61 protein-coding genes, 1 tRNA gene and 1 pseudogene (1 of these 63 cut by a window edge) are annotated in these 53,249 nt (G+C 65.7%); 25 read left to right on the top strand and 38 right to left on the bottom strand.

Annotated elements, in window-relative coordinates:
- Window positions 1-28: 28 nt before the first annotated feature.
- Window positions 29-949, top strand: a complete 921-nt coding sequence (gene lipA / locus RH831_RS02945) for a lipoyl synthase (RefSeq protein ID WP_396275413.1) — start codon at window positions 29-31, stop codon at window positions 947-949.
- Here the strand turns inward: lipA and RH831_RS02950 are convergent.
- Window positions 946-1,725 (bottom strand): biotin/lipoate A/B protein ligase family protein, encoded by a 780-nt coding sequence (locus RH831_RS02950; protein WP_310552775.1) that lies wholly within the window; start codon window positions 1,723-1,725, stop codon window positions 946-948. The two genes, lipA and RH831_RS02950, sit on opposite strands and share 4 nt — an antisense overlap.
- Before the next feature lie 102 nt (window positions 1,726-1,827).
- Between RH831_RS02950 and RH831_RS02955 the strand changes: the two genes are divergently transcribed.
- Together RH831_RS02955 and RH831_RS02960 are read left to right on the top strand one after the other, a co-directional pair.
- The gene (locus RH831_RS02955; protein ID WP_310552776.1) at window positions 1,828-2,262 is read left to right on the top strand and encodes a hypothetical protein; all 435 of its coding nucleotides are present in this window, start codon (window positions 1,828-1,830) and stop codon (window positions 2,260-2,262) included.
- Entirely contained in the window at window positions 2,259-2,780 is a 522-nt protein-coding gene (locus RH831_RS02960; protein ID WP_310552777.1) for a hypothetical protein, read from the top strand. Before RH831_RS02955 ends, RH831_RS02960 begins: the two co-directional genes overlap by 4 nt.
- On the opposite strand, the gene RH831_RS02965 is transcribed toward RH831_RS02960, so the two are convergent.
- The 3 genes from RH831_RS02965 to RH831_RS02975 all read right to left on the bottom strand — a co-directional run bounded on the left by RH831_RS02965 (window position 2,777) and on the right by RH831_RS02975 (window position 6,646).
- Window positions 2,777-3,775, bottom strand: coding sequence for a radical SAM protein (locus RH831_RS02965; protein WP_310552778.1), 999 nt, complete (start codon window positions 3,773-3,775; stop codon window positions 2,777-2,779). The two genes, RH831_RS02960 and RH831_RS02965, sit on opposite strands and share 4 nt — an antisense overlap.
- A gap of 36 nt (window positions 3,776-3,811) precedes the next feature.
- Window positions 3,812-4,990: an aspartate kinase gene (locus RH831_RS02970; RefSeq protein ID WP_310552779.1), complete on the bottom strand. Its 1,179-nt coding sequence runs from the start codon at window positions 4,988-4,990 to the stop codon at window positions 3,812-3,814.
- Window positions 4,991-5,110: 120 nt separating this feature from the next.
- Window positions 5,111-6,646 carry a DNA-directed DNA polymerase II small subunit gene (locus RH831_RS02975; protein WP_310552781.1) on the bottom strand — a complete coding sequence of 512 codons (1,536 nt, stop codon included), beginning with the start codon at window positions 6,644-6,646 and terminating at the stop codon, window positions 5,111-5,113.
- Window positions 6,647-6,741: 95 nt separating this feature from the next.
- Between RH831_RS02975 and RH831_RS02980 the strand changes: the two genes are divergently transcribed.
- Entirely contained in the window at window positions 6,742-7,572 is an 831-nt protein-coding gene (locus tag RH831_RS02980; RefSeq protein ID WP_310552782.1) for a S26 family signal peptidase, read from the top strand.
- On the opposite strand, the gene RH831_RS02985 is transcribed toward RH831_RS02980, so the two are convergent.
- The 3 genes from RH831_RS02985 to RH831_RS02995 form a co-directional block, all read right to left on the bottom strand.
- On the bottom strand, window positions 7,560-7,835 hold the full coding sequence (locus RH831_RS02985) for a hypothetical protein (RefSeq protein ID WP_310552783.1): 276 nt from the start codon (window positions 7,833-7,835) through the stop codon (window positions 7,560-7,562). The genes RH831_RS02980 and RH831_RS02985 overlap by 13 nt on opposite strands.
- Window positions 7,832-8,209, bottom strand: a complete 378-nt coding sequence (locus RH831_RS02990) for a helix-turn-helix domain-containing protein (protein ID WP_310552784.1) — start codon at window positions 8,207-8,209, stop codon at window positions 7,832-7,834. Before RH831_RS02990 ends, RH831_RS02985 begins: the two co-directional genes overlap by 4 nt.
- Window positions 8,210-8,339: 130 nt before the next feature.
- Window positions 8,340-9,824, bottom strand: coding sequence for an ORC1-type DNA replication protein (locus RH831_RS02995; RefSeq protein WP_310552785.1), 1,485 nt, complete (start codon window positions 9,822-9,824; stop codon window positions 8,340-8,342).
- 874 nt (window positions 9,825-10,698) lie between these two features.
- Here RH831_RS02995 and RH831_RS03000 point away from each other — a divergent pair.
- From RH831_RS03000 to RH831_RS03010, 3 genes are read left to right on the top strand one after another with little or no spacing between them, the layout of a single operon-like run.
- On the top strand, window positions 10,699-11,343 hold the full coding sequence (locus RH831_RS03000) for an Era-like GTP-binding protein (RefSeq protein WP_070365875.1): 645 nt from the start codon (window positions 10,699-10,701) through the stop codon (window positions 11,341-11,343).
- Between the two features lie 4 nt (window positions 11,344-11,347).
- The gene (locus RH831_RS03005; RefSeq protein WP_070365874.1) at window positions 11,348-11,737 is read left to right on the top strand and encodes a DUF2073 domain-containing protein; all 390 of its coding nucleotides are present in this window, start codon (window positions 11,348-11,350) and stop codon (window positions 11,735-11,737) included.
- 3 nt (window positions 11,738-11,740) lie between these two features.
- Window positions 11,741-12,412: a Zn-ribbon containing protein gene (locus RH831_RS03010; RefSeq protein ID WP_310552787.1), complete on the top strand. Its 672-nt coding sequence runs from the start codon at window positions 11,741-11,743 to the stop codon at window positions 12,410-12,412.
- A gap of 19 nt (window positions 12,413-12,431) precedes the next feature.
- Here the strand turns inward: RH831_RS03010 and RH831_RS03015 are convergent, their stop codons facing one another.
- Complete coding sequence (locus tag RH831_RS03015; protein WP_310552789.1) at window positions 12,432-13,010, bottom strand: hypothetical protein; 579 nt, start codon at window positions 13,008-13,010, stop codon at window positions 12,432-12,434.
- 98 nt (window positions 13,011-13,108) lie between these two features.
- Here RH831_RS03015 and RH831_RS03020 point away from each other — a divergent pair, with 98 nt between their 5' ends.
- Entirely contained in the window at window positions 13,109-13,786 is a 678-nt protein-coding gene (locus RH831_RS03020; protein WP_310552791.1) for a class I SAM-dependent methyltransferase, read from the top strand.
- 17 nt (window positions 13,787-13,803) lie between these two features.
- Here RH831_RS03020 and RH831_RS03025 read toward each other — a convergent pair whose 3' ends face one another.
- Genes RH831_RS03025 through RH831_RS03040 form a run of 4 tightly spaced genes read right to left on the bottom strand, consistent with a single transcriptional unit; the run spans window position 13,804 to window position 18,733 of the window.
- Window positions 13,804-14,823 (bottom strand): ABC transporter ATP-binding protein, encoded by a 1,020-nt coding sequence (locus RH831_RS03025; RefSeq protein ID WP_310552792.1) that lies wholly within the window; start codon window positions 14,821-14,823, stop codon window positions 13,804-13,806.
- On the bottom strand, window positions 14,820-16,604 hold the full coding sequence (locus RH831_RS03030) for an iron ABC transporter permease (RefSeq protein ID WP_310554131.1): 1,785 nt from the start codon (window positions 16,602-16,604) through the stop codon (window positions 14,820-14,822). The genes RH831_RS03025 and RH831_RS03030 overlap by 4 nt, the downstream gene beginning before the upstream one ends.
- 2 nt (window positions 16,605-16,606) lie before the next feature.
- The gene (locus tag RH831_RS03035; RefSeq protein WP_310552793.1) at window positions 16,607-17,710 is read right to left on the bottom strand and encodes a thiamine ABC transporter substrate-binding protein; all 1,104 of its coding nucleotides are present in this window, start codon (window positions 17,708-17,710) and stop codon (window positions 16,607-16,609) included.
- Window positions 17,711-17,761: 51 nt separating this feature from the next.
- Complete coding sequence (locus tag RH831_RS03040) at window positions 17,762-18,733, bottom strand: AEC family transporter (protein WP_310552794.1); 972 nt, start codon at window positions 18,731-18,733, stop codon at window positions 17,762-17,764.
- Between the two features lie 377 nt (window positions 18,734-19,110).
- Between RH831_RS03040 and uvrB the strand changes: the two genes are divergently transcribed.
- Both uvrB and RH831_RS03050 read left to right on the top strand, forming a co-directional pair.
- Window positions 19,111-21,174, top strand: coding sequence for an excinuclease ABC subunit UvrB (gene uvrB / locus RH831_RS03045; protein WP_310552795.1), 2,064 nt, complete (start codon window positions 19,111-19,113; stop codon window positions 21,172-21,174).
- 24 nt (window positions 21,175-21,198) lie between these two features.
- Entirely contained in the window at window positions 21,199-21,522 is a 324-nt protein-coding gene (locus RH831_RS03050; protein WP_310552796.1) for an antibiotic biosynthesis monooxygenase, read from the top strand.
- Here the strand turns inward: RH831_RS03050 and RH831_RS03055 are convergent.
- Genes RH831_RS03055 through RH831_RS03070 form a run of 4 tightly spaced genes read right to left on the bottom strand, consistent with a single transcriptional unit; the run spans window position 21,506 to window position 26,980 of the window.
- A complete protein-coding gene (locus RH831_RS03055) occupies window positions 21,506-23,239 on the bottom strand; it encodes an excinuclease ABC subunit C (protein ID WP_310552797.1) in 1,734 nt (577 codons plus the stop codon). The two genes, RH831_RS03050 and RH831_RS03055, sit on opposite strands and share 17 nt — an antisense overlap.
- An 8-nt stretch (window positions 23,240-23,247) precedes the next feature.
- Window positions 23,248-23,856: a hypothetical protein gene (locus tag RH831_RS03060; RefSeq protein ID WP_310552798.1), complete on the bottom strand. Its 609-nt coding sequence runs from the start codon at window positions 23,854-23,856 to the stop codon at window positions 23,248-23,250.
- The gene (gene ligA, locus RH831_RS03065) at window positions 23,856-25,988 is read right to left on the bottom strand and encodes an NAD-dependent DNA ligase LigA (RefSeq protein WP_310552799.1); all 2,133 of its coding nucleotides are present in this window, start codon (window positions 25,986-25,988) and stop codon (window positions 23,856-23,858) included. The genes RH831_RS03060 and ligA overlap by 1 nt, the downstream gene beginning before the upstream one ends.
- A gap of 38 nt (window positions 25,989-26,026) precedes the next feature.
- A complete protein-coding gene (locus RH831_RS03070; RefSeq protein ID WP_310552801.1) occupies window positions 26,027-26,980 on the bottom strand; it encodes a HAMP domain-containing sensor histidine kinase in 954 nt (317 codons plus the stop codon).
- 127 nt (window positions 26,981-27,107) lie between these two features.
- Between RH831_RS03070 and RH831_RS03075 the strand changes: the two genes are divergently transcribed.
- Window positions 27,108-28,280, top strand: a complete 1,173-nt coding sequence (locus RH831_RS03075) for a homoserine O-acetyltransferase (RefSeq protein WP_310552802.1) — start codon at window positions 27,108-27,110, stop codon at window positions 28,278-28,280.
- Here the strand turns inward: RH831_RS03075 and thrC are convergent, their stop codons facing one another.
- The 5 genes from thrC to RH831_RS03100 all read right to left on the bottom strand — a co-directional run bounded on the left by thrC (window position 28,281) and on the right by RH831_RS03100 (window position 33,533).
- Window positions 28,281-29,534, bottom strand: coding sequence for a threonine synthase (thrC, locus tag RH831_RS03080; protein ID WP_310552803.1), 1,254 nt, complete (start codon window positions 29,532-29,534; stop codon window positions 28,281-28,283).
- Window positions 29,535-29,579: 45 nt separating this feature from the next.
- Window positions 29,580-30,455, bottom strand: coding sequence for a lysine biosynthesis protein LysX (gene lysX, locus RH831_RS03085; RefSeq protein ID WP_310552805.1), 876 nt, complete (start codon window positions 30,453-30,455; stop codon window positions 29,580-29,582).
- Window positions 30,456-30,457: 2 nt separating this feature from the next.
- Window positions 30,458-30,622: a lysine biosynthesis protein LysW gene (gene lysW / locus RH831_RS03090; protein WP_070365857.1), complete on the bottom strand. Its 165-nt coding sequence runs from the start codon at window positions 30,620-30,622 to the stop codon at window positions 30,458-30,460.
- Between the two features lie 189 nt (window positions 30,623-30,811).
- Window positions 30,812-32,302, bottom strand: coding sequence for an argininosuccinate lyase (gene argH / locus RH831_RS03095; RefSeq protein ID WP_310552807.1), 1,491 nt, complete (start codon window positions 32,300-32,302; stop codon window positions 30,812-30,814).
- Between the two features lies 1 nt (window position 32,303).
- The gene (locus RH831_RS03100) at window positions 32,304-33,533 is read right to left on the bottom strand and encodes an argininosuccinate synthase (RefSeq protein WP_310552808.1); all 1,230 of its coding nucleotides are present in this window, start codon (window positions 33,531-33,533) and stop codon (window positions 32,304-32,306) included.
- A 304-nt stretch (window positions 33,534-33,837) separates the two neighbouring features.
- Between RH831_RS03100 and RH831_RS03105 the strand changes: the two genes are divergently transcribed.
- On the top strand, window positions 33,838-34,029 hold the full coding sequence (locus RH831_RS03105; protein ID WP_310552809.1) for a hypothetical protein: 192 nt from the start codon (window positions 33,838-33,840) through the stop codon (window positions 34,027-34,029).
- Window positions 34,030-34,067: 38 nt separating this feature from the next.
- Window positions 34,068-34,583, top strand: a complete 516-nt coding sequence (locus RH831_RS03110) for a 2'-5' RNA ligase family protein (RefSeq protein WP_396275456.1) — start codon at window positions 34,068-34,070, stop codon at window positions 34,581-34,583.
- Here the strand turns inward: RH831_RS03110 and RH831_RS03115 are convergent, their stop codons facing one another.
- Window positions 34,584-36,755, bottom strand: coding sequence for an ATP-dependent DNA helicase (locus tag RH831_RS03115; protein ID WP_310552811.1), 2,172 nt, complete (start codon window positions 36,753-36,755; stop codon window positions 34,584-34,586).
- 87 nt (window positions 36,756-36,842) lie between these two features.
- On the opposite strand from RH831_RS03115, the gene RH831_RS03120 reads away from it, so the two are divergent.
- The gene (locus RH831_RS03120; RefSeq protein ID WP_310552812.1) at window positions 36,843-37,385 is read left to right on the top strand and encodes a metallophosphoesterase; all 543 of its coding nucleotides are present in this window, start codon (window positions 36,843-36,845) and stop codon (window positions 37,383-37,385) included.
- Between the two features lie 133 nt (window positions 37,386-37,518).
- On the top strand, window positions 37,519-37,650 hold the full coding sequence (locus tag RH831_RS03125) for a hypothetical protein (protein WP_310552814.1): 132 nt from the start codon (window positions 37,519-37,521) through the stop codon (window positions 37,648-37,650).
- On the opposite strand, the gene RH831_RS03130 is transcribed toward RH831_RS03125, so the two are convergent.
- Window positions 37,651-38,664 carry a GntG family PLP-dependent aldolase gene (locus tag RH831_RS03130; RefSeq protein ID WP_310552816.1) on the bottom strand — a complete coding sequence of 338 codons (1,014 nt, stop codon included), beginning with the start codon at window positions 38,662-38,664 and terminating at the stop codon, window positions 37,651-37,653.
- Between the two features lie 150 nt (window positions 38,665-38,814).
- Here RH831_RS03130 and RH831_RS03135 point away from each other — a divergent pair, with 150 nt between their 5' ends.
- The 5 genes from RH831_RS03135 (at window position 38,815) to RH831_RS03155 (ending at window position 40,818) form a co-directional block, all read left to right on the top strand.
- Complete coding sequence (locus RH831_RS03135) at window positions 38,815-39,279, top strand: OsmC family protein (RefSeq protein ID WP_310552818.1); 465 nt, start codon at window positions 38,815-38,817, stop codon at window positions 39,277-39,279.
- A gap of 44 nt (window positions 39,280-39,323) precedes the next feature.
- The gene (locus tag RH831_RS03140) at window positions 39,324-39,473 is read left to right on the top strand and encodes a hypothetical protein (protein ID WP_310552820.1); all 150 of its coding nucleotides are present in this window, start codon (window positions 39,324-39,326) and stop codon (window positions 39,471-39,473) included.
- 48 nt (window positions 39,474-39,521) lie between these two features.
- Complete coding sequence (locus tag RH831_RS03145) at window positions 39,522-39,800, top strand: amphi-Trp domain-containing protein (RefSeq protein WP_310552821.1); 279 nt, start codon at window positions 39,522-39,524, stop codon at window positions 39,798-39,800.
- 50 nt (window positions 39,801-39,850) lie between these two features.
- Window positions 39,851-40,093, top strand: coding sequence for a hypothetical protein (locus RH831_RS03150; RefSeq protein WP_310552822.1), 243 nt, complete (start codon window positions 39,851-39,853; stop codon window positions 40,091-40,093).
- A gap of 74 nt (window positions 40,094-40,167) precedes the next feature.
- A complete protein-coding gene (locus RH831_RS03155; RefSeq protein ID WP_310552823.1) occupies window positions 40,168-40,818 on the top strand; it encodes a DUF998 domain-containing protein in 651 nt (216 codons plus the stop codon).
- A 42-nt stretch (window positions 40,819-40,860) separates the two neighbouring features.
- On the opposite strand, the gene RH831_RS03160 is transcribed toward RH831_RS03155, so the two are convergent.
- The 3 genes from RH831_RS03160 to RH831_RS03170 form a co-directional block, all read right to left on the bottom strand.
- On the bottom strand, window positions 40,861-41,001 hold the full coding sequence (locus RH831_RS03160) for a hypothetical protein (protein WP_310552824.1): 141 nt from the start codon (window positions 40,999-41,001) through the stop codon (window positions 40,861-40,863).
- 25 nt (window positions 41,002-41,026) lie between these two features.
- Window positions 41,027-41,509 carry a type II toxin-antitoxin system death-on-curing family toxin gene (locus tag RH831_RS03165; protein ID WP_310552825.1) on the bottom strand — a complete coding sequence of 161 codons (483 nt, stop codon included), beginning with the start codon at window positions 41,507-41,509 and terminating at the stop codon, window positions 41,027-41,029.
- 102 nt (window positions 41,510-41,611) lie between these two features.
- Window positions 41,612-41,716: transfer RNA gene (locus tag RH831_RS03170), tRNA-Arg, on the bottom strand.
- Between the two features lie 96 nt (window positions 41,717-41,812).
- On the opposite strand from RH831_RS03170, the pseudogene RH831_RS03175 reads away from it, so the two are divergent.
- Window positions 41,813-42,355: pseudogene (locus RH831_RS03175) on the top strand (AAA family ATPase); the annotation flags it as partial.
- Window positions 42,356-42,769: 414 nt separating this feature from the next.
- On the opposite strand, the gene RH831_RS03180 reads toward RH831_RS03175, so the two are convergent.
- From RH831_RS03180 to RH831_RS03190, 3 genes are read right to left on the bottom strand one after another with little or no spacing between them, the layout of a single operon-like run.
- The gene (locus RH831_RS03180) at window positions 42,770-43,339 is read right to left on the bottom strand and encodes a magnesium transporter (RefSeq protein WP_310552826.1); all 570 of its coding nucleotides are present in this window, start codon (window positions 43,337-43,339) and stop codon (window positions 42,770-42,772) included.
- A complete protein-coding gene (locus tag RH831_RS03185; protein WP_310552827.1) occupies window positions 43,340-43,912 on the bottom strand; it encodes a magnesium transporter in 573 nt (190 codons plus the stop codon).
- Window positions 43,913-43,969: 57 nt separating this feature from the next.
- On the bottom strand, window positions 43,970-45,358 hold the full coding sequence (locus RH831_RS03190) for a signal recognition particle protein Srp54 (protein ID WP_310552828.1): 1,389 nt from the start codon (window positions 45,356-45,358) through the stop codon (window positions 43,970-43,972).
- Between the two features lie 96 nt (window positions 45,359-45,454).
- On the opposite strand from RH831_RS03190, the gene RH831_RS03195 reads away from it, so the two are divergent.
- Window positions 45,455-45,937 (top strand): hypothetical protein, encoded by a 483-nt coding sequence (locus tag RH831_RS03195; protein WP_310552829.1) that lies wholly within the window; start codon window positions 45,455-45,457, stop codon window positions 45,935-45,937.
- Here the strand turns inward: RH831_RS03195 and RH831_RS03200 are convergent.
- Genes RH831_RS03200 through thpR form a run of 7 tightly spaced genes read right to left on the bottom strand, consistent with a single transcriptional unit; the run spans window position 45,931 to window position 49,427 of the window.
- A complete protein-coding gene (locus RH831_RS03200) occupies window positions 45,931-46,161 on the bottom strand; it encodes a hypothetical protein (protein WP_310552830.1) in 231 nt (76 codons plus the stop codon). The two genes, RH831_RS03195 and RH831_RS03200, sit on opposite strands and share 7 nt — an antisense overlap.
- 41 nt (window positions 46,162-46,202) lie before the next feature.
- Window positions 46,203-47,213 (bottom strand): signal recognition particle-docking protein FtsY, encoded by a 1,011-nt coding sequence (gene ftsY / locus RH831_RS03205; protein ID WP_310552831.1) that lies wholly within the window; start codon window positions 47,211-47,213, stop codon window positions 46,203-46,205.
- Window position 47,214: 1 nt separating this feature from the next.
- Window positions 47,215-47,664, bottom strand: coding sequence for a prefoldin subunit alpha (gene pfdA / locus RH831_RS03210; protein WP_310552832.1), 450 nt, complete (start codon window positions 47,662-47,664; stop codon window positions 47,215-47,217).
- A 45-nt stretch (window positions 47,665-47,709) separates the two neighbouring features.
- Entirely contained in the window at window positions 47,710-48,378 is a 669-nt protein-coding gene (locus tag RH831_RS03215; protein WP_310552833.1) for a translation initiation factor IF-6, read from the bottom strand.
- A gap of 2 nt (window positions 48,379-48,380) precedes the next feature.
- Complete coding sequence (locus tag RH831_RS03220) at window positions 48,381-48,662, bottom strand: 50S ribosomal protein L31e (protein WP_310552834.1); 282 nt, start codon at window positions 48,660-48,662, stop codon at window positions 48,381-48,383.
- A gap of 1 nt (window position 48,663) precedes the next feature.
- Window positions 48,664-48,816 carry a 50S ribosomal protein L39e gene (locus tag RH831_RS03225; protein ID WP_070365836.1) on the bottom strand — a complete coding sequence of 51 codons (153 nt, stop codon included), beginning with the start codon at window positions 48,814-48,816 and terminating at the stop codon, window positions 48,664-48,666.
- Window positions 48,817-48,836: 20 nt separating this feature from the next.
- On the bottom strand, window positions 48,837-49,427 hold the full coding sequence (gene thpR / locus RH831_RS03230; protein WP_310552835.1) for an RNA 2',3'-cyclic phosphodiesterase: 591 nt from the start codon (window positions 49,425-49,427) through the stop codon (window positions 48,837-48,839).
- Between the two features lie 54 nt (window positions 49,428-49,481).
- Between thpR and RH831_RS03235 the strand changes: the two genes are divergently transcribed.
- Window positions 49,482-50,219, top strand: a complete 738-nt coding sequence (locus tag RH831_RS03235) for a tetratricopeptide repeat protein (protein ID WP_310552837.1) — start codon at window positions 49,482-49,484, stop codon at window positions 50,217-50,219.
- Window positions 50,216-50,506: a DUF424 domain-containing protein gene (locus RH831_RS03240; RefSeq protein WP_310552839.1), complete on the top strand. Its 291-nt coding sequence runs from the start codon at window positions 50,216-50,218 to the stop codon at window positions 50,504-50,506. The genes RH831_RS03235 and RH831_RS03240 overlap by 4 nt, the downstream gene beginning before the upstream one ends.
- On the opposite strand, the gene RH831_RS03245 is transcribed toward RH831_RS03240, so the two are convergent.
- Complete coding sequence (locus tag RH831_RS03245; protein ID WP_310552841.1) at window positions 50,507-51,526, bottom strand: lysylphosphatidylglycerol synthase transmembrane domain-containing protein; 1,020 nt, start codon at window positions 51,524-51,526, stop codon at window positions 50,507-50,509.
- Between the two features lie 58 nt (window positions 51,527-51,584).
- The gene (locus RH831_RS03250) at window positions 51,585-52,460 is read right to left on the bottom strand and encodes a hypothetical protein (protein WP_310552842.1); all 876 of its coding nucleotides are present in this window, start codon (window positions 52,458-52,460) and stop codon (window positions 51,585-51,587) included.
- A 123-nt stretch (window positions 52,461-52,583) separates the two neighbouring features.
- On the opposite strand from RH831_RS03250, the gene RH831_RS03255 reads away from it, so the two are divergent.
- A protein-coding gene (locus tag RH831_RS03255) for a cysteine desulfurase (RefSeq protein ID WP_310552843.1) crosses the window boundary here: on the top strand, window positions 52,584-53,249 show its 5' portion. The gene runs 582 nt beyond the window's last position; only the first 666 of its 1,248 coding nucleotides appear in the window; it begins with the start codon at window positions 52,584-52,586; its stop codon lies beyond the right edge, outside the window.

The following is a 53,249-nucleotide window of genomic DNA, read 5'->3' on the forward strand; positions in this document are numbered from 1 at the left end:
GATCTGTCGGTGTCCCACTATCGTTATATTGCGGGCTCGAAAAAGCCGGGCCATGGCCCAGCGGAAACCAGCGTGGCTTCGGGCTGAGCTCTCCGGAGTCGATCGACAGCACCACGCCGTTCACGAGACCGTCGCGGATCGGGACCTGAACACCGTCTGTGAGGGAGCCTCCTGCCCCAATCGCGAGGAGTGCTGGTCACAGGAGCGCACCGCCTCGTTCATGATTCTCGGGGACACCTGCACGCGGGACTGTTCGTTCTGTGACGTGCCTACCGGGTCGCCGAGCCCGCCTGACCCGACAGAGCCCGATCGACTGGCCGGGGCGGTCGAGGATCTGGATCTCTCCTATGTGGTCCTCACCTCGGTCGACCGGGACGACCTGCCCGACGGCGGCGCCGAACACTTCGCTGACTGCATTCGGGCCGTCCGCGAGCGAAACCCCGAAACCACCATCGAGGTGCTCATTCCCGATTTCATGGGCTCGACCGACGCCCTGCGCACCATCGTCCGGGCCGGCCCCGACGTGATCGGTCACAACCTGGAGACGGTTCGCCGGCTCCAGGGAGAGCTCAGGGATCCACGAGCGGCCTATTACCAGTCCCTCTCGGTGCTCGAGGGCGTAAAGAAACTCGATGAGACCATCTTCACGAAAAGCGCCCTCATGGTCGGGTTCGGGGAAACAGAAGCCGAGGTCACCGACGCGATGGACGATCTGCGAGGCGCGGCCGTCGATTTGCTCACCATCGGACAGTACCTGCGGCCCTCCGCCGACCACCCGGAAGTCCAGGAGTACGTTCCACCCGAGCAGTTCGAGGCCTACCGCGAGTACGGCGAGGCCCAGGGATTCGAATACGTCGCTGCGGCTCCGACCGTCCGGTCCTCCTATCGGGCCGGTGAACTCTGGGTCGAGAACGCCCTCGACGACGGGGTCGAACCCGATCGCCTCTAGCCGTCGCGGTTCCAGGCGTCGGTCCGGTACTTCTCCTCAGCCAGCCTCTCGGCCCGGTCCAGTTCCGCTGCGTGATAGTCGTCGACTCGATAGTTTCGGCCGGCGGTAAACGCCTCGATCATCGCCGATCGAAGGTCAGCCATCGAGGCGTCGCTCACCGAGCTAACGGTGGCGACCCGGTTTCGGGCGGCCTCGATAGCCTTGTCTGATAGTTTCGCCTCGTCGACGGACAGGGCCGTGAACATCTCATCGGGGTCGAGATCATAGAGGAGTGTTCCGTGCTGGAGCAACACGCCGTTTCGGCGGGTCTGAGCGTTCCCCGAGAGCTTCCGACCGTCGTACTCGATGTCGTTGATCGGCGCGAAGTCGGCATCGATGCCCAGGCGGTCGAACCCGTCGAGGACCCGCTCGCAGATCTCCCGGTAGCTCGCCTCGATGTCCGCCGAATAGTTCTCTTCGGGGGCGATCACGGAGTAGGTGAGCTCCCCGGCCGGGTCGTGGTAGACCGCCCCGCCCCCAGTTCGACGACGGACGTAGTCGATGTCGGCCGACTCGCAGGCCTCGATATCCACCTCACGTTCCAGGGACTGGAAGTAGCCGATGCTGACGGCAGCGGGTTCCCAGCGGTAGAACCTGATAACCGGATCCGCACCCTCGGCGACCCGCTCCTGGATCGCCTGATCGAGTGCCATGTTACTCGCCGCGTCGAACTGGCCCTCCGGAACGAGTCGCCAGGTCACGGGCCACCACATCCCCGGTCCGCCCTGCGCCTGCAAACCATGGACGGGCTCGTGCTGGAAGCCGAAAAAGGATAGCGATCCTCGGGATATCGGGCTCGCACCGAAATGTCGAACTTGCTGGCCGTCACAGTAAGATCGATGGCGGAGCGAGAAGACGGGCTCAAAGCCGCGATGGCTGGAGCGGTGCTGGGGATGGGAAAGGCCCTTCCGATCATTCTCAGCGTCGTTTTCCTGTTGGGACTGTTCCGGACGTTCGTCTCGCCGGCGCAGCTTCAGGCAGTCTTCATCGGGTCCGGTGGGCTCGATATTCTCCTCGGCACCGTTTCGGGGAGCCTCTCGACGGGGAACGCCGTGACGAGTTACGTCATCGGCGGGGAGCTACTGTCGGACGGTGTTCGACTCGAGGCCGTTACCGCCTTCCTCGTCGCCTGGGTCACCGTCGGTCTGGTTCAACTCCCCGCAGAGGCGGCGTTGTTGGGTCGCCGCTTCGCACTGGTTCGGAACGCGACGAGCGCCCTGAGCGCGATTCTGGTGGCCATCGTAACCGTTCGACTCGTGGGGGGTTTCGCGTGAGCGATTCATCCGGGAGTCCCGGAACGGTTTCGGCCCGACCCAGTGGGATCTACGCCCTCATCGCCGTTAGCTTGCTCTATCTTTTCAGTTTCAGCTTCGACCCCGCCGGGACACGGGCGGCACTCGATCAGAGTCTGGCCATCCTCGGTCGGATCGCCCCGGTGCTGGTCGGGGTGACTGTCCTCGTCGGACTGAGCAAGTACGCTCTCGGACCGCAGGTCGTCGCTCGGTACGTCGGCGCCGAATCGGGCTGGCTGGGCTATCTACTCGCTGCCCTTGGCGGCTTGCTCAGCCACGGCCCGGTCTACGCCTGGTATGCGCTGCTTCGGGATTTCCAAGCGGAGGGCATGCGAAACGGGCTGATCGCCGTGTTCCTCTACAACCGGGCGATCAAACTCCCGCTGCTCCCGCTCTTTCTCGTCTACTTCGAGGTCGAATTTGCCGTCGTGCTCGGGACCGTAATGATCGTCGTCTCGGCCGGCCAGGGGTTCGTCGTCGATCGCCTGGTTCCGAATTAGTGCCGGTCGGGGCTGATGGGGCGCACGTAGAAGGTTTCCTGGTCGTACTCGAGTTCGATCAGTTCGCCCGCATCGAGGAGGTCCTCGACAACTGACCAGTCGGCGTCCTCCCGGTCCAGCAATGCCGACACCTGGGAGGCCCGCATGGGGTGGACCGCCGTCACGCCCAGCAGGTCGGTCCGGGGATCGCCCGTGCTGGCAAAGCTATCCCCCTCCGCACCGATCAAATACTCCACGTCATCGACGTACTCGGTGAAGGTCCGATAGGCCCGGGTAACTTCGGCTTCGTCGGGTGGCTCCACCCACTCCTCGTCGGGCGGGCGGGTGGGGACAGCCACGAAAGCGGTGTCAGGGGCGATTTCGCCGACGAGTTTCGCAGTCGGTTCGACTGCGGCCCCGTCGTTGACCCCGGCGACGAGCATCGTTTCGGTCGTCAACGTGCCCTCGAAGTCACGAGCGAATCGCACTATACCGTCACGGACCGCCTCGAAGTCGACCGCCCCGTGGGGGCGATCGACCTGCGTCCAGACCTCGTGGTCGGCGGCGTCGACCTTGACCGAGAGCCAGTCGGCCCGGGCGAGGTCCGCACGGACCGATTCCAGTCGGAGGAGCGACCCGTTGGTGATGACTGCGACGTCCACGGGAAAGCGTTGCAATCGGTCGATCGTCTCGCCAAGGTTGACATCCAGGGTCGGCTCCCCGTCGGGGACAAAGGTGACGTAGTCGACCGTCTCCTCTGGCCCGAGCGCCGCGAGTCGGTCCTCGATCGCCGACTCGATTTCCGCGGGGTCGAAAAACGCCTGGCGGTCCGTCTCGGGGTTGGTGGTCGACCCGAGTTGACAGTACACACAGGCGTAGGTGCAGGTCGTGGGCGGGACGTTGTTGATGCCGAGACTCTGTCCGAGTCGACGTGACGGAACGGGGCCGTATGCGAGTTCCATGGGACACTGGACCCATAGCAGGTCCACGACCGACCGTAGGGGATTGGAAGCCATTGGTGTGACGGTCGTTCCCACGACCGTCCCACGAGCTCAAAACGCGTTCTGAACGATCTCCAGGGCCTTCTCGCGGTCCGCCCAGGGGACGAAGGCCGCGACGGAGGTGGCACTCGTGATCACGTCGACCAGGTTGATGTGAGCCCCGGCCAGCGGGCCGACGATGTCCTGAACGACGCCGGGTTGGTCCGGGAACTCGGTCCCCAGGACCCGGATGACGGCAATGTCCTCGGTGACGGTGACACTGGAGAGGGTGTTGGTCTTGAGGATCTTGTCGTGCAGGACGTTTTCGGCGGTGTCGGCGACGTCCGCCCCGACGTAGAACGTGATGGAGTCCATGCCCGAGGCCACCGCGTCGACGTTGATGTCGGCCTCGTAGAGCGCCCCCGAGAGCGTGTGGAGAATCCCCGGACTGGTTCGAATCGAGCGGCCGGCGACGGTGAGACAGGCCAGTGGTTCCTCGCGCATGTCGACCATATGCTCGAACTTGCCCTCGATGGTGGTCCCCCCGGAGAGGATGTCCCGGTGCTGGTAGTGGATGACCCGGACGGTCAGGTCCTCGTCCTTGTAGCTGAGCGCGCTCGGAGCGACGACCTCGGCCCCCCGGAACGAGAGGTTTCGGAGTTCGTCGACGGTGATCTCCCCGACGTTCTGGGCCCCCTCGACGACGTTCGGGTCGCCGGTCATGACCCCTTCGACGTCGGTAACGATGACCACCTGGTCGGCGTCCATGTACTGGCCGAGCATGATGGCCGTCGTGTCGCTCCCACCGCGGCCGAGCGTGGTCATGTTGCCCTCGGGGTCCTCCGCGAGGAATCCCGTGATTATCGGAACGACATCCCCGAGTTTCTCCGAGAGGGCCTGGGCTCGCCGGCGGGTCTCCTCGGGGAGGACCTCGCCCAGTTCGTTCGTGACGACCGGCCAGTCGGGGTGTCCCGGTTCGACGAAGACACTGTCGATCCCCCGGGCAGTGAGCGCGGCCTTGAGGAGCCGAACGCTGGTTCGTTCCCCCATCGAGACGATCTCGGCTTCGTCCCGGTCAGTCGCCTCGAACTCGATCGCGTCGAGAAGTTCGTCGGTCGTATCACCCATCGCACTCGCGACGACCGCGATCTCGTGGCCCGCCTCGGCCACCTCCGCAATAGAATCCGCTGCCCGGTCGATGCGCTCGCCGCTGCCCAGACTCGTCCCGCCAAACTTGGTGACTACCCGCATACCAGATGCCTCCGTGCCGTGGTAGAGAGGTGCATAGGCTGGGGTAACGGGTGGGTAATCATAACTGTGTCCTTCCTGCGCCGCCGGATTGGCCCCCGTTCGTACCGGAAAGCGCGGGCCTCAGGCGAACTTCCGCACGGTCACGTCGAGGGTGTCCAGATCGAGGATCGGCGCGGTCCCCACGTCGGGGGAGATGTTGACGCTCCGCTGGAAGGCGGTCTGCCCCTGGAAACAGCCGGAGTTCACCAGTCGGACGTCGTTGTAGGCTCCGACACCGAGTTTGTGAACGTGGCCCGAGTGGACCACGTCCGGGATGTCTTCGATGACGAGATAGTCCTGCTTCTCCGGGGCGATCCGGTTTTTGCCACCGTACTTCGGGGCGACGTGACGCTTCTTCAGCAGTTGGGCCATGGCCTGATCCGGCTGGTCGTAACTGACCTCCGGCATGGGGAGCTCCGCGACGAGTTCGTCCAGCGAGACGCCGTGATAGAGCAGGATCGAGACCCCCTCCAGGGTGACTGTCGAAGGGTTGCTGTAGATGTGGGCGTCGTGAGCCGACATGATCTCCCGCAGTTCGGGCTCGAAGGCCGGCTGTGGTTCTGCCAGTCGCACCGCGTCGTGGTTGCCGGGCACCATGACGATCTCCATGTCCCCGGGGACGGCCTTGAGTCGCTCCGAGAAGGCCTCGTACTGCTCGTAGATGTCGATGATGTCGAGTTCCTCATCCTGGTCGGGGTAGACCCCCACGCCCTCGACCATGTCACCGGCGATCAATAGGTACTCGACGGAATCGGCCGCAGGTGAGTGCAGCCAGTCGGCGAAATCCGTCCAGGCTCCGTCGAGGAACTCCTGGCTCCCGACGTGAAGGTCACTCACCAGGGCGGCCTGAACGTGTCTGTCGGCGGTCGACGGTTCGAACGTCAGGGGAACGTCGGGGAAGAAGAGGTCATCGACGAAGAGGATCCCGCCATCGTCGGAGAGAGTTCCCTGGACCGCGATGACCTCGTCGAGGAGGAGTTCCTCGACCGCCGTCGCGAACTCCCGGTCTTTCATCACCAGGGCCGGGAAGGTTCCGTTCGTGTCCTCGAGTTCGACGAGCCAGTGCCCGTTTCGAGTCGAGCGGATGTCGGTCACCAGCCCGATGAGCGCGCCCTCCGAGCCCCCGGGCATCGATTCGAGGGCGTCGGTCGGGCGGTGTTTGACCCGTCCGCGGAGCATGGCCGAGAGCCGTTCGTAGCGGTCCCGAAACACGGACACGAAGTCCTCGTACTCGCCGGTTCCAGTACTCTCACCGGTCATATCCCCGTGGACGATCGGTTCGGCCGGGTCCCGTGGCGATCGATCCGACGCCGCCTGATCGGCCTGTTCGACCCCCTTCACTTCAGCTGCGGACTCGGACGCATTCGGGTGGTTCGTGTTTGTTTCCCCTCCACCTGAAACAGTGGTGTCGTCGGCCCGTGGGGTGGTCCCGTTCAGGACCTCGCGGACCTCCCCGGCGGTGATGGTCACCGCCTCGGACTCGATCTGGTCGAGGAGGGTCTCGACGGCACGGTCCGGGTCCGGAGCGCCGGCTAACAGCGTGACGGCTTCGCGGTCGGCGTTGTAACCGGCCGCAGTGAGCTGTTTCACGATCCGGACGGGCGACGCACGCGGCACGCAGCAAAGGAGGGGGACTTGCCCCAAAAGCATAGCGACTGCCCACGCCGTGGGGCATGGGAAGGTTGAAACCACAAACCGCTGTACATCGGGCCATGGGTCGTGACGAGGGGACACAAGACACCGACTGGGACGGGGGGCCCGAGGATGGGGGTCGTTCCGACACCCACCGCCCAGGCGGGCCCCCAGGTCCTCACCCCCAGGACACCCGCCCAGATCCACGTTCCAGCCCCCGAGCGGCGCTTACCTGGCTCGGGACGACAGACCACAGTACTGTGCAGTTCCTGCGCGAGATCGTCGTCAGTCTGCTGATCGTGGTTGCCGTTGGATTCATCCTCTTCGCGATCAGCGGCGTGTGGCCACCCCTCGTCGCCGTCGAGAGCGACAGCATGGAGCCACACCTCCAGAAGGGCGATCTCGTGCTCGTGATGGACGAAAACCGGTTCGAGCCGGCATTCGCCGTCGGAGACACGGGCGTCGTCACGGCTGAGGTCGGGGCCGAAAACGATTACCGCCGGTTCGGCGGGCCTGGTGACGTGATCGTCTATCGCCCCTCCGGTTCGGCCGCCGCGACACCGATCATCCACCGTGCGCACCTCTACGTCGATGACCGCGAGAACTGGTACGATCGGGCCGACCCGGACGTGGTCGACGCCAGTTCGTGTGAGGATCTGACCGCCTGCCCGGCCCCACACGCCGGGTTCATCACGAAAGGCGACAACCCGGTGACCAACGACTACTACGATCAGACCAGGGGCATCAGTACCGTCGTCGAGCCCGAGTGGGTCAAGGGACGGGCCGTCGTCCGGATTCCCTGGGTGGGCTGGATCCGACTCGTCGCCTCGGACCTGGAGCTGCCGGGGCTCTCTGCGACGCTCTTTGCCGGTGGCACAATCGGAGTTCACCAGGGTTCTCAATTGGCGTAAAGCGAGTAGAGGATCACGCCAAAGCCGATCACGGCGAGGGCGCTCTCGACCGTGATCGCCCACTCGCGGGTCATGACGAGGAACGTGTCGACGACCCCACCCAGCAGGGCCCCGAGCGTGACGATGCCGAACCCGACCGAGAGCAACTTGAGGGGGCGGGCCTGGGTCCGGTTGTAGGCCCGGAACGCATAGAAGGTGATGAGTCCACCCAGCAGCAGCGAGGCGCTTTTCAGGAGCACGGTGAGTCCCATCGGGTCGATCATGTCTCGCGACGCACCTCCGCCCAGAGGGTTTCAAGCCGTTCGTCCGTCGACTCGGGTTGGCGCTGGATCGCGACCTCGATGTCGTGGTCCTCGTCGAGCCCGATCTGGACCCGTTCGAAGGCGACCTCGTACTGGGTCGTGTGGTGTCCATCCGACTGGATCACGGTCCGTTCGGAGAGCAACGAGGCCTCGGTGAGAATATCCAGTTTCCGGTAGGTCGTCGAGAGCGGCAGATCGCAGTTCTCGGAGAGCTCCTTTGCCGTTCGCGGATCGTCCAGATGCTCGATGATCCGGCGGCAGTCGCTGTCCTCGAGGGCGGCGAACACGGCCTGGGAATCGGGCGTGTCGACATCCCTCAGCGGACCAGCTACCATCAATAAAAGGGTGGTGCCGTGAACCTAATAACTCCGTCGGCTGTCCGGTTCGCGGAACAATTCTGGTCGGTCGTCCCGACTCACGGCCGTTACTGGAAGATTTCTCGACCCGGAAAATGGGGGCTACCGGTCAGTTGTGATCGCCATCGAAACGCGCCTGGAGGAACGGAGAGACATCCCCCACGTCGCCGATGCGGGAGTCCGCCTGCAGGACCGTCTCGGTCTCGTCGACCGGGACCGAGAGGCTGATCTCCTTGGTCCGGCCGTAGCGACCCTTGCTCACCACGACCGCGTTGACGATCCCGAGCATGTCGAGTTCGCTGATGAGGTCGGTGACCCGGCGCTGGGTCAACACGTCGGCGTCGATTTCGGTGCAGAGCCGTTTGTAGATGTTGTAGACCTCGCCGGTGTTGATGTTCCGCACCCCGTGTTTCTCGTGGAGGACGATGGCATAGAGGACGAGTTTCGACTGTGTGGGCAGGGTCCGGACGACCTCGACGACCCGATCGAGTTCGATCTTGTCCTGGGCCTTCCGGACGTGTTCCTCGGTGACCTGCTCGGCCTGTTCGCGTTCGGCAAGTTCGCCCGCCGTCCGGAGCAGATCGAGGGCACGTCGGGCGTCGCCGTGTTCCTGGGCGGCAAACGCCGCACAGAGGGGAATCACGTCCTCGGAGAGGGCGTCGTCCTTGAATGAGACGTCCGCCCGGTGGGTCAGAATGTCCCGGAGCTGGTTGGCGTCGTAGGGCGGGAAGACGATCTCCTCCTCGCCCAGACTGGACTTGACCCGCGGGTCGAGGAAGTCAGTGAACTTCAGATCGTTCGAGATGCCGATGATCGAGACCCGGGAGTTCTCCAGTTCCGAGTTCATCCGGGAGAGATTGTAGAGGACGTCGTCCCCGCTTTTCTCGACGAGTTTGTCGATCTCGTCAAGCATGATGACCGCGACCCGCTCGACGTAGTCCACGGCCTCGAAGAACGTCGAGTACACCCGGTCGGTTGGCCACCCGGTCATCGGAACCGGTTCCATCTCGGCCAGATCGGCTTCGAGTCGATCGATCTCGGCCTGGAGATCGCCGAGCGAATCGTAGTTCGAGTCCGCGAGGATGTCAGAATCCACCCGGGCACGCTCGTGGAGGTCCTCCAGATCGGTCAGCCGGTCCTCGACGTAGGCCTGGTTGCGTTCGATGAACGTGTTCGCGAGCTGCGCCAGGACCCGGTACTGGGTGTCGGTCACCTCACAGTTGATATACTCGACTCGACAGGGGACGTCGTACTTCTCGGAGGTCGCCTCGAGTTCCTGGCTGACGAACTTCGCGCTCGCGGTCTTCCCGGTCCCAGTCTTCCCGTAGATGAGAATGTTCGAGGGCGTCTCCCCGCGGAGCGCGGCGACGAGGATCGTCGCCATCTTGTTGATCTGGTCGGTCCGGTGTGGCAGTTCGTGTGGCGTATAGGAGGGGCGGAGGACCTCCTTGTTCTCGAAGATGGGCTTGCCCGAGAGGAGATCGTCGAAGAGTCCCTGGTCGGTCTCGGACTCGTCTTCGAGGACCTCGTCGAGATCCACCTCGAAGTCTCGTTCCGCCCCGTGTGTTTCCGATGTGTGGCCTTCCTCTTCCATGTGTCATGTCCCCCGGTTCGAGTGGGACAGCGGAGGATACCGGGTGGAAACGCATTGCAGCGCCCCGCTCCGGGCAATTAGAGGGGCCACACCAGGTACCTCCCCGTCCAGTTGATGCAGATGAAATCACGGATCTGGGACGGACAAAAAGGTATCGGTCCACCGGATCAGAACGGGAGCGAAACCGATCGGGTTTACCGACGACTGAGCGGGCGGTGAAACGGATTGTTCGACAGCAGATCAGTTGCAAAAACAATATTTTCAGGATATGGAGGGCTTAACGACTGGGATGGGGCGCGATTTCTCCCTAGCCCCCCACCCCTTCGTTTCGTGTGGAGCGACGAAACAGGGTGAGTGTCCCCCGCTACTGAACTAGGGAAGATTTATGGTGGTGATGTGAAAACAGTATCCGTAAACCAGTAAAGAAAACAGCCTATACTATTCTCGTTTACTGATAAACTAAGTTATCCAAGAGGAGAATCGCGTTTCTGAACCCGTCACCACGCTGTTTTCGCGTTCCACGCGAAACAATGGGGTGGGGGAGGGGCACTGTCCTGTCCAGTCCCATTTTCGATATGTTGTTGAAACGATGTCTAAATCACGGAAACTAGTCACATAGTCTCAAATCTCACCGATACGGCCGGAGATCCACCGAAAAGAATCGCGACTGCTTCCCCGAAGCTATGCCTTTCGCCTCCGTTCCAGTCGAAATCATCGGGTTGGTGCCAACCGCTCTGTTTCAACTGGAACTGCCTGGCACGGACTGCTGATCCGGACCAGTCGCCCGCTCTGCCTGTAGACTTAAGGCGTTACAGCCTGCACGGGTAGACGTGTCCGGAGATTTCAAGCCCCGGGACGCACAAGGTGGGTCATAATGGGACTGCTCGGAAGCCTACGAAACAGCATCTCTCGGGTCGCGGACGCCTTCTTCGAGAGCAATGGGGAACCGAAACGTATCGGCATCTACGGGCCGCCGAACGCGGGGAAGACGACACTCGCGAACCGAATCGCCAGGGACTGGACCGGTGACGCCATCGGACCGGAATCACAGATCCCCCACGAGACGCGGCGGGCCCGTCGCAAAGAGAACGTCGAGATCGAACGCAACGGACAGACGGTGACGATCGACATCGTCGACACGCCGGGCGTGACGACGAAGGTCGATTACACCGAGTTCCTCGATCACGACATCGAGAAAGACGAGGCTGTGCGGCGCTCCCGGGAGGCGACCGAGGGGGTCGCGGAGGCGATGCACTGGCTTCGGGAGGACGTCGACGGCGTGATTTACGTCCTGGACTCGGCGGAGGATCCGTTCACCCAGGTGAACACGATGCTGATCGGAATCATCGAGTCCCGGGATCTCCCGGTCCTGATCTTCGCGAACAAGATCGACCTCGATGAGGCCCAGATCAGCCGTATCGAGAACGCTTTCCCCCAGCACGAAACGGTGCCGCTCTCGGCGCTGGAGGGGGACAACATGGACGAAGTGTACGACAAGATCGCGGCGTACTTCGGGTGATAGTATGGCAGGAATCGAACACGAGACGGCGGACGGGGTCCAGATCGAGCTGATCTCCGGGCAGCGCATGCGCGATAAGACCTCGATGGAGAAGATCCGGATGATCCTCGATGACGTGCGTGACGGGAACATCGTCATCCTCGAGGAGGGCCTCACCCCGGACGAGGAGTCCAAACTCATCGAAGTCACGATGACCGAGATCAATCCGGATGACTTCTCGGGCATCGAGATCGAGAGTTTCCCACAGTCGGCGGCGGGCAGCGGGAACTTCCTCTCCCGGCTGATCGGCGGCCAATCCTCGAACGCCAAACTCACAGTTATTGGCCCGGCCAATCAGATTCACTCGCTGCAGAAAGACGAGACGCTCATTCGTGCACTCATCTCGGGGCGATAGCCGATGCCCCACCAGTGTACGAACTGCTCGGCGACGTTCCCGGACGGCTCAAAGGAGATGCTCTCGGGCTGTCCTCACTGTGGTGGCAACACCTTCCAGTACATCCCGGAGGGGGCCAGTCCAGCGGAGACTTCCACAGCCGAGGAACCACCGGATCCGCCCCTCTCGGATGATTCGGTCACCGGGCGGATGGGTCGTGCGGCCAAGACTGTCAAGGAGTACGTCGGTGACGCCGGCTCGGAGCCCGAGCCGGACGAATCGGCCGACGACGCCGAGGTCGTCGCCGAAGAGACGGCAACCGAGGACCCGTCTTCCGAAGATCGAGCACAGGCCTCCGCCCGAGGTGATGTCGCCGATCTCTCCGAGCTTCCCTCGAAAACTGCCTCAGCGGGGTCGGCTGGCGGGTCGACTGCACCTCCCGCCGAGGAGGAATCGGCAGGCGAAACCCTGCCCGAAAGTGGGCGCGTGGTCGACGAACCCGATTCCGCGGCCGACACCGACCTGGAGACCCTTCGCGAGGAACTCAACGACCAGTTCGAGAGCATCCGGATCGTCGAGCCGGGACAGTACGAACTGAACCTGATGGAACTCTACGATCGGGAGGAACACATCGTCGCGCTCCGCGAAGACGGCAAGTACATGATCGAAGTCCCAGAGACCTGGCGGGACGACTGAACTTTTCGGCGAGAGTGCCCTAGAATTGCGTTTGCATCTGGCCGTCCGCACCGAGTTCGATCACCGCGTTACAGGCCCGTTCGAATCGATCGAGGGCGGTGTTCTCGTGAACTTCCGGCGAGACGTGAAAGAGCCCGACGGCGTCGTTTTCGGCCACTAACTCGCTTAGCTGGGCGAGCGCGCTGGCTGCGGCGTCCTCGCCCGCGTAGTAGGCCAACTCCGAGATCGAGTCGAAGCTAAGCCGACCCCTGGACTGATTCTCGGCCAGGAAATCTTCGACGGCGTCGACGATCCCCGCTACGTCGTCCGGGGCGGAGACGTAGTGGACCCCCTGCTGGCGTCGGCGAGAGTATCCTCGATCGATGCTGAGCGTGTCCAGGATTCCCGTTCGATCGGGATCGACGCCGTAATGGGACAGCTTTTCGGCCACTTCGCGGGCCGTGGTTCGGGTCGAGACGACAAAGGCCCGCTCGGAACCGGGGCGCAGAAACCCGGTGTCGATCGGGTCCGTCCCGCCGATGCTGGGATGTTTGAGGAGGATCGACGTCCCGGCCGCCACGGTCTCTGGAGCCCCGTCGATCGCGAGATCATAGGCCATACCGGAGCAACCCGGTCACGGGGCATAAGCACAGGGGCTCCCGGAGCGGTTTTCACGGTGGCGCGTGTGCCTTCGAACATGACTGCGGGAGGGTCTCCATGAGCATTCGAGAAGCGTTCGACGCCTGGGCCCAGGAGGGCAAAGACCGCGGGATGGAGGAACGACACTGGCACACGGCCAAACACGCCCTCGCCCGGATGCCCATCGAGGAAGGGGATACCGTCCTGGACCTGGGGACCGGCAGTGGGTATGCCCTCCGGGCGCTTCGGGAGCGTTCGATCGCTCGCGGCTACGGCCTGGACGCCGCCCCGGAGATGGTCGCAAACGCCAAGTCCTACACCGAGGACGACGCCATCGCTTTTCTCCGAAGTGACTTCCAGGCCCTTCCCTTTGCCGAGAACTCGATCGATCACGCCTTCTCGATGGAGGCGATCTACTACGCCGACGATCCGGTCGAAGTCCTGTCCGAACTCCGCCGGGTCCTTTCCCCCGGTGGGACTGTCTACTGTGCGGTGGATTACTACGAGGAGAACGTCCACTCACACGAGTGGCAGGAGTACATCGAGATCCCGATGACCCGCTGGAGCCGCGAGGAGTACCGCGAGGCGTTCAGGGAGGCCGGGCTGTACGTCGCCGAACAGGACAACATTCCGGACCGCGAGGTCGAGATCCCGCCGGCCGATGCGTTCCCTACCGAATCCTTCGAGACTCGCGAGGCCATGGTCGAACGGTATCACACCTACGGCACGCTCCTTACAGTCGGTGTCGCACCCTAAACGACCGATTCGGCCCATCACGTCGCCGGCAAGACCGTGACGGCAGACCGCGAGAATCCAACGGTAACGATCCCCTCGGCCGGCCGGTCGCTCTCGACGACCAGTTCTCGGCCCGCAAAGTCACAGTGAAGGGTATACCCCGTGCCGTGGAACGCCACCCGCTCGACCTCGACTTCGAGTTCGTTGTCGTCCGTGCCTAGATGCAACGCAGTCGGCCTGACGGCAAGGACATCTCCAGTTGAAACAGGGGGCCCGACCTGAAACTGTTCTCCACCCTCGATCGTGATGGCGTCGCCGTCGACCCGCTGTGCCTCGAAGAGGTTGTTCTCGCCCACGAACGAGGCGACGAATCGATTCACGGGTTGCCCGTAGACCGTCTCCGGCCGGCCGACCTGTTCGATCCGACCAGCCCGCATCACCGCGAGGCGATCACTCATCGAGAGCGCCTCCGACTGGTCATGAGTAACGTATACCGTGGTAATCCCGAGCTCGGATTGGATCGCCGCGACCGTCTTCCGGAGTCGGTCCCGGAGACTGGCATCGAGGGCGCTCATCGGTTCGTCGAGCAACAGCAGGTCGGGTCCCGGTGCGAGCGCCCTGGCGAGGGCGACCCGCTGTTGTTGGCCCCCGGAGAGGGTCTCGGGGTCCCGATCGCCCAGTCCGCCCAGATCGACCAGTTCGAGCAAGTCCGCGACTCGCTTTTCCCTTGTGCTGCCACCGGGTGGGTCGTGGAACTTGAGGCCGTAAGCGACGTTCTCGGCGACTGTTCGGTGCTCGAACAGCGAGACGTTCTGGAAGACGATCCCGACGTTTCGATCCTCCGGTGGGATTTCGGCCATCGACTGGCCGTCGAACCGGACCGTGCCCGCCGAGGGCTCGGTCAGGCCAGCGAGGATTCGCAGGGTCGTGGTTTTCCCACAGCCAGAGGGCCCGACGAGCGTAAAGAACTCCCCATCGTCGATCGAGAGCGAGACGTCTTCGAGGGCGAGTTCGTCCCCGAATCGCTTGCTGACTCCCGTGAGTTCGACGCGCGTCATGGCTCCCACCATCCCCCGACGCGATCGATGACGACGAAGCTGATCGCCGTGATCCCGAGTAATACCGTCCCCATGGCCGTCGCCGGGCCGAGGGTCCGATTCCCGAGGTAGCGCTCGACGGCGACGGGCATCGTGTAACTCGAACTCCCCTCGGCCAATATGATCGTCGAGTCGAACTCGCCGACGCTGATCGCGTAGGCCAGTGCGGCCCCGGCGACGATCCCCGGGATGACCAGCGGGAGTTCAACGTCGAACCGGGCTCGGGCGCGGGAGGCCCCGAGCACCCGGGCCGTCTCCACGACTCGGTGATCGACTCGCTGGAGCATGGGAGAAACCGTTCTGGTGACAAAGGGGTAGGCAGCGACGGCGTGGGCGGCCACGATCGCGACCGGCCCGGTCACGGTGATCCGGTGGCCGAACAGCTCGGTTCCAAACACGAGTCCCTGTAACAGGCCGAGGCCGAGGACGATCCCGCTCACCGCGAGGGGAGCCATCAGCAGCGTCCCAAGCACGCGGCTCCCGGGGAAACGGGAATCTTCGAGGATTGCCACCGTCACACCCATCGGAACTGCGAGGCCGAGAGCGGCTAGCCCAAACAAGAGCGAGTTGCGGATCGCCGGCAGCGGCCTGACCTGGTAGCTCGCGCCGGTCGCCTGGCGTTCGAGGAGAAAGGCGTAGTGATCGAGCGTGAGCCCGCCTGGTCCGGTCAGGCTCTCGAGGACCATACTCAGGATCGGCCCGAGGAAGACGATCGTCACGACGAGCCCGTATCCAAGCAAGCCGAGGCGGCGGGGATCCCGGAGCGAGCCGAAGAGCGGTTTTCGGTTCGGTCCCCGGCCGAGCCCGCGCTGGCCGCTCTCGTAGCGAAGCGCGGCGTAGGTCAGCGAGAGGGTGATCACCGTCTCGACCACGGCCAGGCCGGCGGCCTGGGCGAGTTCGAGTTGCTGGACGCGGGCGTACAGCCAGACCTCCACCGTGGCGAGTTCGAGCCCACCCAGTGCCAGCACGATGGGGAAGGACATGAACGTAAAGAGGAAAGTCAGAAGCGCTCCGGCCAGGATCGCGGGACCCAACTGGGGCAGTGTCACATCGAGAAAAGCACGAATCGGCCCGGCCCCCAGCCCGCGGGCCGTCTCGATCTTCGATCGGTCCAGCCCCGCCCACGCGGCCCCCACGATCCGGGTCACGAGCGGCGCGTTGTAGAAGGCGTGGGCGAGGACGACGAGTTGGAGGGTGTACATGACTGACACCGACTCCAGCCCAACCCACCCGAGGAAACCGTTCAGCACCCCCTGGTCCCCGAACATCGCGACGAAACCGATTGCCACCATGATCGAGGGGAGGACGAAGGGCAACATTGTGAGCGACCGAACCGTCTCCCGGCCCGGAAAGTCGTACTGCGCGAGGAGATACGCCCCCGGGAGCCCGAGAGCGAGACTCGCGAGTGTCGACAGCAGCGCCTGATAGACCGTGAAGCCGATCAGCCCGAAGTCGACGGCTGGAAACCCGGCTCGCATCCAGTCCAGCACGCCACCTGGCACGGCCGAGGGGTCCGTGAGCCCACTCGCCGCACCGAGGTAGAACTCCGAGCCCAGAACCGCGAGCACCGGGTTCGTTCCCTCGACCGACCCGAAAAGCCCGTTCGCGAGGACCGTCCCGACCGGGTAGTAGAAAAGCACCACCAGGACGAGTGCGGTCAGGGCAGCGGTTCCCTGGAGTGCGTACTCCCCGGTCCAGTACTGCAGCCGAGCGATCCGGTCACCACCTCGCTTGGGCTTCATACTCACCCGCTCGCGATCTGTTCGGCCCACGCCGAGACCCAGTCGTCGATCGATCCGGCGAGTTCGTCGTAGGTGTGGGTCACCGTCTCCGGCGGGCGGTGAGCGTACTCCGTGAAGCTCTCGGGCGGGTCGGCGGTCGTGGTGGCCGGGAAGGCGACGTTTCGGACCGCGATCTCGGACTGCGTTCGTGGTTCGAGCATGAACTCGAGGAAGGCCGTGGCCAATTCGGGCTTCGCGGCGTCGGCAAAGCGAGCCATTCCCTCGGGGACGGCATACCCCTGGTCGTTCAGGAAGGCGATCTGGTGGCGCTGCATGTCCCTGTCGTTGCGGTGGGCATAGACCTGATCGGTCGAGTAGGAGACCACGACGGGCCGCTCCGCATTCGAGTAGGCGGTATAGGACCCATTCCAGTCTCCCAGGATCCGCGCCCCGTTGTCCACCAGGGCCTGCCAGTAATCGAGGTAGTTCGCTTCGCCCCGGTTCGCGATCGTCCAGAGGAGGAAGGCCCGCCCCGGGTCACTCGTCTGGGCGTTCTGCAGGAGCAGCGTGTCTTCGAACTCCGGATCGATCAGATCCTCGAAGGTCCGGGGCTCGTCAATCTCGCCCGCGTCGTAGACCAGACTGATGTATCCCGTGTCGAAGGGGACGGCGCGGCCGGCCGGATCGAATCGTAGCTCCTCGATGACGCTGTCGTCGTTCGAGAGCGTGTCGGCCGACACCGGTTCGAAGAGTTCGGTCTCGCCTAGCTCGTCGTCCGCGCGGACCAGGTCGTCGGCGTTGAGCCCGACGTACACGTCCGCTTCGACGCCGTCACCGTACTGGGCCTGCTGGATGAAGTGGTTGAGCCCCGAGTTCGGCGTCTGCCACTCGATCGTGGCGTCGGGATACGCCGATTCGAAGGCCTCCTTGATCCATGCCCCCGGGCTCACACTCGGGGCGTCGACGAACGGTTCGTAGGTCGCGACGCGGAGCGTGCCGGCGAGTTCGTCGGTCCCGCCGCTCGTGCCCGTGGTGGTTCCCCGGCCATCGGCATCGGGACCGGCACAACCAGCCAGGCCGGCGATGCCCGCTGCACCCACGCGTTTGACGAACGTCCGCCGTTTCATTACCTGGTTGTTTTACCAGGTGGTACAAAAGGGACACGGTGCGGTTGCCCCTCAAAACACCATCTCGGCCTGGAAGACGTAGACGAGACCGGTGAGGACGCCGATACTGAGCACGGTCGTGACGAAGATCACGGTACTCAGGTACTCGGCCGGGTCGATCTCGTCGGGGCCGACATCGGGGCTGTACTCGATGAGTAGCGCAAGGGGCACCGTGGCGGCCGGCGTCGCGCTCTCGATGACGAACGTGCGGGCGACGGTGAGGTTTTCGAAGCCGAGCACCAGGGCGATTGCGAACGCCACGAGCGGCGCCACGCCGAGTTTGAGAACGGTCGGCGTGACCGTCTTCGAGAGTGCCTGGATGTCCGTCTCCGCGAGTTTCATCCCCACGATGAGGAGCATGAGCGGGATGGACGCGTCGCCGACCATCTGAATCGTCTCCATGATCGCCCCCGCGGTCGCGCCGCCATCGGTCGGCAGCACGCCGACCGCCCTGAACAGGACGGCGAGGATCACGGCATAAATGAGTGGCAGTCGAAAGATCTCGCGGACGGACTCGCGAGGGTCCCGGTCGGTCCCGCGGGAGGCGATGTAGACCCCGAGGGTGTAGACGACGACGTTCTGGACGGTGAGATAGAGAACCGCCGTCGTGCGACCGATCTTTCCGAACGCGAACTCGGAGAGGGGAATGCCGATGAACCCGGAGTTCGGGAACGCGCTCGCCAGGATCAACGCCCCCAGCAGGGCCTCGGAGGTCCCGAGGAACCGACCGACAGCACCGGCGATCACCACCATGATGGCCGCGTAGCCGACGACCCCCGCGGTCAGTTTCAGGACCTCGCCCCCGCCAAGCGGGGTGGTGGCGATGCTGTGAAACGCCAGGGCCGGAATCATGATGTAGAGGCCGACGGTGTTCACCGGGTCGATGTCGACGTCATAGACACGCGCGAAGAGATAGCCCACGACGGCGACGGCGATAATCGGCATCACCGCTGTCGTGAACGCGCCACTCAAACTCGTCGGCATGCGATCATCGACAGTGAGGGACCTCCCACATCAATAGTTGACGAACCGGCTCCGGGGATCGATCGAGTGCACCGACGGACGGATCGGTCCATAGAACGGTCGCCACTGAAAGCCGCCGCCACGCTGCGTAGCTTTATACACGAAGACCGGTCCATGGCGTCTCATGTGACCGCTCGCTCGGCCACGGGCCGAAAATAGCGGGGCGTCTCCGTCCCTTCGGGTGCCCAAAAACGGACCCCGGCCGCCGGAATTCCGGCGGCGTGACACACCGTGGTCGTGACTCGCTGGTGTCACCTGTTCGCCACCAGTCTCGTTTGGCCGCGCCGGGCACTTCCGCATGGGCTGGACGTAAGTTCCTCGACGGCTAGATTCGAACAATGAGCGACTCGGCAGGCCCACTCTCCCCGGACCGACCGGACGTCGACCGGTCGTTTCGGGTCGAGGCCCCCTTCGATCCGGCCGGCGATCAGCCCGCGGCCATCGACGCGCTGGTCGAGGGCTTCCAGTCGGGGATGGACACACAGACGCTGCTGGGGGTGACCGGCTCCGGGAAGACCAACACCGTCTCCTGGACGGTCGAACAGCTCGACGTGCCGACACTCGTCATCGCCCACAACAAGACCCTGGCGGCCCAGCTCTACGAGGAGTTCAGCCAGTTGTTCCCCGAGAACGCCGTCGAGTACTTCGTCTCCTACTACGATTACTACCAGCCCGAGGCCTACGTCGAGCAGTCCGACACCTACATCGACAAGGACGCCTCGATCAACGAGGAGATCGACCGACTCAGACACTCAGCGACGCGTTCGCTGCTCACCCGCGACGACGTGATCGTCGTCGCCTCCGTCTCGGCCATCTACGGGCTCGGGGACCCGACGAACTACGAGGAGATGGCGCTGCGCCTCGAACGGGGCGATCAAATCGACCGCGAGGACCTGCTGGCCTCCCTGGTGGATCTCAACTACGAGCGAAACGACGTGGATTTCACCCAGGGCACGTTCCGCGTGCGGGGGGACACCGTCGAGATCTTCCCCATGTACGGCCGCTATGCCGTCCGGGTGGAGTTCTGGGGCGACGAGATCGATCGGCTCTCGAAACTCGACCCCCTCGAACAAAGTGTGGTTTCGGCGGAACCGGCGACGCTGATCCACCCGGCCGAACACTACTCGCTGCCCGAGGAGCGCCTCGAATCGGCTATCGAGGGGATCGAGGAAGACCTGAAAGAACGGGTCCGGTACTTCGAGCGTCAGGGGGATCTGGTTGCCGCCCAGCGCATCGAGGAGCGGACGACCTTCGACCTGGAGATGCTCCAGGAGACCGGCTACTGTTCGGGCATCGAGAACTACGCGCTGTATCTCTCCGATCGGGAATCCGGCGAGGCCCCCTACACCTTGCTGGATTACTTCCCCGATGATTTCCTGACTGTGATCGACGAGTCCCACCGAACCGTGCCGCAGATCCGGGGCCAACACGAGGGCGACCGGTCTCGCAAGGAGTCGCTGGTCGAGAACGGCTTCCGGCTCCCGACGGCCTTTGACAACCGGCCGCTGACCTTCGAGGAGTTCGAAGACCGAACCGATCGCACGCTCTATGTCAGCGCGACCCCGAGCGAGTACGAGCGCGAGCAGTCCGAACAGGTCGTCGAGCAGATCGTCCGGCCGACCTACCTGCTCGACCCCGCCGTCGAGGTCGCGTCGGCCGAAGACCAGATCGACGATCTGCTCGCCCGGATCGACGACCGGATCGAGGCAGACGAACGGGTGCTCGTCACCACCCTCACCAAGCGAATGGCCGAGGACCTCACCGAATACCTCGAAGAAGCGGGGGTCGCGGTGGAGTACATGCACGACGAGACCGACACCCTCGAACGCCACGAACTCGTCCGCGGCCTCAGATTGGGCGAGTTCGACGTGCTGGTCGGGATCAACCTCCTCCGCGAGGGACTGGACATCCCCGAGGTCTCGCTGGTCGCGATTCTCGATGCCGACCGCCAGGGCTTCCTCCGCTCGCGCACCTCGCTGATCCAGACCATGGGCCGGGCCGCCCGCAACCTGGAGGGCGAGGTCGTCCTCTACGCCGATACGGTGACCGACGCGATGGACGACGCGATCGAGGAGACCCGCCGTCGCCGGGAGATCCAGCGGGAATTCAACGAGACCCACGACGTCGAAGCCAGCACGATCGACAAGCCAGTCGGCGAGATCGACCTTCCGGGCTCCGGCGAGGCGACCGACTCCATCTCGGGTCGGGACCCCGAGAATGAAGCGGAAGCCGCCGCCCTGATCGAGGAACTGGAGTCCCGGATGGAGGCTGCCGCCGCGGACCTGGAGTTCGAACTCGCGGCGGACATCCGCGACCGGATCCGGACTCTCGACCGTGAGTTCGACCTCGACGCCGGGATCGAACCGGACGAGGAGACGGTTCCCGTGGACCCAAACGAGTAACTGTGTGACGGGAGACCATCCCGTATGATCGTCGTCCAGAACCGCTTCGAGATCGCCCCGGGCTACGAGGATGAGTTCGTCGAACGCTTCAGCGAGCGTCGCGGCGAGGTCGAGTCCCAGCCGGGCTTTCGGCACTTCCAACTACTCAGTCCCGCCACCGAGGACACCGGGACCTTCGTCTCGATGAGCTACTGGGATTCGCTCTCGGACTACCAGGCCTGGACCGAGAGCGAGGCGTTCGAGCGAGCCCACGACCGGGACGCCCCACGGGAGATGTTCGAGAGCCACCCCACCCTGGAGATCCACGAGGTCGAACTCGAAGCGGGCCAGTTCACAACCGACGCCTGAGCTGGGCCGCCGTCTCGGCCCCGATGCCGGGCACCGCCAGCAACTCGGCTTCGGAGGCCGCCCGGATGCCCTCGACGCTGCCGAAGCGCCTGAAGAGCCGCTTGCGCCGGGCCGGCCCGATCCCCTCGACGGACTCCAGGACCGTCGAAACGTCGTCCCGCAGCGTCTGGTGGTACTGCACGGCAAAACGATGGGCCTCGTCGCGAACGCGCTGGAGGAGGTGCAGATGGGTCGCGTCGTGATCCCAGTCGAACTGTCGATCGGGCGTGTGAACGATCTCCTCGGCCTTCGCGAGTGAGACGACCGGGACCGACCAGCCAGCAGCCTCGATCGCCGCCTGGGCCGCGTCGAGTTGGCCCCGCCCTCCGTCGATGACCAACAGGTCCGGATCGGGTCGCTCGTCCCGTCCCGCAAGCGCGCGCTCGGCCCGCCAGGTGAGCAACGCTTCCATGTTCGCGTAGTCGTCGTTGCGCTCGGGGAGTTTCTTCCGTCGGTAGTCCGTTTTCGCCGGCTGGCCGTCGACGAAGACGACGTCGCTGCCAACGACCTCGCGACCGTCCGCGTGACTCACGTCGAAGCCCTCGATCCGCCGCGGCGGGTCGATCCCCAGCGTGTCCCCCAGGGCTCGCGCCGCACCGTCCCGGTCCGGGCCCTGATGGGCGTTTTTCATCGCGAGGTCGATCAGCCGCGACTCCCGGCCCGCCCCGGGGACCCGAAGCTCGACCCCCTCGGCTTCCAGCCAGGCCCGTAGGTCGTCGCTTTCGGGCGGTTCGGGCAGCAACAGCGTGTCGGGGAGCTCCCGTTCGGCGTAGAACTGGGCCACGAAGGCAGCCAGGATGGCCGGTACGCCATCGCCCCGCGCCGGGGTCTGCACGCGGTGTCGGTCCCGATCGACTAGCTTGCCGCCCTCGCTGTGGAGTCGGGCCACCGTCGCGCCGTCCCCTTCGACGGCGACACCGAGCACGTCGACGATCCTGGAGCCACCAGTGTCGATGACGGCGTCCCCGCCAGTTCCGTGGAAGGCCTGGACGACGTCGAGCCGATCCCGAAGGTGGGCCGCCCGCTCGAAGGCCTGTTCGTCGGCCGCCGTTTCCATCTCTTCCCGGAGTGGCTCGGCCAGCGCCCCGGTTTCACCGTCGAAAAACCGCGTCGCTAGCTCGACGCGGTCCGCGTAGGCCGCCGCGTCGATCTCCCCGGTGCAGGGGGCCGCACACAGGCCCATGTCGTGATCGAGACAGGGCCGGTCGCGGTTCTGAAACTTGTGGTCCGAACAGCCCCGAAGCCTCGCGACTTCGCGGATGGCCTTCCGCACCGTTTCGAGTTGTCCCTTGTCGGTATAGGGCCCGTAGGCGGTCGCGCCGGGGTCCGGATCGCGAGTGATCTCGATCCGCGGGAAGGGGTGATCGGTCAACTGGACGAGCGGATAGGACTTGTCGTCTTTCAGCCGGACGTTGTACCGGGGCTGGTGGCGCTTGATGAGGTTCGCTTCGAGCAACAGCGCCTGGGTCTCGGTGTCGGTTACCGCCACGTCGATGGACGCCGCGCGGCGAACCATCTCCCGGACCCGCTCGCTGCGGGGATCGGCGTAGGATCGAACCCGGTCCCGCAGGTCCACGGCCTTCCCCACGTAGAGCACCCGGTCGCCGTCGAGGAACTGGTAGACGCCGGGTTCGCGGGACAGCGTCGCCGCCCGCTCGCGAACCGCCCCGGTCTGCATAGCCGGTCCTATCGGTTCGACGGATTTGAATCGACCGCTCCCGGGGGTCCGAGGGCCCGATCGAGGGCTTCGACCGCCCCATCTGGAACCCCGGCCCCAGGTAGCTCGAACGCCTCCTCGCCGGCGACTTCGATTCGGATCGTCTCGGCCCGGGTGTGCCAGTACCAGCCCAGAAGCGCGAGACCGACGACGAGTGCCCCCACCCCACCGACGAGCAGGAGATCATCGAGGAGCGCAAAGGCGGTGGTGAAAATTGAAAACAGGCCGCCGATCCAGTCGACGCCGACCTGGCCGGCGCTTTCCCCCACCGAGACCGGGCCCAGCACCCCCTCGAAATCGAGCAGCCAGCCGGCGACGGCGAGGACGAACCCGACGAGAAGCCACTTTGCGCTCGTGAGTAGAAAACGCGTGGCCCCGCCCGCCGACTTCGAGATGCTCCTGACGTTCGGGCGCTCGAAGGGTTGGAAATTCGAGCCCTCGTCGTCCGGGGTGAACACCAGCACGCGGTGGCTGGTCACGGAAATGGCACCCTCCCGGGTCGTGACGTGTTCTTCGATTTCCTCGCCGGCGTAGCAAAGCGCCTCGGGAGTGGCTTGCCAGCCCTGTTCGCCGGCCATCAGCGATCACCCACGTCGACCCCATGCGAGGACAGCAGGTCGAAGAAGGCCTCGGGATCGAGGATTTCCACGTCCTTTGCGGCCGCATCCTGGGTCTTGGATTGGCCGGGATTCGATCCGGTGACGAGGTAATCGGTGTTGCCCGAGACGCTGCTGGTCGCCGACCCGCCGTGGTCCTCGACCAGCGCCTGCAACTCGTCCCGGGTCCAGCCCTCGACGCTGCCGGTGAAGACGACCGTGAGGCCGGCCAGTTCGTCGCCACCGGTTGCAGTCATCGGTTCCGGGTCGACGCCCCGCTCGCGGAGGCGCTCGATGACCCGCCGGTTCCCCTCGTTGGCGAAGAACTCGCTGATCCGCTCGGCGACGGTCTCGCCCACGCCCCCGACGGCCTGGTACTCGGCCGCTGTGGCTTCAATTATGGCATCGAGCGTCTCGAAGTGCCTGGCGAGGTCGCGGGCCAGCGTCGGGCCGACCGTCGGAATTCCGATCGCCGCGAGGAAATCGGAAAGCGGCGGGTGCTTCGAGGCGTCGAGTTCCGCGAGCAGGTTCGTCGCCGAACGCTCACCCCACCCATCCAGGGCTGCGAGATCCTCGACGCTGAGATCGTAGAGATCGGCCACGTCCTGCTCGATCAGCCCGGTTTCGACGAACTCCCGGGCGGTCTCCTCACCCAGGCCCTCGATGTCCAGTCCGTCCTCGCTCCCGAAGTAGGCTACCCCGGCGACGAGCTGGGCCGGGCAGGTGAGCCCGCCGGTACAGAAGTGTCGCGGGCCGTCCCGATCGACGGGACTGCCACAGGCCGGGCAGGTCTCTGGGAACGTAAAGTGCCCCTCGCTGTGGGACTCGATCACCTCGCTCACGTACGGGATCACGTCCCCGGCCCGCTCGATTCGGACCTCGTCCCCGACAGCCACGCCCATGGCCTCGATTTCCGATTGGTTGTGGAGTGTCGCTCGCGAAACCGTGACCCCGCCGACGTCGACGGGTTCGAGCAGCGCGACCGGCGTGAGCCGGCCGGTGCGACCCACCTGGACGACGATGTCCGTGATGGTCGTCTCTTCGGCCCGGGCCGGGAACTTGTAGGCGAAGGCCCAGCGGTAGTGTCGAGCGGTCGTGCCCAGCCTCGCACAGGCCGCCCGGTCGTTGACCTTGATGACCGCGCCGTCGATCTCGTAGGGCAACTCCTCGCGGGCCGCGAGCAACCGATCGCGATACGCGATCGCCCCCTCGATGGCGGCCTGCACCTCGAAGCGGTCGTTGACGGGAAAGCCCCAGTCCTCGAGGGCCGCGTGCTCGTCGGCGTGGGTTTCGAGCCCGGTCTCCGGGACGGGGCCGGTCGAGGCGTCGGCGGCCTCGAAGGCCTCGGCGGTCGGCCCAGCCGCGAGCACGTCGTAGGCAAACCAGGAAAGCGGCCGGTCGGCCGTGACGCCCGGATCGAGTTGCCGGAGGGTGCCAGCCGCCGCGTTCCGGGGGTTCGCGAAGGGGTCCTCGCCGCGCTCGACTCGCTCCCGGTTGTAGGCCTGAAAATCCGGGCGCGGGATGTAGATCTCGCCCCGAACCGCGAGAAACGCGGGTGGATCCCCCCGGAGTCGCAGGGGCACCGAGTCGATGGTCGCGACGTTCTCGGTCACGTCCTCGCCCGTCTGACCGTCGCCACGGGTCGCCGCCCGCTGGTAGACTCCGTCCTCGTAGATCACTTCGATCGAGAGCCCGTCGAACTTGGGCTCACAGACGTACTCGGGGTCTTCGATCGTCCGGCGAACGCGGGTGTCGAACTCGCGGACGGCCGCTGGATCGCCGCCGGAGTCGATCGAGAGCATGGGCACGACGTGCTCGACGGTCCCGAGTTCGTCGAGTGGCTCCCCACCTACCCGCCGCGTGGGGCTGTCCGGAGTCTGGAGGTCGAAGGCCGATTCGAGTGCCTGCAGCCGCTCGAACAGTCGGTCGTAGGCTCGATCGGCGATCACGGGGTCGGCCTCGACGTAGTACCGTCGGTCGTGATAGCGAATGGCGTCCCGGAGGGCGTCGGCCTGTGCGGCCGCTTGGGCCTCGTCCAGGGCCTCGATCGGCTCGAAGTCCAGGTCGGGATTCTCGACGTAGGGGTTGTCCGGGGGCGGGTCCGGGGCTGACATACGGAGGTGTTCGGTCGGCCGGAGTGTGTCACTTTCGCTCACCAGGCCAGGTCGGGAGTCAGTTCGCCATACAGTCTATCGGTGGCCTCGTCGATCGGGTCGGCCCGCTCGAAGGAGAGGGCGACCGTCGTCCCGTCCGCGGGCTCGAAAACGACGCGTCCGCCGTAGTTCTGGCAGATCCAGGCGATGAGCCAGAGGCCCACGCCGCTGCCGTGGCTCAGTTGACTCTCGTCGCCGGATTCGATCGGTTCGACCTCATCAACTGGGATGCCCGGCCCGTTGTCGGTGATCTCGATCGTGGCCGCACCGATCGACGTGTCGCCGGTAACACTGATCTGGCGCTCGGCGGGCGGATCGGGATGGTGTTCCATCGCGTTCTCCAGGGCCTCCCTGATGGCGTACTGGATCGAGGTGTCGGCCTGGACGGGCAGGCGTTCGGGGAGGTCTCGCGTGACCTCGACGCCGGGAAACTGGGACTCGAACCGGGCGAGTTCACCGTCGACGATCGAGACCAGGTCGACGACGTCCCGGTCTTCGGAGACCTCGACCTCCGAGACGATCCGGAGTTTCTCGCTCGTGTCGATGACCTGCCCGGCGGTCTCCCTGATCTGTTCGAGCCACGCCGCCGCTCGGTCCGTCTCGAACTGCTCCTGAAGCAACTGGCTGTAGCCCCGAATGACGGTGATGTCGTTGCGGACGTTGTGTCTGAAGATCCGGTGGAGCACCTGGAGCTGCTGGCTCGCCGTGATCGCCCGGTGCCTGGAGTCCTCGAGTTGCCGCTCACGAACTCGCGTGAGCCCGAGGATGAGCGTCGCTGAGAGGCCCACGAAGACCCAGCCCTTGATCGTCTGCACCAGCGCGAGCGTGCTCTCGGCAGCGACGGTCGCGAACACGATCCGATCCGAGAGCAGGACCCACAGGCTCCCGAAGACGGCGTACCCGCTTGCCATCCGCCGCGGGGTGAATTCGAGGACCCGCCGGACGTGGAACATAATGTGTCGTACTAACCCGGGTCATGTGAACGTTTCCGGGCCAAAACAGAGTGTCTCCAATAGCAACACTTACAAACGTCGGATTACGTAGGAGTAATATACCCGATTTGGAATATGCGTGCTAGACATGACAGATGAACACCCCACCGCCGACGGCGGCCCGATCGTCGAGCCGACAAACCAGGTCTCCGTCGGGGCATTCGAGTTCGAGCGAGGCGGTCAGGTCGACCTCGACGTGGCCTACGAGACCTTCGGGGACCCGGCGGACCCGCCGGTGCTCGTCGCCCACGCGCTGACCGGCAGCCAGTATGTCACCGGGACCGGCCCCGAGGGAATCGACGGCCAGGCCGCTGGCTGGTGGAGCGACGTGGTCGGCCCCGGGCGGCCGGTGGACACCGAGAACTTCTTCGTCATCGTCGCGAACGTGCCCGGGTCCTGCTATGGCACGACCGGGCCCGCCTCGATCGGGCCGGACGGCGAGCCCTACGGCCCGGATTTCCCGCCAGTCACCATCACCGACTGGGTGCGCGCCCAGGCACGCCTCCTCGACGAACTCGGCGTGGAGACGTTGTATGCCGTCGTCGGCGGGAGCGTCGGCGGGATGAACGCCATCGAGTGGGCCCGGACCTACCCCGAGCGGGTCGAGCGCATTGCGGCCATCGCGACGGCCCCGCGGGTCGACACCCAGAACCTGGCGCTGGATTCCATCGCCCGGCGGGCGATCACCCAGGACCCGGACTTCCAGGGCGGCGAGTACTACGGTAGCCCCGGCCCCACCGACGGCCTGGGGTTGGCCCGCCGCATCGGGCACGTCCAGTACCTCTCGAAGGACTCGATGGAGAACCGCTTCGGCCGTCGGGCGGCCGACCGGGTGATCGCGGGCGTCGCCGACCCGACCGCCGAGGCCTTCCCCTACCGGGACGTCGCCTCCTACCTCGATTACAACGCGAGCACGTTCGTCGACCGCTTCGACGCGAACAGCTATCTCTACCTGCTGCGGGCGATGGACGAGTACGACCTGGCGGCCGGCCAGGGATCCGCTGCAGATGCCGTCGCCGACTTCGACGGGTCGATCCTGGTCCTGAGCTACACCGGGGACTGGCAGTTCACGGTCGAACAGGGGCGGGAAATCGCCGCCGCCTTCGAGGCGGCGGGGGCCGAGGTCACCTTCGAGAAAATCGTCGACGACTACGGCCACGACGCGTTCCTCGCCCGGCCCGAGACTGTCACGGGGCCACTCGACTCGTTTCTTGACGGGCAGACGGTGAGCGATCCGAGCGAACTGCGGGTCTCTCCCTGATCAGTTCCCGGCGGCGTCCAGCACGGCTTCGACGTCGTTCGGGACCGTCGTTGGGTCGTTTCCGGCGTCGGCTGCGGCGTCCGGGTCCTTGAGGAGGTGGCCGGTCGTCAGACAGACGACCTGCTCGTCGGCCGTGATCTCCCCCGCTTCCCGGAGTTTCCGCAGACCGGCCACCGAGGCCGCGCTGGCGGGTTCGACGCCGATCCCGTCCTGGGCCAACTCGCGCTGGGCCGCCGTGATCTCCTCGTCCTCGACTGCGACCGCGGTGCCGCCGGTCTGCCGGATGGCGGGGATGGCCTTCGGCGCGTTGACCGGTTCGCCGATCCGGATGGCCGTCGCGCGGGTCTCGACGTCCTCCCAGCGGGTAACCGAATCCCAGTCGTTCTCGATGGCCTCGACCATCGGAGCCGCGCCGGCGGCCTGCACGCCGGTGAGAACCGGCACTTCGTCTTCCTCGATCGCACCGGCCGCGACGAGTTCCCGGAAGGCCTTGTGGAGCGCAGCGGTGTTCCCGGCGTTCCCCACTGGGAGCACGATCCGGTCGGGGAGCGAGCCAGTCTGGTCCCGGAACTGCTCGATGATCTCCAGGCCGATCGTCTTCTGGCCCTCCAGCCGGAAGGGATTCAGCGAGTTGAGCAGGTACACCTCCCCCCGGTCGGCCAGCTCCGAGACGATGTCCAGACAGTCATCGAAGTTGCCCTCGACTTCGAGCATCGTCGCGCCGTGCAGGCTCGCCTGGGCGAGTTTGCCGGCCGCGACTTTGCCCTCGGGGAGCAAGACCAGGGTTTCCTTGTTCGCTCTGGCCCCGTAGGCCGAGAGCGCAGCGCTGGTGTTCCCGGTGCTGGCACACGCCAGTCGCCCGACACCGATTCGCTCGGCGACTTTGACCCCCACCGTCATCCCACGGTCTTTGAAACTCCCGGTAGGGTTCATGCCTTCGTGTTTGATCCGGAGGTCGGCCACGTCCACCGCGGCCTCGATTGAGGGGGCCTCGTAGAGCGGCGTGTTGCCCTCCTCGATTGTCACACCGTCGTCCACGGGCAGCGCGGGGGCGTATCGCCAGACGCCCTCGCCGGTAAAGGAATCGAAGTCGTGGTACTCGTCGTACCGGACTTCCAAAAGCGAGCCACAGGCGTCACACTCGTAGGTCGGTTCCTCGAAGGGCGCGTAGGTCTCCCCACACTCGATACACGCGAGCCAGACGCCGTCCTCGGCGACCTCGGGGACGGGGCCCGAAAGTGAAAGGTCTGTCATCGGGCCAACCCAGACGGCCCCGATACAAATAGCACCCGAACTCCCCTAGACGGTGGCCGCGACGTCGTTCTCGCTTTTCGCGGCCTTCTCCTCCAGCCAGTCGACGACCTCGGCGACGATGTCCGTCTCGACCGCGTCGGCCAGGGCCTTGTACTCGACGGTGTGGTTGATCTCGTGGATCGTGTAGCCGTCCTCGGTCTCCATGAGGTCGACGCCGAGGAGGCCGCCGCCGACCGCGTCGCTGGCCCGCCGGACCAGGTCCTCGATCTCGGGGGTGATCTCCAGGACCTCGGTCTCGGCCCCGCGATGGGCGTTCGTGATCCAGTGATCGGCCGACCGGACCATCCCGGCGACCGGCTTGCCGTCCAGGGCGAGCACGCGGAGGTCACGGCCCGGCTTGTCGACGAACTCCTGGATGTAGAAGATCTTGTGCTCGTAGTGGCCCAGGGTCTCCTTGTGTTCGAGGATCGCCTCGGCGGCGTGTTCGTCCTCGATGCGGGCCATCAGCCGGCCCCAGGACCCCACGACGGGCTTGAGCACGACCGGGTAGCCAAAGTCCTCGATGGCCTCCAGGGCGGCCTCCCGCGTGAACGCGACCCGGGTGTCCGGGGTCGGAATCCCGGCCTCCTCCAGGGCGAGACTGGTCTTGACCTTGTCCGAACAGGTGCTGGCCACGTCCGGCGGGTTCACGATCGGGACGCCGTAGGACTCGAAAAACTCCGTGACGTACATCGACCGGCTGGTGGCGACACACCGGTCGACGACGATGTCGAGTTCCGCGGCGTCGACACTCGACCCGGAGAGGCCGAACTGCTGGTCCCGGACGTCGATCTTGACCACGTCGTGGCCGCGCTCGCGGAGCTCCTCCAGCAGGAGCTTCTCGTCCGTGCGGATCCGCGAGTAGAGGAGGCCGACTTTCACGTTTACTCCCCCCAGTCCTCGTCGAGCTCCGGGGCCCGTTCGAGAACCGGCGGGTTCTCCTCGACTACTTCGAGTTCGGTCCCGCAGGTCGAACAATCGACGATCTCTCCGACTTCGATCGAGTCGTGCAGGGTCACCTCGGCCCCGCATTCCGGGCAGACTGTCATTGCAATCTCCCGTAGGACACTGATTACCTTAAGCGTTCCGAACTTATCAACAATAATATACTATCTGCAGCCGCCGCTACGCACGCAAACGCCACCGTCGAACCGGAACTGCGATCCGGAGTATCGTATATTTGAAATGATGGGTGGGTGAACGGGTGGGTCACACCCGTCGACCAGGTGCTCGCACGTTCATCGGAAATCGACCTCCATGCGTGCCTGTTCGGCGGCGTCGATGGCCGCCTGGCGTTTCGTCACGGCCCGCCGGTCGGCCTCGACGCCCGACCGGGCGTCCGCGAGTGCCTGTTCGACCTGTGATGGCGCGGGCCCGCCGCGGGAATCCCTGGCCGCAACACTCTCAGCGGGATCGAGTAGCGCCGTGAGTTCCTCGCGATCGACGAACTCCTCGAGTGGTGACCCGGTCGTCGCTTCGGTGGCCGCCGCGAGCGCCTCGATGGTGGCCGCGTCGTCCGGGGCTCCGTCGTCGATTTCGCCCGCCGATTCGAGTGTCTGGGCGGTCGTCGCGACGATTTCGTGGGCCGTGCGGAACGGGAGCCCGCTCATCGCCAGCCGATCGGCGATCCCCGTGGCCGTCGAGAACCCCTCGCCGGCCGCCTGTTCGAGGACCGCCTCGTTCCAGTCCAGGGTGCCAACCGCTCCGGCCGCGACTTCGGTCGCCTCCGTGACGGCCGCCACCGGCTCCCAGACGTGGGGTGTGGCCCGCTGGAGGTCGCGGTTGTACGCCCGCGGGAGGCCGGCGATGGTCGTCATGAGCCCCTGCAGGGCCCCGGCGGCGTCCCCGGCGGTCGCCCGGACCAGCTCCAGGGAGTCGGGGTTTTTCTTCTGGGGCATGATCGAGGAGGTCGAGGCGTAATCGTCGTCCAGGGTGATGTACCCACGATTCGCGTAGAAGATCAGGTCCTCTGCGAGCCCCGAGAGGGTCACCGTGAGCCCGGCGATCGCGCTCAGGGCCTCCAGGAGGAAGTCCCGGCCGGCGACCGCATCGAGGCTGTTCTCAACGATCGAATCGAAGCCCAGGAGTTCGGCGGTCCGTTCCCGGTCCACGTCGAAGGGGGTCCCGGCCAGCGCCGCCGCACCCAGCGGCGAGCGGTTGGTCCGGTCGTAGGCATCGAGCAACCGTTCGGTGTCCCGGGCGGCCGCGCTCTCGTAGGAGGCCAGGTAGTGAGCGACCGTCGTCGGCTGGGCCGGCTGAAGGTGGGTGTACCCCGGCATGACGGTGTCCAGGTTGTCCCCGGCGACCGAGAGAAGCGTCTCGCGAAAGGCGATGACGGCATCGAGGGTCTCCAGCAGGTCGGCCCGGAGCTGAAAGCGCAGACAGCTCGCGACCTCGTCGTTGCGCGAGCGCCCGGTGTGCATCTTGCCGCCCTCGGGCCCGACGCGGTCGATAACCGCAGTTTCGATGGCCTCGTGAACGTCCTCGCCATCGGGCAGCGCCTCGTGACCGGCCGCCTCGATCTCGTCGAGCGCGTCGAAGATCTCCCCGGCTGTTTCCTCGGGGATGATCCCCTGTTCGGCCAGCATGGTCACGTGGGCGCGGTCCACGGCCAGGTCGGCCGCGAAGATGTGGGCGTCTGCGGCCATCGAGGAGAGGAAGTCCCGGGCGGGCCCGCCGCTGTAGCGATCGCGGCGGACGACCGAACTGTCCGCGGTGTCCTCTGTCATCTCAGGTGTCGGTCTCGATGTCGGCCGCGAAGTCCGAGACGTCCGTCGAGGCCTGGATCGTGGCCGCGAGGCGGTCCTGGAAGCCGTGGTACTTCGCGAAGCCGGTCGCGTCGCCCTGCTCGATGTCGCCCATGACGGCCTGGGTGTTGAACGAGGCGGCGGCCTCGGAGTAGACCGCGTTGTCGCTCTCGCGGGCGACCGGGCGGGCCTGGCCGCCCTCGAACTTGATCGTGACCGTGCCGGTGACCTCGGTCTGGGTGTCCTCGATGAACGCCTCCAGACTATCGACGAGCGGCGAGGCCAGCAGACCCTTGTAGGCCTTCTCGGCCCACGCGTCGTCGACGGTCTGCTTGAACTGGATCGTCTCGGCGGTGAAGACATACGACTCCAGGGCTTCGTGAGCGGCGAGTAACGTCGTCGCGGCGGGGTGCTCGTAGTTCTCCCGAACCTTTAGCCCGAGGATGCGGTCTTCCATCATGTCGGTCCGGCCGACGCCGTGGGCTCCGGCGACCTCGTTGAGCGTCGTGATGAGTTCGACCGGGTCCATCGCCTCGCCGTCGAGTGCGACTGGGACGCCCTGCTCGAACTCGATCTCGATCAGTTCGGTCTCGCCGGTCGGCTCCTCGGTCCACGCGTAGATGTCCTCGGGTGGGACATAGCCCGGGTCCTCCAGGTTGCCGCCCTCGATCGAGCGGCTCCAGAGGTTCGTGTCGATCGACCAGGTGCCGTCGTTGCCGCTGTCGACGGGCAGGCCCTTCTCCTCGGCGTACTCGATCTCCCACTCGCGGGTCAGGTCGAGTTCGCGGACGGGGGCGACCACGTCCATGTCGGACTGGCGCCAGACGGCCTCGAAGCGGAGCTGGTCGTTGCCCTTGCCGGTGCAGCCGTGTGCGAGGCCCTCGGCCCCGATGTCCTCGGCGACCGCCTGGATCGTGGCGGCGATGACCGGGCGGGCCAGGGCCGTGCCCAGGGGATAGCCCTCGTAGGTGGCGTTTGCCTTGACGGCGTCCATGAGGAGGTCGCCGAAGGCCTCGGTGGCGTCGACGACGTAGTGCTCGACGTCGAGGGCCTCGGCGGTGGCTTTGGCCTCCTCGAACTCGGCTTCGGGCTGGCCGACGTCGACGGTGACGCCGACGACTTCGTCGTAGCCGTACTCTTCTTGCAGCAGCGGGACGGTGACGGTCGTGTCGAGCCCGCCCGAGAAGGCGAGCACGACGGTGTTCTGTGTCATTGTGATGGTGGTGTGGTGTGGTGTGGTTCGACGATCACTGATCGACGGACGGTCCCCCGACAACTCGCGGGTGGCGACAGATCAGGACGGTGTGGATGATTCTGGGGTCAGCGAGACCCCGCTCGTCGTCGCGAGACGGAAAGAAGGGACCCCCGGGTACGGGCCTGCGAGCGACGCCGTGCGTGCGGGGGGTGCATCGTATGTCTCCATATCGAGTCGGGCTATTTGAATCCTTCTCTTTTCGTGGCAGGCGATCACGCGCCGGTGGCCGGATTTTTAAGGCGGCTTCCCATATGCCCGCCCAATGAATCAGTCCGGTCTCGACGCGATGACGGTCCTCAAGGTGCTGTTGGCGGTGGCCGCGATCGTCGTGGGATTCGTGATCCTGGGGGCGTTCGTTCGGATTCTCGGCCGGTTGATCTGGTTCTCGGTTGGAGTGCTGGTGCTGGCTGTCCTGGCGTTGCTCGCGCTCCGACTGCTCCGGGACCTCCTGTAGGCCGGCGAATTTTTACTCGACCCATGCCTACGCCGACTGTGTACAGCGTCAACGTCCCGGTTCCGCCCGCCGTCCGGGATCTCGCCCGTGAGCTTCGACCCGCGCTCACGTCCTTCGAGCGAATCCGGCCCGCCCGGAGCCGAACGCTCGTTCTCAAACGGCTCCCGGCGGCAAACCGGCGTGAATACCTGCGGGACGCTCGCCGGGCCCGAGCGGCCCTCGACGGGGCGCCCGCCTTCGAGGCCGAAATCACGGGGCTCGATGTCTTTCGCGAGCCACCGACCGGGACCGCCCCGGTAGCCTATCTGGCCGTCGAGAGCCCCGGCCTCTTTCAGCTCCACCAGCGGCTCGTCGACGAATTCGGGGCGATCGAGGATCTGGAGGGCCCGGGGACGTACACGCCCCACGTCACTCTGGCCCGTGACGGGCCCGCGACGGCTGCTGACTCCCTCCTCGAGCGTGAGATCGAGCCGGTCCGGTTCACCGTCGACACGCTCGAACTCTACGACAGCGGCCACAGCGAGCGAGTCGAGTCGATATCCCTGCCCGCCTGATCAGGGCGTCGGCGGCCGTCCATTCCAGGCGTCCCGGTCCCGGAAGAAGTTCAACATCGCGTACTTCAGCTTGCTCGGCTCGACGTCGATCAGTTCGGCCCGTTCCTCGGGCGGGAAGTCGGGATTGACCGTGTAGTCCGGGAGCTGTGTCCGGGACGCTGGCGTGTAGCGGCGGTCGATGAGCGCCCGGACGCCGATATCGGAGGGCGATCGGATCACCCGCCCCAGTGCCTGTCGTGTCTTCCTGACCGTGGGAATTTCGACGGCGTAGCGCCAGCCGGCATCCGGCTCGCGGTCGCCGAACACCTCGTCGTAGGCGTCCTGGATGGCCTCGCTACGCTCGTCGAGGCGGGGATACGGGACGCCGACGACCGCGACCGACCGGGCGTCGTCGCCGTCGAAGCTAACCCCCTCCGCGAGCGTGCCCCAGAGGGAGGTGAACAGCACACCGTCCGTCCGCTCGACGAAGGACTGTCGCTTCTCCTCCACGGCGACCCCCGGCTCGTCGAGGAAGAGCGTGGCGTCGAGGGTCCCCGAGAGCCGGTCGTAGTACCGCTCGGCCTCGCCGTAACTGGGGAAGAAGAGCAGCGTGTTCCCGGGGGTGAACTGGACCACGTCCGAGAGGGTGTCCGTGAGGACTTCCTGGATGCCGGGATCGTCCCGTCGGCTGGCGAAAAGCGGCGGCACGTCGACCGCGAACGTCCGGCGGTTCTGCTCGGGGAAGGTCAGCCCGAAGGCGAGTTCGGCGGGGTCGGAGAGTCCGAGGACCTCCGAGAGCACGTCGAAGGGCCGCAGGGTCGCGCTCATCAGGACCGTCGCGTGAACCTCCTCGAAGAGCGTCTCGGTCACCTCACGGGGGATGCAGTTGAAAAGCTCCGCCCGGCCGTAGACCTCGTTCGTCGACTCGTCGCGTCTGATGCCGAGGGTCGGATACTGCCCGGTCTCGTCGCCCTCCTCCAGGTACCCCTCGATGAAGTCCGCCGCAGCGAGCGTCTGGGACTCCCGACGGGTCTCGGCGTCTCCCTCCCGGTAGGCCGTCTCGTACTCCTCGTCCAGGGCCGTCCCGAGTTTCAGCGCCTCGTCCAGATCCGTGCTGATGCCGGGGCCGGTGTACCGGTCGAGGAACGCCCGTGTCAGATCGTCCCGGCCAGTCTCGTTCGCGACCGGCACGTCCTGCCAGGTGGACCCGACCCGCTCCCGGTCGCCGAACCCCAGATTCGCCTCGTAGGTCTCGATCAGGGCGTCCTGGAAGGGCTGGATAATTCGGAGCGCGGCGTCGGCCCGGGAGTCCTCGACATCCCCGGCCTCGTTTGCGGCCTCCGCCAGGGTGTTCTCGGTCAGCGTTCTGGTGGCGTGGTCCCGGGCGGCGTCCTCGACGTTGTGTGCCTCATCGAAGACCGCGATCACGTCCTCGGGGTCCCGGTCGAGCCACCGGAAGAACTGGCTGCGGATGACCGGATCGAGGAGGTGGTGATAGTTCGCCACGACCAACTCGACGCCGTCGAGGCCCTCTTTGAGGCGCTCGTAGCCACAGACTCCCTGCTGTTCGGCGTAGCTGTAGACCTCCGTCGGCGTGCGCACGTCGTCAAAGAGCCAGGAGACAAAGGCGTCCCCCGGCCGGGTCAGGTTCGTCCGGTAGTGCTCACAGGTGTTCGAGTCCTCCAGGTTCGCCCGCTGTTCTTCGAGCGCTTCGATCTCTTCGAGGACCGACTGGCGCTTCTCGGTCGCCGACTCCGAGCCGTCCTGGGCCTGATCGAGCAGCCGCCGTTCCTGATCTCGAAGTTCGTCGAGTTCTTCTTCGAGTTCGACCAGATCCCGGGTCGTGTCCCGCAGGACCTGACACTCCTCGTAGCCCACGTCGATGTGACACATCGAGGACTTGCCCTTGAACACGGCACTCCGGATGGGCGTCTCGGCGTGGATCTCGCGGGCCTCCTCGACGAACTGGTGCATCTGCTGGTGGACGTTCGTCGTGATGACGACGGTCTTGTCGTGTTCCCGCGCGTACGCGAGTGACGGTGCCAGGGCGGCGAGGGTCTTTCCGGTGCCCGGGGCTCCCTCGAAGAGCACGTCCCGGCCGACCTCGAGGGCGTCGGCGATGACGTCCATCGCCTCGGCCTGATTCGGGTAGGGCTCGGGCTTCGGGAAGAACCGTTCGTACTCGGCTGCCACGTTCCCCAGTCACGCCCACTCCGGTATAAACCTCTTCCCACGGGAGTCGGTGGAAACCCTCAGGTGCCTGGCCCGCGGACCTCGTCCATGATCGTGGTCGTCTCGGATACACATCGAAGCGAGCGCCCCGGGCTCACGGGCTCGCTTCGGGAGGCCGTCCGGAGCGCCGACCGGGTGATTCACGCGGGGGACTTCACCACCGAGGCGGTGCTCGATGGCTTTCAGTCAGTTGCCTCCTCGCTCGTCGCCGTGGCCGGCAACCGGGACGAGCCAGGTGTCCAGGACCGGCTTCCCACGGCTCGCACGCTCACGATCGGGACGTTCACGGTCGCGGTGACCCACACCCAGCGTGGTGGCCAGACCGGCCTCACATATTTCGGGGCCGAGCGAGGTGCCGATCTGGTGATCTCCGGGCACACTCATCGACCGCATCTGCACACTGCGGACGGGCCAGTCCTGCTCAACCCGGGGAGCCACGCCGATCCCAGGGGCGGTGACCCGACCTACGCGACCCTCGCGAAGCGCGATGGCGATCTGGAGATCACGATCCGAGACACGACGGGGGCCGAAAAACGGTCGGTTCGGCTGGAGGGCCGAAAAGCGGGCGGGAACGGCACGAGGGGGCACTGAACCCGGGCGGTGGGGAAACGGGTTCGCCCCGGGTGACATGAGGGAGCCGTCCAAGAAATCCCCGGCGGAGCCTCAAACGCGTCTTTGAGTGTCCGACGAAACGGCTTTGTCCCTGCCCACCCCAGGTTCGAACATGGTCGACGTTGGACCGATCTTCTACCTGATACTGGCCGCACTGCTCCTGTTTTTCTTCTTCATCTATCTCATGATCCGCCGCACCGTCCTGGGATTCAAGGAGGGCGTCGATCGAAGTCGGGACCGCTGATCAGAACCGCGTCTGGACGGCCTCGATCGCCGCCTCGATGTCCGCGGCAGTCACGTCCCAGTGGGTGACAAAGCGGGCGGTGTAGGGGCCGAACTCGGAGGCCTGGACGCCTTCGTCCTCGATCGCTTCCAGGAACGCCGACGCGGTCACGTCGAGTCCGGCGGTGTCGGCGAGCACGATGTTGGTCTCCGGCGGCGTCACCGCGAGCCCCTCGATTTCGTCGAGGCCGGCGGCGAGCGTCGTAGCGTTCTCGTGGTCCGTTTGCAGGTGGTCCCGGTTTTCGAGCGCGAGCAGGCCCGGCGCGGCGACCATCCCGGCCTGGCGCATCCCGCCGCCCAGGAGCTTTCGAATGCCGATGGCCTCCTCGATGAAGGCTTCTGACCCCGCGAGCATCGACCCGATCGGCGCGCCAAGCCCCTTCGAGAGACAGAACATCACCGAGTCGACGGGCTCGGTGTAGGCCGTCACGTCGACGTCGTTCGCCACGGCCGCGTTGAAGACCCGGGCCCCGTCGAGGTGGACGGGTACACCCAGGCCGTGGGCACTTTCGACCGTCTCGGCGAACGCGTCGGGATCGAGGGCCAGGCCGCCACGGGCGTTGTGCGTGTTCTCCAGGCTGAGCAGGCCAGTTTCGGGCCGGTGGAGGTCCCCCTCCAGATACGCCGCCTCGACCTGTTCGGGTGTCGGCAGTCCCCGCTCGGCGTCGATCGTCCGGATCTGGAGCGCGGAGTGCTGGGAATATCCGGCCCGCTCGTAACGGACGACGTGGCTCTCGCGGTCGGTGATGGCCTCCTGCCCACGCTCGGTGTGGACCCGGGCGGCGATCTGATTGCCCATCGTCCCGGACGGGACGAACAGCGCCGCCTCGGTCCCGGCGATCTCGGCGGCCCGGGCTTCGAGTTCCGTGACGGTCGGATCGTCTCCGTGGACGTCGTCGCCGACGGCAGCGTCGGCTGCGGCCTCGCGCATCTCGTCGCTTGGGCGGGTGACGGTATCACTTCGCAAGTCGATCATGCACAATGCTGGGCGGGCGGCCGTTAAACGAATGACGGTCCGCTCGCCGGCCCGTCCTGTGGTCATGTCACACGACCACATGAAACATTATCACACCCATCCGGCACCTCAATGAACAAATATAGGGCATTCTGTCTCCAAAATGGGAGTATGGCAGAAACAGACGCGAAAAGTGAACACACAGTTTCGTACTCGATCTCGGCCGAGAGCAAGACCGCGACGCACACGGTTATCGAGGCCCGGGACTTCGAGTTCTCCGTCGACGAGCCGACCAACGTTGGTGGCACGAACGCCGGACCGAACCCCGTCGAGTACATGCTGGGGGCGCTTGCCGGCTGTCTGAACGTCGTTGGCCACACCGTGGCCGAGGAGATGGGTATCACCGTCCGGAACATCGCCGTCTCCATCGAGGGCGACCTCGATCCGCGGAAGTTCATGGGTCGGGCCGAGGAGCCACGCGCGGGGTATCAGGATGTGCGGGTCGACCTGACGGTCGACTCCCCGGCTGACGAGGCGACCCTGGCGGACTGGCTCGAAACCGTTGAATCGCGCTGCCCGGTCAGCGACAACTTCCAGAACCCGACTCCGGTCTCGCTTTCGGTCACGACCGAGTGATCGCCGGGCAACCCTTGAAGGCCGTCCAGCCCATACGGCTTGCCGTGCCCGATATCGAGTGCCCGGAGTGTGACCGTGCGATCTCGATGCACGAACTCGAGACGAGAACCGTCGCGAAATCGGAGGGCTTCGAGACGTCCTATCGCTGCCCGTACTGTGGGGCGAACTTCGAAGACGTGTCGGACCTCCTGTAAGTTATTTCTCCTTATGGTTTTAAGCCCGAGCCGAGCGTAGGAGGTGGCATGGGAGAACTCGAAACCGAAGCCGAGAAGACACGCAAGCAGATCGCCCTCTACCTGCGGGATCTCGCCGATCAGCTGGAGGCCGATGGCGCGGTCTGTCTGGACCTCGGGGGAAAGGAGGTGGTGTTGAACCCGACCGATCCGGTCACCTTCAAGCTGGAGGGTGAGTCGGACTGGTCGGCGGGCGAGACGGAGGCCAAACAGAGTATCGAACTCGAACTGGTCTGGCGGACGCCGGCGACCACGCCCGAGGAGGGGGAACTGACGATCGAGGAGTAATCCGACCGGCCAGCTGAAAGATTGATAGGCGGGTGGCCCATTCGCCCGCCATGAACGAACTCGTCGCCGATTTCGCGGGCGAACTCGTCTCGTTGCTGGCGGTCGCGATCGGCTCAACGCTGTTTACCGCCCTCGGCCTGCTGGGCGAACAGGCCGCGCTGTCGAACGTCATGGCCGGGAGCCTGGCTCTTGGGGCCTGGGAGCTCTTTATCGGTGCCTGGGCGCTGTTCGTCGGGGTGTACCTGCTCGGGATCAAACAACTCGTGCCGCGAGCTCGGGCGCTGCTCGCCTGATCGGCTCCGCTCGGTCTCCAGTTTCGGAGAATCGACCCGCTCCTTTACTGTCACTCCACTCATAGGTAGTGGGTATGACAGCTGAGAATCACACGGGGCCGGTACCGACCCAGGGGATGTCCGCCCGCTCGCTCGCGGGGTTGGGGACCGCTCTCGCAGGAATCATCGCCTTCATGGGGATCATCACCGGCGAGGTGCTCTACCCGAACTACTCCACTCGCCAGGACATCAGCGACCTCGGTTCGACGCGCCCCCCGAACCCGGTCATCCACGAGCCGTCCGCGACGATTTTCAACTCCACGATGGTGATTTCGGGGCTCTGCCTGCTGGTCGCCGCGTACTTCGCGTATCGAGCGCTCGGCCGGGCGGATTTTCCGCTCTTGCTCGGCGTGTTCGGTCTCGGTGCGCTCGGAGTTGGTGTGTTTCCGGGGAACGTCACTCCCTGGCACGGCCTCGCCGCCTTGCTCACCTTCTTCGCGGGTGGGGTGACGGCGATTTACTCGGTCCGAATCGTGGACCGGCCCTTCGCGGTGCTCTGTGGGCTCCTGGGTGGGATTTCCCTTACCATCCTCGTAAGTCTGATCGCGCTCGGGATCGCTGGCGTGCCCCATCCGCTGGATTTCCTCGGCTCCGGCGGCGTGGAGCGCTGGGTCGCCTATCCGCTCCTGCTCTGGGCGGTAGTCTTCGGTGGGTATCTGATGGGTGCGGATTCGACTGTGGGGTAGGGCTGGTGTCACTCCGCAGAAACGCGGGCACGACACCTCCTATTATTCTTTTTCAAGGGCGTCGTAGATTTCACGGTGGGAATCGCGGTCTTGGGCAGCGACCCGGCGGACGAGTTCTCGGCGGATGTCGGCCATCACCTCGTCCAGGGGAGATGGGGATTCGGTCCCTTCCTCCGTTGCCATACTTCTTGATTCGTCACGGAAGCCGTTAATCATTCGGGTCCGTCCCCGTGGATAATTCTTCAAGTCCATACTTGATGAGGTCTTCACGCCAATTCTCGATTGCGCCCGGCAGACCGAGGGATTCCGTGTGCGTTTCGAGATAGGTAATGGCCTCCTCCCTATCGATTGAAGTCTCGGCTTTGCCGAACTGCTTGAGAATTGTCCGAATCTCACTATCATATTTGAACTGGTACCCATTCAGAAAATAAAAGACGACAGTGGTGTTGAGGGCCGTGCGCTTGTTGGCATCGACGAATGGGTAATTCGCCACGAGGAGTCGAAGCAGGTGATACGCCTTTTCGTGAATCGTCTCAGGCGCCCGTCCGAAACTTCCCTCTTCAATATAGTGAAGAGCAAACTCGATTTCCCCACGCTGTTGTACTCCCCGGGTCGTATCGGCGTACTCCGTAACAATTTCCTCGTGAATGGTGAGGATGTCCTCGACTGACGGATACCAGAAGTCAGTCATCACCTCACTGGACAGAGCGGACGCGTGTAATCGTTCCGATGGGTGTATGCAATTGTTCAAATCCCGTGTGCCGCTTTCTTCGTCGCCTGCTCCTCAGAAAAGCGGGCACGGTGGGATTCGAACCCACGACCGTCGGATGTCTCCCCCACACAGCCAGGCTGCCCGGGTTAGAAGTCCGACGCTCTGTCCGGACTGAGCTACGTGCCCTCGAACTCGCGTTCGGTGCCCGGCGTAATATGTGTTACACTCGCCACCCGGCCCGGAGCGGAACCAAAAAGACCCGGCCCCGTCTATCCCGGACCAATGACTGTTATCGGGATCGTCGGCCTGCCGGGCAGCGGCAAGAGCGAAGCCGCGACGGTGGCCCGCGAACTCGGCCTGCCGGTGATCACCCTGGGGGATATCGTCCGCGCGGAGACCGAACAGCGGGGACTTGACCCCAGTGCCGACCACGGCCAGGTGGCCCAGGCCCTCCGCGAGGAGGAGGGCCTGGCGGCCATCGCCGACCGCGCGCTGCCCGCGATTCGAGACGCTCGCCGGGATCACGACGCCGTGGTCGTCGACGGCATCCGGTCGGGTCACGAGGTCGAGCGCTTCGAAGACGCCTTCGGCGATGACTTCCGACTGGTGGCGATCACCGCGCCGGACGAACTCCGCGCCGAACGCCTGGAGGTTCGCAACCGGGACTCCGGGGCCGAGTCGGGCGGGGAGACCCTCGCCGACCGGGACGAACGCGAACTCGGCTTCGGCATCCGGGAGGCGATGGATGGGGCCGATGTTACGATCGAGAACGACGCCTCGCTGTCGGCATTCCGGGACGCCGCGAGCGCGGTCTTCGAGGAGGCCATCGAGGGCTTTGTCTCCCGGATCGAGGTGACCGTAGAGGCCCCCGTCAACGAGACCGAGGTCCCCGACCGGGTCGCCGAGGCCGTCGCCGAACTCTTCCCCGAAGCCGAAATCGAGGTGGCCGAGGACCGGGTGCGGGCGACCAGCCATCAGCTAACGCACTTCCGGGAGCGACTCTTCGAACAGCGGATCCTCGACACCGCCCGCCAGGAGTTCTTCGAGCGAGCCGGGCCACGCGGTTTTTCCTTCGAACTGAAAAAACAGGCCGCTCGCCAGGACGTGATCACCTTCTCGGTGGGGCGGCCGGACGAACTGGGCGCGATCGAAGTCGCGGTGACCGTCCACGAACCCGACGTGGAGGCCTTCATCGATCACCTCGCGCCGGCGACAGAGGACGGGACCCCGCCGTCCTGATCAGGTAAAGGCCGACACGGTGAGAAAGAGCATGACGACCCCGAACACGTCAGCGAGCACGGTGACCACCGGAATTACCACGTCGTCGGGGTCCAGGCCGGCCTGGTAGGCCCCGTAGGTCGTCAGCACGGTGGCGACGATCGCGACGGCAGCGAGGCCAGCCCCGCTGGTCGTCGAGATGAGGACCACGCGCCAGAGCGGGAGGACGACCCGTCCGGTCACGAGCGCGAGGATCCAGGCCCCGGCCCCGACGAGGGGAAAGAGCGTGAGTGCGAGGGCCACCGTCGCCAACGAGTGGCCACCCAACTGCTCGTCGCGGAAGCGAAAGGAGAGCGTGCCCAGGTGAAACGCCGTCGAGAGGCGCGAGGCGAGCAAACTGCCCAGGTTTCCGGCGGTTCCGATGGTGACCGGGACGAGGATCAAAAGCGAGGGATACTGGTAGAGCGCCTCCTCGAAGGTGGCAAGCAGCAGCCCGGAGCCAACCGCGACGGCGGTGAGCAGCGTGAGCGTCGGCAGGGTGGCCCGGGAGATCGACCGGAACGTCCAGTGGCTGCCTGGCTGGGACTGCATCTAGACCCCCCCGACGACGATCCGGACCGCGAGCAACAGGAAGGCGATGCCGATGACGTCCCCTGTGGTCGTCACGAGCGGCCCCACGAGCGTGTCGGGGTCGATCCCACGTCGGAAGCCCAGGAACATCACGGCGATGACGACGGCCGCGAGCGCGAGTCCGGAGAGAAACGCCGCGATGAGCGCGATCGCCAGGAGTTCCCAGAGCGGGGCCACCCCCTGGCCCAGCGCGAGCATGGCCAGGACGGTGAGCACCGCGGCGAACCCACTCGCGAGCAGGTTGTTCGAGGAGGCTGCGGCGGTCGCCGCCTGCAGGCGCTTGTCGTCCACCTGCAGTTTGGGGCCAACAAGCCCCTGGTGGAGCCCGGAGGCGATCCGCGCGGCGAAGGCCCCGAAGACGTTCCCTCTGGTGGCCAGCAGGGCCGGAACGAGGACCAACAGACCGCGAGTCCGCTCCAGATCCGCCTCCATGCCCGTCAGCACGAGTCCGGCGAACAGGCCCCCGACGGCCGCCACCAGAAGCGGGCCGAGTGCCTCGCGGTAGGCTGATCGAGCCAGCGAGGCGACTGTCATCGTCGGTACCTCGTCCGCACCGGGCAAAAAGGGTCCGTCCGAACGCGACGAATGGCCTTATCCGAGCGGGCCCATGTCACCGAGGTCGCCGCCGGGCCCGCCACCGCCCTGCATCTGTTTCATCATCCGCTCCATGTCCGCATCGCCCATGCCCTGGAACTGCTTGAGTGCCCGCTCCATCATCCGGTACTGCTCTAAGAGTTCGCGCACGTCGTCCACGTCGGTGCCGCTACCGGCCGCGATCCGTTTCATCCGGCTGGCACCGATCGACCGGGGGTTCTCCAGTTCGTCCTCGGTCATCGAGTCCATGATGACCTCGAAGGTGCGCATGCGCTCCTGGGTCATGTCCATGGCCTCGTCCGGGAGTTGGTCCATCATCCCCCCACCGAGCCCGGGCACCATGTCCAGGACCTGGGAGAGCGGCCCCATCCGGTCGAGGGCCTTCATCTGGTGGCGCATGTCCTTGAGGGTGAAATCCCCCTCCAGCATGTCCTCGGGGTCCCAGTCCTCCTCTTCGGCCTCGGTCTCCTCCATGGCGCGCTCGACGCGCTCGGTGAGCTGCTTGAGGTCGCCCATCCCGAGGAGCCGGGAGATGAACCCGGAGGGCTCGAAGCGCTCGATGTCCTTGACCGTCTCGCCGGTCCCCAGGAAGGCGATCGTCGAGTCCGTCTCGTTGACGGCGGTCAGCGCCCCGCCACCCTTCGCCGTCCCGTCGAGCTTGGCGATGGCGACGCCGTCGATCCCGATGGCCTCGTCGAACCGCTGGGCCTGCTCTTTGGCCCCCTGGCCGATCGCGGCGTCGAGCACCAGCAGGTTGCGATCCGGTTCGACGGCGGCCGCGATGGCCTCGATCTCGCCGATGAGCCCCTCCTCCAGGGCGTGGCGACCGGCGGTGTCGACGATGCGAACGTCGGCTTCGGCCGTGGCTTCCATGCCGTCCCGGGCGATCTGGACCGGGTCGTCGGCGTCCGGATCGCCGTAGAAGTCGACTTCCGCGCGCTCGGCCATCTCCTTGCCCTGGTCGTAGGCTCCTGGGCGGAAGGTGTCGGTCTGGATGACCGCGGGCCGCAGCCCCTTCTTCGAGAACCACCAGGCCATCTTCGCGGCGGTGGTCGTCTTCCCCGACCCCTGGAGGCCGGCCAGGAGGATCGTCTGTTCTTCGAGGGGGACTTCGGTGGACTCGCCCACCAGCTCGACCAGCTCCTCGTAGACGATCCGCAGGACGTGATCGCGGGCCGTGGTCCCGGCCGGCGGCTCCTCGTCCAGGGCGCGCTCGCGAATGGCGTCCGAGAGGTCCATCACCAGCCCCGTGTCCACGTCGGCCTGGAGCAGCGATCGCTGGATCTGGGTGACGACCTCGTCGACGTCCTCCTCGCTGATACGGGATTTCCCTCTGAGGTCGTCCAGCGTCGACCTGAGCGAACTCCCGAGATCGTCGAGTACCATCTTGTTACCCGTAGTAGGCTCGCCGAGCGGTAAAGGTCTAACCGTGTGCCCACGGGGGAGGGGCCGACTTATCCGGCTGTACGTCGAAGGCAGGGTGTGTCACAGACGCCGGTCTTCGTCACGCGCCCGCTGCTCGCGGTGCTGCTCGAACTGGCGGCCGACGCGAGCCCAGAATCGGTGACCGTCTCGCTCTCGGCCACTGCGGCCGCCGATTTGGATCCCCAGTCGGCCCCTGCGGAGCGAGCCAAAAGCGACGGGCCGGTTCGCCGACTTGACGATCTCGAGCCCGACACGCCGGTGTTCTCGGACTTTTACTTCCCCGACGTGGGCAACGCGTTGGAGTTCGTCTTCGGCGTCGATCTCGGGACCCCGGCCGGGCAGACACAGGCCCGCTTTCTCTCCCATCCCGACGGGAACCCGGAGTTGAGCATGCGGGACGATCTGCACGCGACGGTGCTGGTGGCGGTGCCACCCTGGGAGCCGGCGAACGTCGTCGCCTTCGGTCGGAACGGGACGGAACGCTCGCTTGTCACCGTCGCGGCCGCGGCTCCCGAGACTGATTTCGACGCCGATTACTGATGGGTAAAGAGCATCGGCTTCTCCTCCGAGGTTCGGGAGACACAGATGTCCAGTGGCTCTGAGAGCTCCAGGCTCGTGCTCTCGCCGGTGACGATCACGAGGTCGGCGAAGGGTTCATCACACACCGGACAGGGGATCGAGGTGGTGTTCTGATAGCGCTTCATCGACTCGGTCTCCTCACGGGGCGTGAGGTAGCTGACGAGCTCGTCGTAGTCCTCGTCCATACAGGCCCCTCGTGGCCGACCCCGAAAGCGTTTCGGCCCGACTACTCGCCCAGCAACTCCTCGACCACCGCTTCCGGGTCGAAGGCCTGCAGGTCGTCATAGCCCTGGCCGGTGCCCAAAAAGAGGATCGGCGCGCCAGTGACCTTCGCGATCGAGATGGCCGCGCCGCCGTGGGTGTCGGCGTCGGCCTTCGTGAGAATCGCCCCGTCGATGTTCGCGGCGTCGTCGAACTCGGCCGCGCGGTTGACCGCGTCCTGGCCGGCGACGGCCTCGTCGACGAAGATGGTGAGGTCGGGTTCGACGACCCGGTCGATCTTCGAGAGCTGGCTCATCAGGTCGTCGCTCGTGTGCAGGCGACCGGCCGTGTCCCCGAGCACCACGTCGATGTCGTTGGCCGTGGCATACTCCACGGCGTCGTAGATCACGGCCGCGGGGTCGCCACCCTGTTCGTGGCTGATGAGCTCTCGATCCAGCCGGTCGGCGTGCACCTCGATCTGCTCGTTCGCGCCGGCGCGGTAGGTGTCCCCGTTCGCGAGCACCGAGGAGAACCCACGCGATTCGAGGTACTTCGAGAGCTTCGCGATCGTCGTGGTCTTCCCGACGCCGTTGACGCCGGTGAAGACGATGACGACCGGTTTGTCCGCCACCGCCAGTCGCTCGACGAAGTCGAACTGCCCCACCGAAACAACATCCAGCAGGGCCTCGCGCAGGGCGTCCTCGATCAAAGACTCCGTGCTGTCGGTGATCGTCTTCTGCTCGCCGACGAGTTCGGCCTCGATGCCGTCGAGGATCTCCTCGGCGACGTCCATCTCCACGTCGTTTTCCAACAGTGCCATCTCGAGGTCCCAGAGCGGGCCCTCGAGGTCCTCGGCGTCGAGGATGACCTTGCCGGTCGCCAGTGATTTGGCTCGGTCAGTAAACGAGGGATCCGCCGACTCCTCGGCGGCTGCTTCGGGGGCCTCCGAATCGGCCTGGGCGTCCGCTTGCTCCTCGGCGACGTCCGCGGCATCCTCCCGGAACGCGCCCAGCTTCTCCTTCAGCCCGTCGAACATCCTACTCCTGCTGGTCGCCCTGCATCTGGGCCTGCTGCTGGAGCATCTGCTGTTGGGCCTGCTGGGCCTGCTGTTCGAGCTGTTGCTCCTGCTCGTCGAGTTCGGACTCCTCCTCCCGGAGCTCCTCGATGCGCTCGTCGAGCCGTTCCTTCTTGGTTTCGAGGGTTTCTGCGGCCTGCTCGCGGTCCTCGGTCGCCGCGAAGTTCGCCCCAAGCGAGACGACGATCTCGTCGGCGTCCTCGATCGTGGCGCGGACGAAGGCGTCCCCGCCCAGCGGGACGTGGACCGTCCCACCAGTTTCGAGCACGTCGAGGCCTTCGATGGCCTCGTCGATCTCGCCCTTCTCTTCTTCGAGTGATTCGACTTCCGCTTCGAGTTCTTCACGTCGCTCCTGCAGTGCCTCCATCTCCTGCTGAAGCGCCTGAAGCTGACCGCCGCCTCCCATACTCATGCTCGAAAAGGGGGTTTTGCGTCGGAAGTATCTTCCTACTCGGGACTACGCGTCGATGTAGCCCAGCGCGTCCTCGATGCGGCCCAGTTCCGGGCCCGTGGTGTCCTGGCCGACCACGTATCCGGCCGCGTTGGCGACGAGGCCCGAGCCGACGAGCTGGCCGCCGTAATTGACCGTGCCCACATCCGCCGGCACCGAGAGGGCGGCTTCCACGGCATCGAGTTCCGCGTCGGTCGACTGTGGGTGACAGAGTACGCCGCGATTTGTCGCCACGGCGGCGGTGCCAACCGTCGCGACGCCGCCGAGTTCGCCCCGTTCGACGGGTACCTCGAGGGTCGCTTCGACGATTTCGGCCGCCGCCGCTGGGAGTTCAGGGTGGATGTACGCACCGTGGTCGTTGGCGAGGATCACGTTCCCGGCGGCGTTGATCCGACCCGGGAGTCCTGCGACCGGGAGCCCCGTTTCCTCGGTGAGCCGGTCGCGCTCGCGCTCGGTCACGCGATCGCTGACGACGATGCCGTGTCGATTCGCCACGAGGAGCGTCCCGACGGTACCGGCCCCGTCGATCGTGGTCTCGATGACCGGCACTGCAAGCTCCTCGCGGACGGGGTCGATGATCTCCGCGTCGAGGTCCGGTCGCACGACGGCGAACTCGTCAGTCGCGGCCAGGTAGACCCCGACGTACGACGACCCGTAGAATGCAGTGCGAAGCACTCTCAGGACTCGGCGTGTTCGGCCTCGACCACCGCGCTACCTTCCTCCTCGAAGCGGGCCGCTCGGACGCGGACCTTGCTCGGCGGGTTGGCACGGCCACGGGCCCAGACGGCCTCGTTGATCGATGGGTCCAGCCGGACCGCGTCCGTCTCGACCTTGAAGTGGGTGGCGAGGTGTTCGCGCACGAAGGACATGGCCTTGTCCCCGCGCTCGCTCTTGGACGACGCGTTGACCTTGCGGAGGGGCACCGTGACGATGCGCTCCTCGAAGTCGCTCGCGCTCATGTTACTCGTCCGTGTCGCTTCGCCGCCAGTGGCGACGCTGCGGGTTGCGCTGGGTTTCCTGGTCGGTCTTCATGATGACCCAGGCCGGGACCCGGCTGTTCTGCCGGTCCAGCTTGGCCAGTCGCTTTTTCTTGGCCTTCGTCTTCTTGCTCATGGTGGGCTGAGATACTGTCTCTACTCCTTAAAACGTTGTCCGTTTCCCGCCGCCCCGTCGAGGGCCACCCGCTCGACGGTCTCGTAGACTGGTCCCTCGCTGGTCAACCGGCTCTCGGTCAGGCTCACGGCTTCGACGGTCGTCGTCCCGATGGTCGGTTCTCGTTCGCTCACCAGCTGTTGGACCAGTTCCTTGCCACCGGCGTGTTTCATCCGCGCCAGCGTGACGTGGGGCGTGAAATCGTGTGTTTCGGGCTCGAAGCCCAACTCGATTAGTCCCGCTTCGATCGGGGCCTGTAACGTGCGGAACTGCTCGGCTCCCTGGCCCACCCCGAGCCAGAGGACGCTGATGTACTCCATGGAGGGAAACACGCCCAACCCCTCGAACGTGGCCTCGAAGGGGGCCACGTCGGCCGCTTCGACGGCGGTTTCGAGCGCGGCGGTGATCTCTTCGACCCGGTCGGGATCGGTGTCCCCGAGGAACTTCAGGGTGACGTGGGCCTGCTCGGGGTCGGTGAAGTCGAGTCCGGAGGCCCCTTCGAAGGCCGCCTGGAGGGCGGCGATCGGCTCGGCGAAGGCCGCCGGCAGGTCGACGCTGACGAACAGTCGCATAGCGGCGTTTCGCGGGCCGGTGGCCTTAACCCTCCGTCTCTCATATCCGACGACATGACTGAGGACGACGAGCGACACGAGTTCTCTTCGGGGCAGGGATTCGAGGAGCCCTACGAGGGCTTCGACCTGGACCCACCGGAACTCGACGTCGACGACCCCACCCAGGTCGACCCGGTAGACTCCCGGGCGCTCACGGACCTGCTCGATGACCGGAACATCGCCGCCGACGAGGTTGATGCCGATCAACTCATCGACGTCGGCATCGAGTACATGTCGATCAACCGCCACGAGCAGGCCGTCGAGACCTTCGAGCGGGCCGCCCGGTACGCCGAGGACGACACCCGCGAGGCAGAGGCCTGGGTCAGCAAAGGGATCGCCCACGGTGAACTCGAGGAGTGGGACGCCGCCGTCTCCGCCCATCGCGAGGCGTTGCACGTCGACGAGGACGGCGAGTTCGCCGCCCTGGCCCATACGAACCTGGCCTACGCGCTCTGGGAGCGCGGCGAGACCGAGCCCGCCTTCGAGCACGCCGAGGACGCCGTCAAGGCCGACCGACGGGTCCCGCAGGCGTGGTACAACCTCGGATTTATTCAGGTCGAGCAGGGTCGCCACGAGGACGCCCTGGAGTGTCTGGACAACGCGATCCGCCTGGGCTTTACCGAATCCGCCGTGTACGAGGAGAAGGCCCGGGCCCTCGAAGGCCTCGAACGCGACGAGGAGGCCGCCGAGATGCGCGAGACCGCAACGGAGATGCAGGAAGCCGAAGAGGAGCGCCTGGTCCAGCAGGAATGATCCTCTCGGAACGACGGACGGACCAGGGGCTGCTGGTCACGGTCTGTGACGCCGAGGTGCTGGGCGAGACCTTCGAGGACGGTTCGGTCTCCATCGAGGTCACCGAGGACTTCTACGGCGGTGAGCCAGTCGAGACCGAGACCGTCGTGGCGGCCCTCTCGCGGGCGACGATCGCGAACCTCGTCGGTCGGGAGTCAGTGGCCCTGGCCATCGAGGAGGGATTCGTCGACGAGGAGCGAGTCCTCGACGTGGGCGAGACCCGCCACGCCCAGTATCTCCGACTGTAGCTAATCTAACCGGGCCCGCGCACCCAGGGTGAGTGAGACGCCGCCGCCCAAAAGCGTGGGCAGCCAGTAGGTCGCCGCCCGGTGGAGCAACACGGCGGCGGTCGCCAGGCCGCTGTCGACCGGCGTCGTGGCCACCAAAAGCGCCACGAGTGTGGCCTCGATGCTCCCGAACCCGCCGGGGAGGGGCATGAAGCCGGCGAGTTTTCCGACCGGGATGACGATCAACAGCGTCGCGAGTGGGACTGGGCCGCCCAGGCCCCACAGCGCGACCGCGAGTGCCCCGACCTCGAAGAGCCAGCCGGCACTCGAAAAGCCAAGCGCCGTGACGAGGGTCACCCGGTTCGACGCCACCCGGCCCAGATCGGCCCTGAACGCGACATAGCGCTTCCGGGCCGCCTGCAGGAACCGGGAGGCGGCCGCCGGGAGCGCCTCGCCGAGTCGGTGGAGACCCCGCTGAATCGGGGACTCGATCCGTTCGAGAATCGACCGCCGATACCGCAGTCCGATTCCGGCCAGGGCCGTGAGCAGGGCCGCAATCCCGAACACGGCCAGCACGACCTGAGTCAGCTTGCGGTTCGGCGAGAAGACGGTGACGGTCAAAACGGCGCCGAAGACCGCGATCGAGATCGAGGTGAAAATGTGGGCCGCATCGACGGTCGCGATGGCCGCGAGCGCCGATTCGTAGCGCGTGTCGGTCACCCGGTTGATCACGTAGGCGGTTACTGGCTCGCCCCCCGCCTGACCGAACGGCGTGACGTTGTTCGCGAACATCGCCGAGGCGTACAGGGCGATCCCCTTGGGACGGCTGACGGACACGCCGAGAGATCCAAGGACCGTGCGAAGGGAGAGGCCCCAGGCGGCGACCTGCGCGAGCCCGAAGGCTGCGACCAGTCCGACCAGTTGGGGGTTCGCTGCCGAGAGGGCCTGTCCGATGCGTTCGATCCCGACGAAGGAGAGCAATACTCCCATCACCGCGAGCGAGCCGAGAAATCCGATGAACGCGACCTGCCGGCGTCTCACACTCGCTCACCACCGGAATCGAACCAGCCGGCGACCGCCCGCGGCCCCTCGATCGACATCACTCCACGCGAAGCCAGGGGACCTCGATCAGTGGCGGGATGTACGTCTCGATGTGATGCTCCCAGACGCCCTGCTCGCCGAAGGCCTCCCCGTGGTCGGCGGTCACGACGACCTCGCCGTCCAGTTCTTCGACGAGTTTCTCGACCTCCGCCAGGGCGAGTCGGAGGTTCCCCTCGTAGTACTCCCGGAGCGTGTCCTCGATGCCGCCGCTCACGAGGTCGGTGGCGCTCGCGGCGTCGAGTTCGACGAGCATCCCGAGTCGCTGGGCCAGTTCGCTGTCGCCCAGTTTCGGTTCGATCCAGCGCCGGAACCGTCCTCGCAGGGTCTCCGGGTCGGTCTCGCTTGCGTTGCCGCTCGCTGGCACGTCGTCGAAGCCGGCCTTGATCCGCTTCATCTTCCGGCCGGTCCCCTCCTGGATGAACGGGGCGTGGGGCTGGAGGTAGTGGACGACCAGGCGGCCGTCATACCCCTCGTTCAGATGTTTGCGAGCCGACTCGGTTACCGCTCCCGGCGTGACCGCACCGATGTCCTCGTCCCACTCCTCCTGCCAGAGGTCCACGATGGTGTCGATGTGCTCGGTGGCGGTCCACTCGTAGCCCGAGGAGGCCCCCCACTTGAGTTCGTTGAGCGGGATGCCCAGGCTGTTGATGAAGGGGTTCGCCGAGAGATAGGTCAACTCGTGGTTGCCGGTGAAGGTCTTGGTCGCCCATTCGGGCGTTGCAGAGCCCGGACTGCGGACTTTCGTCAGCTCGCCGTCCAGGTACTCCTCGTAGATCCGCTCGAAGGTGTCATAGCGGGCCGCGTCCAGCACGATGAGGTAGTCCCAGTCCGTTCCCACGACGTCCTGTTCCGGGAGTGTGTCGAGTTCGCTCATAGTAGTCTCAACGCGGCCTCGTTGGCCGAACTTCGCCACTCGGCGGGTAAAGTATTGTGATACGGGGATGTTCGCCCGAGCCCACCGGGAGACACTTGGGGATCGGTCCCCAATCGAGGCCCAATGACGGCCACGGAGCACCAGGGACTTGACGTCGAGGCCGTGCGCGCGGACTTCCCGATCCTCTCCCGGACGGTCGGCGAGGACACGCCACTGGTCTATCTGGACAACGCGGCGACGACCCAGTCCCCCACCTCGGTCATCGAGGCGATGAACGAGTACTACCGGACGTACAACGCGAACGTCCATCGGGGCATCCACCAGCTCTCGATGGAGGCCTCGATCGAGTACGAGGAGGCCCACGACCGGATCGCCCGCTTCATCGGGGCCGCGGGCCGCGAGGAGATCGTCTTCACGAAGAACACGACGGCGTCGATGAATCTGGCCGCCCAGGCCTGGGGTCGGGAACACCTCGAACCCGGGACCGCCGTGGTTCTCACGGAGATGGACCATCACGCCTCGCTGGTCCCCTGGACACAGATGGCCGAGCGGACCGGCGCGGAGGTCAGACACATCCCGATCGACGACCATGGGCGACTCGACCTGGAGCGGGCCGCCGAGTTGATCGACGACGACGTCGAGATGGTGAGTGTGCCCCACGTCTCGAACACGCTGGGTACGGTCAACCCGCTGTCCACGCTCGCGGATATGGCCCACGAGCACGACGCCCTGATCCTGGGCGATGGGGCCCAGGCCGTGCCGAACCGGCCGGTGGACGTGGCCGCCCTC

The organism is Halodesulfurarchaeum sp. HSR-GB, from assembly GCF_031432215.1.
Classification (GTDB): domain Archaea; phylum Halobacteriota; class Halobacteria; order Halobacteriales; family Halobacteriaceae; genus Halodesulfurarchaeum.

What these genes read in the sequence shown, in the direction of transcription:
- RH831_RS02955 (WP_310552776.1), top strand. Translation starts at nt 1,828, where the DNA reads ATGGCGGAGCGAGAAGACGGGCTCAAAGCCGCGATGGCTGGAGCGGTG.
- RH831_RS02965 (WP_310552778.1), bottom strand. Translation starts at nt 3,775, where the DNA reads ATGGCTTCCAATCCCCTACGGTCGGTCGTGGACCTGCTATGGGTCCAG.
- RH831_RS02970 (WP_310552779.1), bottom strand. Translation starts at nt 4,990, where the DNA reads ATGCGGGTAGTCACCAAGTTTGGCGGGACGAGTCTGGGCAGCGGCGAG.
- RH831_RS02980 (WP_310552782.1), top strand. Translation starts at nt 6,742, where the DNA reads ATGGGTCGTGACGAGGGGACACAAGACACCGACTGGGACGGGGGGCCC.
- RH831_RS02985 (WP_310552783.1), bottom strand. Translation starts at nt 7,835, where the DNA reads ATGATCGACCCGATGGGACTCACCGTGCTCCTGAAAAGCGCCTCGCTG.
- RH831_RS02990 (WP_310552784.1), bottom strand. Translation starts at nt 8,209, where the DNA reads ATGGTAGCTGGTCCGCTGAGGGATGTCGACACGCCCGATTCCCAGGCC.
- RH831_RS02995 (WP_310552785.1), bottom strand. Translation starts at nt 9,824, where the DNA reads ATGGAAGAGGAAGGCCACACATCGGAAACACACGGGGCGGAACGAGAC.
- RH831_RS03000 (WP_070365875.1), top strand. Translation starts at nt 10,699, where the DNA reads ATGGGACTGCTCGGAAGCCTACGAAACAGCATCTCTCGGGTCGCGGAC.
- RH831_RS03005 (WP_070365874.1), top strand. Translation starts at nt 11,348, where the DNA reads ATGGCAGGAATCGAACACGAGACGGCGGACGGGGTCCAGATCGAGCTG.
- RH831_RS03010 (WP_310552787.1), top strand. Translation starts at nt 11,741, where the DNA reads ATGCCCCACCAGTGTACGAACTGCTCGGCGACGTTCCCGGACGGCTCA.
- RH831_RS03015 (WP_310552789.1), bottom strand. Translation starts at nt 13,010, where the DNA reads ATGGCCTATGATCTCGCGATCGACGGGGCTCCAGAGACCGTGGCGGCC.
- RH831_RS03020 (WP_310552791.1), top strand. Translation starts at nt 13,109, where the DNA reads ATGAGCATTCGAGAAGCGTTCGACGCCTGGGCCCAGGAGGGCAAAGAC.
- RH831_RS03025 (WP_310552792.1), bottom strand. Translation starts at nt 14,823, where the DNA reads ATGACGCGCGTCGAACTCACGGGAGTCAGCAAGCGATTCGGGGACGAA.
- RH831_RS03030 (WP_310554131.1), bottom strand. Translation starts at nt 16,604, where the DNA reads ATGAAGCCCAAGCGAGGTGGTGACCGGATCGCTCGGCTGCAGTACTGG.
- RH831_RS03035 (WP_310552793.1), bottom strand. Translation starts at nt 17,710, where the DNA reads ATGAAACGGCGGACGTTCGTCAAACGCGTGGGTGCAGCGGGCATCGCC.
- RH831_RS03040 (WP_310552794.1), bottom strand. Translation starts at nt 18,733, where the DNA reads ATGCCGACGAGTTTGAGTGGCGCGTTCACGACAGCGGTGATGCCGATT.
- uvrB (WP_310552795.1), top strand. Translation starts at nt 19,111, where the DNA reads ATGAGCGACTCGGCAGGCCCACTCTCCCCGGACCGACCGGACGTCGAC.
- RH831_RS03050 (WP_310552796.1), top strand. Translation starts at nt 21,199, where the DNA reads ATGATCGTCGTCCAGAACCGCTTCGAGATCGCCCCGGGCTACGAGGAT.
- RH831_RS03055 (WP_310552797.1), bottom strand. Translation starts at nt 23,239, where the DNA reads ATGCAGACCGGGGCGGTTCGCGAGCGGGCGGCGACGCTGTCCCGCGAA.
- RH831_RS03060 (WP_310552798.1), bottom strand. Translation starts at nt 23,856, where the DNA reads ATGGCCGGCGAACAGGGCTGGCAAGCCACTCCCGAGGCGCTTTGCTAC.
- ligA (WP_310552799.1), bottom strand. Translation starts at nt 25,988, where the DNA reads ATGTCAGCCCCGGACCCGCCCCCGGACAACCCCTACGTCGAGAATCCC.
- RH831_RS03070 (WP_310552801.1), bottom strand. Translation starts at nt 26,980, where the DNA reads ATGTTCCACGTCCGGCGGGTCCTCGAATTCACCCCGCGGCGGATGGCA.
- RH831_RS03075 (WP_310552802.1), top strand. Translation starts at nt 27,108, where the DNA reads ATGACAGATGAACACCCCACCGCCGACGGCGGCCCGATCGTCGAGCCG.
- thrC (WP_310552803.1), bottom strand. Translation starts at nt 29,534, where the DNA reads ATGACAGACCTTTCACTTTCGGGCCCCGTCCCCGAGGTCGCCGAGGAC.
- lysW (WP_070365857.1), bottom strand. Translation starts at nt 30,622, where the DNA reads ATGACAGTCTGCCCGGAATGCGGGGCCGAGGTGACCCTGCACGACTCG.
- argH (WP_310552807.1), bottom strand. Translation starts at nt 32,302, where the DNA reads ATGACAGAGGACACCGCGGACAGTTCGGTCGTCCGCCGCGATCGCTAC.
- RH831_RS03100 (WP_310552808.1), bottom strand. Translation starts at nt 33,533, where the DNA reads ATGACACAGAACACCGTCGTGCTCGCCTTCTCGGGCGGGCTCGACACG.
- RH831_RS03105 (WP_310552809.1), top strand. Translation starts at nt 33,838, where the DNA reads ATGAATCAGTCCGGTCTCGACGCGATGACGGTCCTCAAGGTGCTGTTG.
- RH831_RS03120 (WP_310552812.1), top strand. Translation starts at nt 36,843, where the DNA reads ATGATCGTGGTCGTCTCGGATACACATCGAAGCGAGCGCCCCGGGCTC.
- RH831_RS03125 (WP_310552814.1), top strand. Translation starts at nt 37,519, where the DNA reads ATGGTCGACGTTGGACCGATCTTCTACCTGATACTGGCCGCACTGCTC.
- RH831_RS03130 (WP_310552816.1), bottom strand. Translation starts at nt 38,664, where the DNA reads ATGATCGACTTGCGAAGTGATACCGTCACCCGCCCAAGCGACGAGATG.
- RH831_RS03135 (WP_310552818.1), top strand. Translation starts at nt 38,815, where the DNA reads ATGGCAGAAACAGACGCGAAAAGTGAACACACAGTTTCGTACTCGATC.
- RH831_RS03145 (WP_310552821.1), top strand. Translation starts at nt 39,522, where the DNA reads ATGGGAGAACTCGAAACCGAAGCCGAGAAGACACGCAAGCAGATCGCC.
- RH831_RS03150 (WP_310552822.1), top strand. Translation starts at nt 39,851, where the DNA reads ATGAACGAACTCGTCGCCGATTTCGCGGGCGAACTCGTCTCGTTGCTG.
- RH831_RS03155 (WP_310552823.1), top strand. Translation starts at nt 40,168, where the DNA reads ATGACAGCTGAGAATCACACGGGGCCGGTACCGACCCAGGGGATGTCC.
- RH831_RS03160 (WP_310552824.1), bottom strand. Translation starts at nt 41,001, where the DNA reads ATGGCAACGGAGGAAGGGACCGAATCCCCATCTCCCCTGGACGAGGTG.
- RH831_RS03165 (WP_310552825.1), bottom strand. Translation starts at nt 41,509, where the DNA reads ATGACTGACTTCTGGTATCCGTCAGTCGAGGACATCCTCACCATTCAC.
- RH831_RS03180 (WP_310552826.1), bottom strand. Translation starts at nt 43,339, where the DNA reads ATGCAGTCCCAGCCAGGCAGCCACTGGACGTTCCGGTCGATCTCCCGG.
- RH831_RS03185 (WP_310552827.1), bottom strand. Translation starts at nt 43,912, where the DNA reads ATGACAGTCGCCTCGCTGGCTCGATCAGCCTACCGCGAGGCACTCGGC.
- RH831_RS03190 (WP_310552828.1), bottom strand. Translation starts at nt 45,358, where the DNA reads ATGGTACTCGACGATCTCGGGAGTTCGCTCAGGTCGACGCTGGACGAC.
- RH831_RS03200 (WP_310552830.1), bottom strand. Translation starts at nt 46,161, where the DNA reads ATGGACGAGGACTACGACGAGCTCGTCAGCTACCTCACGCCCCGTGAG.
- ftsY (WP_310552831.1), bottom strand. Translation starts at nt 47,213, where the DNA reads ATGTTCGACGGGCTGAAGGAGAAGCTGGGCGCGTTCCGGGAGGATGCC.
- pfdA (WP_310552832.1), bottom strand. Translation starts at nt 47,664, where the DNA reads ATGAGTATGGGAGGCGGCGGTCAGCTTCAGGCGCTTCAGCAGGAGATG.
- RH831_RS03220 (WP_310552834.1), bottom strand. Translation starts at nt 48,662, where the DNA reads ATGAGCGCGAGCGACTTCGAGGAGCGCATCGTCACGGTGCCCCTCCGC.
- RH831_RS03225 (WP_070365836.1), bottom strand. Translation starts at nt 48,816, where the DNA reads ATGAGCAAGAAGACGAAGGCCAAGAAAAAGCGACTGGCCAAGCTGGAC.
- thpR (WP_310552835.1), bottom strand. Translation starts at nt 49,427, where the DNA reads ATGCGACTGTTCGTCAGCGTCGACCTGCCGGCGGCCTTCGCCGAGCCG.
- RH831_RS03235 (WP_310552837.1), top strand. Translation starts at nt 49,482, where the DNA reads ATGACTGAGGACGACGAGCGACACGAGTTCTCTTCGGGGCAGGGATTC.
- RH831_RS03240 (WP_310552839.1), top strand. Translation starts at nt 50,216, where the DNA reads ATGATCCTCTCGGAACGACGGACGGACCAGGGGCTGCTGGTCACGGTC.
- RH831_RS03250 (WP_310552842.1), bottom strand. Translation starts at nt 52,460, where the DNA reads ATGAGCGAACTCGACACACTCCCGGAACAGGACGTCGTGGGAACGGAC.